The 57,671-nt window shown below is 42.2% G+C and carries 45 protein-coding genes (2 of these 45 only partly in view); 11 read left to right on the forward strand and 34 right to left on the reverse strand.

The features are described from left to right. On the forward strand, positions 1-1,103 hold the 3' portion of the coding sequence (locus BM176_RS01295; protein ID WP_090098780.1) for an Nramp family divalent metal transporter. The gene continues 775 nt to the left of window position 1, outside the view; the window shows 1,103 of its 1,878 coding nt (coding positions 776-1,878); its start codon lies beyond the left edge, outside the window; its stop codon occupies positions 1,101-1,103. Positions 1,104-1,205: 102 nt separating this feature from the next. Here BM176_RS01295 and BM176_RS01300 read toward each other — a convergent pair whose 3' ends face one another. The 5 genes from BM176_RS01300 to BM176_RS01320 form a co-directional block, all read right to left on the reverse strand. Then, the gene (locus BM176_RS01300; protein WP_090098782.1) at positions 1,206-1,946 is read right to left on the reverse strand and encodes a LytR/AlgR family response regulator transcription factor; all 741 of its coding nucleotides are present in this window, start codon (positions 1,944-1,946) and stop codon (positions 1,206-1,208) included. After that, positions 1,924-2,973 carry a sensor histidine kinase gene (locus BM176_RS01305; RefSeq protein ID WP_090098784.1) on the reverse strand — a complete coding sequence of 350 codons (1,050 nt, stop codon included), beginning with the start codon at positions 2,971-2,973 and terminating at the stop codon, positions 1,924-1,926. Before BM176_RS01305 ends, BM176_RS01300 begins: the two co-directional genes overlap by 23 nt. Before the next feature lie 24 nt (positions 2,974-2,997). Continuing rightward, complete coding sequence (locus BM176_RS01310) at positions 2,998-3,351, reverse strand: DUF4288 domain-containing protein (protein WP_090098786.1); 354 nt, start codon at positions 3,349-3,351, stop codon at positions 2,998-3,000. A gap of 33 nt (positions 3,352-3,384) precedes the next feature. Further along, the gene (locus tag BM176_RS01315) at positions 3,385-4,128 is read right to left on the reverse strand and encodes a LiaF transmembrane domain-containing protein (RefSeq protein ID WP_090098787.1); all 744 of its coding nucleotides are present in this window, start codon (positions 4,126-4,128) and stop codon (positions 3,385-3,387) included. Positions 4,129-4,241: 113 nt separating this feature from the next. Further along, positions 4,242-4,856: an SGNH/GDSL hydrolase family protein gene (locus BM176_RS01320; RefSeq protein ID WP_255373402.1), complete on the reverse strand. Its 615-nt coding sequence runs from the start codon at positions 4,854-4,856 to the stop codon at positions 4,242-4,244. A gap of 183 nt (positions 4,857-5,039) precedes the next feature. On the opposite strand from BM176_RS01320, the gene icd reads away from it, so the two are divergent. After that, positions 5,040-6,305 (forward strand): NADP-dependent isocitrate dehydrogenase, encoded by a 1,266-nt coding sequence (gene icd / locus BM176_RS01325; RefSeq protein ID WP_090098791.1) that lies wholly within the window; start codon positions 5,040-5,042, stop codon positions 6,303-6,305. A 232-nt stretch (positions 6,306-6,537) separates the two neighbouring features. Then, positions 6,538-7,770, forward strand: coding sequence for an NADP-dependent isocitrate dehydrogenase (locus BM176_RS01330; RefSeq protein ID WP_090098793.1), 1,233 nt, complete (start codon positions 6,538-6,540; stop codon positions 7,768-7,770). 76 nt (positions 7,771-7,846) lie between these two features. Here the strand turns inward: BM176_RS01330 and BM176_RS01335 are convergent, their stop codons facing one another. The 7 genes from BM176_RS01335 to BM176_RS01365 all read right to left on the reverse strand — a co-directional run bounded on the left by BM176_RS01335 (position 7,847) and on the right by BM176_RS01365 (position 14,707). After that, positions 7,847-9,511 (reverse strand): L,D-transpeptidase family protein, encoded by a 1,665-nt coding sequence (locus BM176_RS01335; protein ID WP_177230261.1) that lies wholly within the window; start codon positions 9,509-9,511, stop codon positions 7,847-7,849. 134 nt (positions 9,512-9,645) lie between these two features. Beyond that, the gene (locus BM176_RS01340; RefSeq protein WP_090098797.1) at positions 9,646-10,506 is read right to left on the reverse strand and encodes a transporter family protein; all 861 of its coding nucleotides are present in this window, start codon (positions 10,504-10,506) and stop codon (positions 9,646-9,648) included. Between the two features lie 5 nt (positions 10,507-10,511). After that, the gene (locus BM176_RS01345; RefSeq protein WP_177230262.1) at positions 10,512-11,060 is read right to left on the reverse strand and encodes a heavy-metal-associated domain-containing protein; all 549 of its coding nucleotides are present in this window, start codon (positions 11,058-11,060) and stop codon (positions 10,512-10,514) included. A 112-nt stretch (positions 11,061-11,172) separates the two neighbouring features. Then, positions 11,173-11,553, reverse strand: coding sequence for an HYC_CC_PP family protein (locus tag BM176_RS01350; RefSeq protein WP_090098800.1), 381 nt, complete (start codon positions 11,551-11,553; stop codon positions 11,173-11,175). A 41-nt stretch (positions 11,554-11,594) separates the two neighbouring features. Continuing rightward, a complete protein-coding gene (locus BM176_RS01355; RefSeq protein ID WP_090098802.1) occupies positions 11,595-11,810 on the reverse strand; it encodes a hypothetical protein in 216 nt (71 codons plus the stop codon). A gap of 66 nt (positions 11,811-11,876) precedes the next feature. Next, positions 11,877-13,808: a putative porin gene (locus BM176_RS01360; protein WP_177230263.1), complete on the reverse strand. Its 1,932-nt coding sequence runs from the start codon at positions 13,806-13,808 to the stop codon at positions 11,877-11,879. Positions 13,809-13,885: 77 nt separating this feature from the next. Further along, on the reverse strand, positions 13,886-14,707 hold the full coding sequence (locus tag BM176_RS01365) for a purine-nucleoside phosphorylase (protein WP_090098806.1): 822 nt from the start codon (positions 14,705-14,707) through the stop codon (positions 13,886-13,888). Positions 14,708-14,812: 105 nt separating this feature from the next. Between BM176_RS01365 and sucC the strand changes: the two genes are divergently transcribed. Together sucC and BM176_RS01375 are read left to right on the forward strand one after the other, a co-directional pair. Continuing rightward, positions 14,813-16,027: an ADP-forming succinate--CoA ligase subunit beta gene (gene sucC / locus BM176_RS01370; protein WP_090101518.1), complete on the forward strand. Its 1,215-nt coding sequence runs from the start codon at positions 14,813-14,815 to the stop codon at positions 16,025-16,027. A 747-nt stretch (positions 16,028-16,774) separates the two neighbouring features. After that, complete coding sequence (locus BM176_RS01375; protein WP_090101520.1) at positions 16,775-17,794, forward strand: DUF4407 domain-containing protein; 1,020 nt, start codon at positions 16,775-16,777, stop codon at positions 17,792-17,794. A 6-nt stretch (positions 17,795-17,800) separates the two neighbouring features. On the opposite strand, the gene BM176_RS01380 is transcribed toward BM176_RS01375, so the two are convergent. From BM176_RS01380 to BM176_RS01400, 5 genes are all read right to left on the reverse strand, one after another. Then, positions 17,801-18,421: a SprT-like domain-containing protein gene (locus BM176_RS01380; protein WP_090098808.1), complete on the reverse strand. Its 621-nt coding sequence runs from the start codon at positions 18,419-18,421 to the stop codon at positions 17,801-17,803. Between the two features lie 7 nt (positions 18,422-18,428). After that, entirely contained in the window at positions 18,429-18,749 is a 321-nt protein-coding gene (locus BM176_RS01385; protein ID WP_090098810.1) for a hypothetical protein, read from the reverse strand. 58 nt (positions 18,750-18,807) lie between these two features. Continuing rightward, a complete protein-coding gene (locus tag BM176_RS01390) occupies positions 18,808-19,038 on the reverse strand; it encodes an AtpZ/AtpI family protein (protein WP_090098812.1) in 231 nt (76 codons plus the stop codon). Next, positions 18,995-19,447 carry a bactofilin family protein gene (locus tag BM176_RS01395; protein ID WP_090098815.1) on the reverse strand — a complete coding sequence of 151 codons (453 nt, stop codon included), beginning with the start codon at positions 19,445-19,447 and terminating at the stop codon, positions 18,995-18,997. The genes BM176_RS01390 and BM176_RS01395 overlap by 44 nt, the downstream gene beginning before the upstream one ends. A 152-nt stretch (positions 19,448-19,599) precedes the next feature. After that, on the reverse strand, positions 19,600-20,004 hold the full coding sequence (locus BM176_RS01400; protein WP_090098817.1) for a hypothetical protein: 405 nt from the start codon (positions 20,002-20,004) through the stop codon (positions 19,600-19,602). Positions 20,005-20,187: 183 nt separating this feature from the next. Here BM176_RS01400 and BM176_RS01405 point away from each other — a divergent pair, with 183 nt between their 5' ends. Beyond that, entirely contained in the window at positions 20,188-23,247 is a 3,060-nt protein-coding gene (locus tag BM176_RS01405) for a type IX secretion system periplasmic lipoprotein PorW/SprE (protein ID WP_143097671.1), read from the forward strand. 177 nt (positions 23,248-23,424) lie between these two features. Beyond that, entirely contained in the window at positions 23,425-25,797 is a 2,373-nt protein-coding gene (locus tag BM176_RS01410; RefSeq protein WP_090098822.1) for a transglycosylase domain-containing protein, read from the forward strand. Positions 25,798-26,510: 713 nt separating this feature from the next. Here BM176_RS01410 and yidC read toward each other — a convergent pair. Together yidC and BM176_RS01420 are read right to left on the reverse strand one after the other, a co-directional pair. Beyond that, entirely contained in the window at positions 26,511-28,352 is a 1,842-nt protein-coding gene (gene yidC / locus BM176_RS01415; protein WP_090098824.1) for a membrane protein insertase YidC, read from the reverse strand. A 151-nt stretch (positions 28,353-28,503) separates the two neighbouring features. Next, positions 28,504-30,156 carry a CTP synthase gene (locus BM176_RS01420; protein WP_090098826.1) on the reverse strand — a complete coding sequence of 551 codons (1,653 nt, stop codon included), beginning with the start codon at positions 30,154-30,156 and terminating at the stop codon, positions 28,504-28,506. Positions 30,157-30,460: 304 nt separating this feature from the next. On the opposite strand from BM176_RS01420, the gene BM176_RS01425 reads away from it, so the two are divergent. Next, complete coding sequence (locus tag BM176_RS01425) at positions 30,461-30,976, forward strand: acyl-CoA thioesterase (RefSeq protein ID WP_090098828.1); 516 nt, start codon at positions 30,461-30,463, stop codon at positions 30,974-30,976. A 136-nt stretch (positions 30,977-31,112) separates the two neighbouring features. Here BM176_RS01425 and BM176_RS01430 read toward each other — a convergent pair whose 3' ends face one another. The 5 genes from BM176_RS01430 to BM176_RS01445 form a co-directional block, all read right to left on the reverse strand. Further along, entirely contained in the window at positions 31,113-31,754 is a 642-nt protein-coding gene (locus BM176_RS01430; protein WP_090098830.1) for an HD domain-containing protein, read from the reverse strand. A gap of 575 nt (positions 31,755-32,329) precedes the next feature. Continuing rightward, positions 32,330-32,518 (reverse strand): hypothetical protein, encoded by a 189-nt coding sequence (locus BM176_RS32070; RefSeq protein ID WP_143097672.1) that lies wholly within the window; start codon positions 32,516-32,518, stop codon positions 32,330-32,332. A 425-nt stretch (positions 32,519-32,943) separates the two neighbouring features. Beyond that, positions 32,944-33,525, reverse strand: a complete 582-nt coding sequence (locus BM176_RS01435) for a precorrin-2 dehydrogenase/sirohydrochlorin ferrochelatase family protein (RefSeq protein ID WP_090101522.1) — start codon at positions 33,523-33,525, stop codon at positions 32,944-32,946. 97 nt (positions 33,526-33,622) lie between these two features. After that, positions 33,623-34,399, reverse strand: coding sequence for a uroporphyrinogen-III C-methyltransferase (gene cobA, locus BM176_RS01440; protein ID WP_090098832.1), 777 nt, complete (start codon positions 34,397-34,399; stop codon positions 33,623-33,625). A gap of 32 nt (positions 34,400-34,431) precedes the next feature. Beyond that, on the reverse strand, positions 34,432-36,540 hold the full coding sequence (locus BM176_RS01445) for a HEPN domain-containing protein (RefSeq protein WP_090098834.1): 2,109 nt from the start codon (positions 36,538-36,540) through the stop codon (positions 34,432-34,434). Between the two features lie 404 nt (positions 36,541-36,944). Between BM176_RS01445 and hxpB the strand changes: the two genes are divergently transcribed. Continuing rightward, positions 36,945-37,598 (forward strand): hexitol phosphatase HxpB, encoded by a 654-nt coding sequence (gene hxpB, locus BM176_RS01450; protein WP_090098836.1) that lies wholly within the window; start codon positions 36,945-36,947, stop codon positions 37,596-37,598. 257 nt (positions 37,599-37,855) lie between these two features. On the opposite strand, the gene rpsA is transcribed toward hxpB, so the two are convergent. Further along, positions 37,856-39,760, reverse strand: coding sequence for a 30S ribosomal protein S1 (rpsA, locus tag BM176_RS01455; protein WP_090098838.1), 1,905 nt, complete (start codon positions 39,758-39,760; stop codon positions 37,856-37,858). Positions 39,761-39,949: 189 nt separating this feature from the next. Between rpsA and BM176_RS01460 the strand changes: the two genes are divergently transcribed. Together BM176_RS01460 and BM176_RS01465 are read left to right on the forward strand one after the other, a co-directional pair. Next, the gene (locus BM176_RS01460) at positions 39,950-40,831 is read left to right on the forward strand and encodes a rhomboid family protein (protein ID WP_090098839.1); all 882 of its coding nucleotides are present in this window, start codon (positions 39,950-39,952) and stop codon (positions 40,829-40,831) included. Positions 40,832-40,876: 45 nt separating this feature from the next. Then, positions 40,877-42,103 carry a 4-hydroxy-3-methylbut-2-enyl diphosphate reductase gene (locus tag BM176_RS01465; protein WP_090098841.1) on the forward strand — a complete coding sequence of 409 codons (1,227 nt, stop codon included), beginning with the start codon at positions 40,877-40,879 and terminating at the stop codon, positions 42,101-42,103. A 200-nt stretch (positions 42,104-42,303) separates the two neighbouring features. Here BM176_RS01465 and BM176_RS01470 read toward each other — a convergent pair whose 3' ends face one another. The 9 genes from BM176_RS01470 to BM176_RS01510 all read right to left on the reverse strand — a co-directional run. Then, a complete protein-coding gene (locus BM176_RS01470; RefSeq protein WP_090098843.1) occupies positions 42,304-43,065 on the reverse strand; it encodes a LytR/AlgR family response regulator transcription factor in 762 nt (253 codons plus the stop codon). Positions 43,066-43,079: 14 nt separating this feature from the next. Continuing rightward, positions 43,080-45,026, reverse strand: a complete 1,947-nt coding sequence (locus BM176_RS01475; protein ID WP_090098845.1) for a tetratricopeptide repeat-containing sensor histidine kinase — start codon at positions 45,024-45,026, stop codon at positions 43,080-43,082. Positions 45,027-45,454: 428 nt separating this feature from the next. Next, on the reverse strand, positions 45,455-46,144 hold the full coding sequence (gene cmk / locus BM176_RS01480) for a (d)CMP kinase (RefSeq protein ID WP_090101524.1): 690 nt from the start codon (positions 46,142-46,144) through the stop codon (positions 45,455-45,457). A 119-nt stretch (positions 46,145-46,263) separates the two neighbouring features. Further along, positions 46,264-47,340 carry a hypothetical protein gene (locus tag BM176_RS01485; RefSeq protein ID WP_090098847.1) on the reverse strand — a complete coding sequence of 359 codons (1,077 nt, stop codon included), beginning with the start codon at positions 47,338-47,340 and terminating at the stop codon, positions 46,264-46,266. 233 nt (positions 47,341-47,573) lie between these two features. Further along, complete coding sequence (locus tag BM176_RS01490) at positions 47,574-51,032, reverse strand: beta strand repeat-containing protein (protein ID WP_143097673.1); 3,459 nt, start codon at positions 51,030-51,032, stop codon at positions 47,574-47,576. A gap of 122 nt (positions 51,033-51,154) precedes the next feature. Further along, a complete protein-coding gene (locus tag BM176_RS01495; protein ID WP_090098851.1) occupies positions 51,155-52,723 on the reverse strand; it encodes a T9SS type A sorting domain-containing protein in 1,569 nt (522 codons plus the stop codon). A 78-nt stretch (positions 52,724-52,801) separates the two neighbouring features. After that, positions 52,802-54,931, reverse strand: coding sequence for a hypothetical protein (locus BM176_RS01500; protein ID WP_143097674.1), 2,130 nt, complete (start codon positions 54,929-54,931; stop codon positions 52,802-52,804). A gap of 84 nt (positions 54,932-55,015) precedes the next feature. Continuing rightward, positions 55,016-56,833, reverse strand: a complete 1,818-nt coding sequence (locus tag BM176_RS01505) for a hypothetical protein (protein WP_090098855.1) — start codon at positions 56,831-56,833, stop codon at positions 55,016-55,018. Between the two features lie 628 nt (positions 56,834-57,461). Beyond that, on the reverse strand, positions 57,462-57,671 hold the 3' portion of the coding sequence (locus tag BM176_RS01510) for a hypothetical protein (RefSeq protein WP_090098857.1). Its footprint extends 87 nt past the window's final position; only the last 210 of its 297 coding nucleotides appear in the window; its start codon lies off the right edge, out of view; the stop codon is at positions 57,462-57,464.

The raw sequence follows: 57,671 nt of genomic DNA on the forward strand, positions 1-57,671 counted from the left end.
CATTTTTTGTGAATGCTGCTATTCTTATACTGGCGGCTTCTGTATTCTTTAAAGCAGGCCATACCGATATTGCTGAAATACAGGATGCCCACAAACTGATGCAGGACCTTCTTGGAAGCAAGTGGGCACCAATACTCTTTGCTGTTGCCCTGATTGCTGCGGGACAAAGCTCTACAGTTACCGGTACACTCGCGGGACAAATTGTAATGGAAGGTTATCTGAGCCTGCGTATAAATCCCTGGCTCCGCCGCCTGCTCACCAGATTACTGGCTATCATTCCTGCACTACTTGTAATTTTGATTGCGGGGGATGATAAAGTGGGAGAACTGCTGGTCTTCAGCCAGGTACTGCTGAGTATGCAACTAGGCTTTGCCGTTATTCCACTGATCCATTTTGTGAGTGACAAAAAGACTATGGGCAGCTATGCTATTAAACCTCTTGTTAAAGTGATAAGTTGGATAATAACAATTATACTGGTATACCTGAATTGCCGCATGGTATATACTGAGGCCGCCAGTTATATTGGTGGTGATAACAGTATATGGGTAAGCATTATTATAATACTTGCAGGACTGGCATTCCTTGCCCTGTTGTTCATAACTGTAGCTTATCCGTTAATGAGCCGGTACCAGCAGAAAGGATCTGCTCTTATCCATCCTACTCATGAGGTCACATTGGGTGAACTGAAAATCCCTGTATATAATCGTATTGCTTTGGCATTGGATTTTAGCAGGGATGATGAAAAGATTATCTCCAATGCACTGGCTCACGGTAATCCACAAACGGAATACCTGCTCATTCATATCGTAGAAAGTGCTTCTGCCAAATACCTTGGCCGTGAATCGGATGATTTTGAAACAAGGAAAGACCAGGAACAGATGAGCAAATACATTAGACTGCTGCACGACAGGCATATCAAGGCTAAAGGATTCCTTGGCTACCGCCATCGTGCAAAAGAAATAGTGCGTATTGTAAAAGATGAAAAAGCAGACTTCCTTGTATTGGGCGGCCATGGCCACACTGGTATCAAAGATTGGATCTATGGGGAAACTGCCAACCAGGTAAGACACCAGGTAAAAATTCCTGTACTGATAGTACAATAAAATAAAAGAGGATGTATCTTTCCATCAGCTACTGAATTAAAAAAGCCTGTACCGGACTTCCGATACAGGCTTTTTTAATTCAGTTATATTGCGGGCTACATCCTACAAACCCAATGCACTCTTCAATCTCGGATATCCTGTTTTACTCACAGGAACTTTCGCACCTGAACGCAGAATGGCTAAATGGTTCTCTTTTTCATATGGCTCTATGCGGGTTACCTGGTTTACGTTCAATATATAAGAACGATGTACACGGGCAAACTGCAAAGGGTCCAGCATGTTATCAAAAAACTGCATTGTTTTATTCTTCAGGAAAGCTCCTTCGGAAGTAATGATCTTTACATAATCATCTGCTGCTTCGAGGTAATGAATTTCCGGTATAGGTATAATTTTAATCTTCCCGTTAATTTTTACTACAATACGGTTATTCTGCAGGGGAGAGTTAGCAGCTGTTTCCAGTAAAGCCCCTGTTTCCTGTGGAGTATTCGAAGTACGGCGATCCAGCCATTTCTGCAATGCTTTATCAAACCGTTCTTTGGAAAAAGGTTTCAACAGATAATCTGTTGCATTTACTTCAAATGCCCGAATAGCATGCTCTTCAAAAGCAGTCGTAAAAATAACAGCAGGCAGATCTTCTACCAGCTCCAGCATTTCAAAACCATTTATTTTTGGCATCTGCACATCCAGGAAAATAATATCCGGTTGATGTTGTTGTATAGCTTTTAATCCTTCAAATCCATCATTACATTCCTGTAATATCTGCACCTGCGTAAATGATTGCAGATACTCTTTTACAACTTCTCTTGCCAACGGTTCATCATCAATTATTACTGCTTTTATCATATAGTTGTGGCACTTTAATTAATGTTGTATAAATATTTTCTTTTGCTGTGGTTTCCAGCAGATCATGACGGGCAAACAATAAATATAACCGCCTGCGAATGGATGCAAGACCAAATCCGGTACCGGTTTGCGGTTGTTGTAACGTTGCATCATAAGGGTTCTGTACCTGTATGTATAATAACCCTTCCTCCACCCACGACTCTATCGTAATTGTTATCGCTTCTGTTGTATCGTACAAACCGTATTTGATAGCATTTTCAACAACAGGCTGCAATAACATGGGTGGAATTTTCAGGTCTTTTGTTTCTTCTGTTGCAATAACGTTTGTGCTTAAACGATGGCCAAACCTTACCTTCTCAATATCCAGATATAATTGCAGGTATTGCAGTTCATCCGGTAATGAAATCCAGTGCTGATCTTCCCTTTTCAATGTACCTCTCAGGAAATCGCTCAGCTTCAATACCATTTGCCGGGCTTCCTGCGGTCGCAGCATGATCAGTGCATTAATTGAATTAAGACTATTGAACAGAAAATGTGGTTGCAGCTGTTGACGCAGTTTATATAATTCTGCTTCGCGGGCCAGTCTTTCAGTTGTGTCTTTCCTTTCCAGTTCATCCCGCTGTTCCTCCATATCATACCATGACAGGCTTTTGAATGCAAGACCAACGATCACCAGCCAACCGATAATAAAACGTACTGGTAAAGCAAAATGCAGCCAGTCCAGATAACCCTGATCGTTTGGAAAAAGATACTGCATGATCAAGGTACTCACGCCCAGCCACATAATTGTTTGTGCAACTGTGTAAGCCAGTACAAAAACCATCTTACCTTTTGCCGGCCTGTAATAGGACAGGCTAAAGCTAATAGAAAGTGAGGCTAATGCAAGTAATATTACATGCACCGCACTATCTGTCCAGGCGATACTGTCACTAATTTTAAACCAAAATAACAACAGTGCTGCATGTGCCAGTATAAAAACATAACTGGCAGAGATGAACGTACGGCGAAAGAGCTTATTAGCGAGCATTTTTTGAGACAACAGCTTTCAGTATTAAGAGTGAATATCAATGTACTCCTGCCCTCTCAACATAGCTGCCTTTACCTGCAACCAGGAGATGTAAGCATTTGCATCGCTGGGCTCTTCTATACGGGAATACAATTCCATTCCGTCTCCCAGTGTTTCCAGTATATTCACTTCCGGTACATTTATAAAACGCCATTGCACCAGTTCCTGCCGTTGATTTTTAAAGGCATATTGCCCTTGTATACCTATCTCACAAGCTCTCTTCCATGCATCCTCTTTATCGGAAGCACTGATCAGGCGTAATTGTTCATCGAACTGTGGTGTGTGATCTCCATTACCACAAATGATCTGGTAAACTATTTTGGTTACAAACCATTCCATACAACAAATTTTAAAAAGGTTACTGGAAGAGTATTAATTATAACTTTTGATTTCCACTCCGCCGAAGATGCAGGAGCCTTTAATAATAAGGAGTTTATCCAGGTTATCAGTGAGCAGTTCTATCGGTCTTTTATCTTCAACACCGCCAAAGATGGTATTCATCTCTACTTTCACTTTCCAGTTGGAAGGCACTACTATTTCCACCCCTCCACAAAGACAGTAGGCTTCTATTTCTACAGTTCCGGTAAAATCAGCCTGGGTAAGATTAATGTCCGATCCTCCAAAAACAGCAGATGCCTTGCCTCCTTTAAAGTTTTTAGATACTACTATCCTGTTTACACCACTGAACATGGCATAAATATTAAAATAATCATCAGAAGATCCTGCGTTGTAGGAAAATGCGTTATACTTTTCTGATTTACGGTAATCGCTATCAGATGATTTTCGCTCTCCCTGTTTTCTGAATATAATGAAAAGACCAGCTACAATCATGGCAGTAGGCCATATAAAACGGGATACATCAAATGGCCATGCGTAAATATCCTTCATCAAAAAAAGGCCACCTATAAATATTAATATAAAACCCGCATTATTCTTAAAATTACTGGTGACCAGTAATATCAGACCAATACCTATTGGTATCATTTGCCAGGATACCATCCAGACAGGAATATCCAGGTCCATATTTCTTAACAGAAAGAATGCACCTAACAGCAACAAGATTAATCCCTTGCCTACCGAGTTTCTTTTATTCTGTAATATGTCTTGCTTACTCATTGTACGTTTCGTTTACAATACAAAACTAGCAAGACAACATCGGTTCGGAAAGCGTATTTAGGCTAAAAAAGGAGGGACTCCGGTAAACGGCAGGAAAAAGCCGGTTAAAATATTTACTGAAGGATGTTATGCAGTATATCTGCCAGTTTCTTCGACCAAACCGCCATTTCCTTGCCGGAATAATGCAATCCATCACTGGCTACAAGACTGGGATCATTGGCAGCATCAAGGGTACTGGGAGTTATATCGAGATAATGGACTTTCATCTTTTTGGCAATCTTCCTGTTGGCCTTATTATATTCTTCTATCCTGGCGGAAATCTCCTGCCTGTCCTGCCCTTCGGCAAAAGGAACGGCACTCCAGTCGGGAATGGACAACACCACTACCCTGTCTGAATGTCCGCCGGCAAATGCGATGGCCCGTTCCAGCAGCAGGGTAAAAGCCGGTTTATAAAACTCAACTGCCCGCCCTCTGTATTGGTCGTTCACCCCTATCAGAAGGGTTACCACATCAAAAGTACCTGTCACTCCAGCCTCCTGGATACCCGCACTTAACTCATCGGTGGTCCAGCCGGTACGGGCAATAATGATGCAATCTTTTATTGCTATTCCATTGTCTCTCAATAGTTTTACGGTCTGTACCGGAAAGCGGTCAGATTCGGGTACGCTCTCGCCGATTGTATAACTATCTCCTAATGCCAGGTAAGTAAATCCTGTGTCTGTGCTCAAATTTGTGCCGGGGGTCATAGGAACCTCATTATTATTTTTATAACCAAAGAATATTGAGCAAATTAATATAAATATGAACATCGGAAAAGTTTTTGAGGGGCTTCACATAGCGACTATGGACTAATAATACGTACCTTTGCGCTCGATTATAATAATTACGAAATACGTAACGAAACCGTTTTTATGCCAGCAGAAAAAATATCAATGACCAATGGCCAGTTACAGGTGCCAAACCATCCAATTATTCCTTTTATAGAAGGCGATGGTATCGGACCTGATATCTGGCGGGCCAGTGTGCGTGTATTTGACGCCGCTGTGGAAAAAGCCTATGGTGGCAAAAGAAAGATAGAATGGAAAGAAGTGCTGGCTGGGGAAAAAGCCTTCCAGCAAACAGGAGAATGGCTGCCTAAAGCAACCCTGGACGCTTTTAAAGAATACCTGGTATCCATTAAAGGGCCTCTTTCTACTCCCGTTGGTGGCGGTATCCGCTCCCTGAATGTGGCAATGCGCCAGGAACTGGATCTGTATGCCTGTATCCGCCCTGTACGCTGGTTCAATAAGGTGCCTTCCCCGGTGAAACACCCGGAAAAGGTAGACATGGTGATCTTCCGTGAAAACACAGAAGATATTTATGCAGGTATCGAATACATGTATGGTACTCCGGAAGCAACCAAACTGCTCAATTTCCTGCAGAATGAAATGGGTGTGAACAAGATCCGTTTCCCGGAAACCTCCTCACTGGGTATTAAACCAGTATCAAAAGAAGGGTCTGAAAGACTAATCCGTGCTGCTATCAGCTACGCACTGGAACAGAAACTGCCTTCCGTTACTCTCGTACATAAGGGCAACATCATGAAGTTTACCGAAGGGGGCTTCAAAACCTGGGGTTATGAACTGGCCCTCCGCGAATTTGGCGAACAGGTGTACACCTGGGAACAGTGGGAAGCTACCAAAAAAGCGAAAGGTGAAGATGAGGCCAACAAGGAAATGAATGTTGCAATAGCACATAAGAAACTCATTATAAAGGATGTTATCGCAGATAACTTCCTCCAGCAGATACTACTGGCTCCACAGGACTACTCCGTGGTTGCTACCCTGAACCTGAATGGAGACTATATCTCGGATGCACTGGCTGCTGCTGTAGGCGGTATCGGTATCGCTCCGGGTGCCAATGTGAACTATTCTACCGGTTATGCGGTATTTGAAGCTACACATGGTACTGCTCCACGCTTCGCTAATACAGATACCATGAACCCCAGCTCCGTTATCCTCAGTGGTGTAATGATGCTGGAATACATGGGCTGGAAAGAAGCTGCTGATATCATCGTACACGGCCTTAGTACTGCTATTGCCCGCAAACGCGTTACCATTGACTTCTATAAGCTCATGGATGATGCTACCCTGGTTAAAACCAGCGAGTTTGCCGATGAAGTGATCAAACATCTTTAATGCAAATTATACAGGCCAACTGAAAAGTAAAATGCAGGCCATCGCCTGCCCGGACTTTAAGAAACCGGCCTCCAGTAAATTAAGCGATCCCGGCCCCCAAAGCCTGAGATCGCTTAATTTACTTAAATTGATACTTCCTCTTTTCAATTGATATTGTAAATTGTGACCCATTTTGTATATTTCGCGTTAACAAGCAAGCATAGTTGTAACTTATTAAAACTCAAACCAGAAAATGGCTGAAAAAATTAAAGTCGCTAAACCCGTTGTAGAACTGGATGGAGATGAGATGACAAGGATCATCTGGAAATTCATTAAGGATAAACTGATACTTCCCTATCTGGAAGTGGATATCAAATACTATGACCTGGGCATGGAACACCGTGATGCTACAAATGACCAGGTAACTATCGACGCTGCAAATGCGATCAGAGAAGTAGGCGTTGGTATTAAATGTGCAACCATCACTCCGGACGAAGACCGCGTAAAGGAATTCAAGCTGAAACAGATGTGGAAATCTCCAAACGGGACTATCCGTAACATCCTTGATGGTACTGTATTCCGGGAGCCTATCTTAATGGACAACGTGCCTCGCCTGGTACCTAACTGGACTGCTCCTATCTGTATCGGCCGTCACGCTTTTGGCGACCAGTACCGTGCTACCGATTTCGTAACAAAAGGTAAAGGTAAACTCACCATCAAGTTCGAAAGCGAAAGCGGAGAAGTGATAGAACATGAAGTTTACAACTTCAAAGGTGATGGCGTTGCACTGGCAATGTACAACACAGACGAATCTATCATCGGTTTTGCGCGCGCTTGTTTCAACCAGGCACTGCTGAAAAAATGGCCTTTGTACCTGAGCACCAAGAACACCATCCTGAAAAAATATGATGGTCGTTTCAAAGATATTTTCGAAGACATCTACCAGAAAGAATTCAAAGCTGAATTCCAGAAAGCAGGCATTACCTATGAACATCGCCTGATCGATGACATGGTTGCTTCCGCTCTGAAATGGAATGGTAACTTTGTTTGGGCTTGTAAAAACTACGATGGCGACGTACAGTCTGATACCGTAGCTCAAGGTTTCGGTTCACTGGGTCTTATGACCTCTACCCTGGTTACTCCTGATGGTAAAACTATGGAAGCTGAAGCTGCTCACGGTACTGTAACCCGTCACTATCGCGATCACCAGGCTGGTAAACCAACTTCTACCAACCCTATCGCTTCTATCTTTGCATGGACCCGCGGACTGGAATTCCGTGGCCGTCTGGACAATAATCAGGAACTGATCAATTTCTGTCACGCACTGGAACAAGTGTGCATTGAAGTAGTTGAAAGCGGTAAAATGACCAAAGACCTTGCAGTTTGTATCCATGGTAACAAAGTAGAACATGGAAAACATTACCTTTACACTGAAGAGTTCCTGGAGGAACTGGACAATGCTTTAAAGGTAAAATTGAAAAAGTAATACCACGATTGCAATACTGATATGAACAAAAATGTCCCGGACTTCCGGGACATTTTTATTTATTGCTTGCCCCATACTAGAGCCCCATAATTTTTCTTAACACCTTATCCTCTCCGTAAATATCGTCATGGAACACCAACTGCCCATCTTTCCCCTCTGCTGTAAAATAACGCATGTAAATAGGAATAGGATGCTGTACATCTATCTGCTTCTTCTCTCCCCTTTTCAACCAGATACGTACACTATCACGCGGATGTCTCGGATCATTCTTTATCAGGTACATCGCCAGGCTGTCCCATTGCTGTAACCTTACACAACCATGGCTCATAGCCCGGTAGGTATTTCTGAACAATCCACGGTTATTGGTATCATGCAGGTATACACTATACTTATTGAAGAAATTAAACTTCATGATTCCCAGGGAATTCTCCATTCCATCCATCTGACGTAATACATATGGAAAATAGTTCTTACTCATCCGGGACCAGTTAATACTATCCGGATTCACTGCATTTCCATCCCTGTCTATCACCTCCATGTTCTTTTTTGCCAGGTAACTTGAATCTTTCTTGATAGCTGGCAGCATCTCTTTGATGGTGATACTGAAAGGTACCCGCCAGAAAGGATACATCACAAAATTGCTCATCCGGGAGTTCAACAACGGTGTGCGTGTACGGGGAGCTCCTACAATCACACGGGATTCCAGCACCACTTTTCCACTATCCCACAATTCCATCCGGTAAGCAGGGATGTTGACAAAGATAAACCGGGTAGGCAGGGTATCCGGCAACTTCCGCCAGCGGTCCAGGTTTACAGCTGCCTGTATCATCCAGTCGTGAAACGGACGGTTCAATACCTGGACTGTCCTTTTGCCGGCAAGGCCATCCTCATACATATTAAATTCCTTTTGGAAGGCAAGGATTCCCTTTTTAAGTAAGGAAGTATCGGTGGAATGTCCTCCCGTAGTATCGAGGTGCCCGGTTTGTACCAGGCGGTTCAGCAGTAATTGTCTGAAAGCAGTAGTATCTGTATAAGTAATGGGTAGAGTATCCCATTTCAGTCGTCCGTATTTCTTCTCAAACACCAGTATCGCCGCCTTCAGACTGAGATATCCGGGATGCTGAGGTTCAAGTTGCCGCAGGGTTTTCACGATGCTATTCTCCCTTAGGGATGCCCGGAGCATATCGGTTAGCAAAGTGTCTGAAAATATGGAATCCTTGCGGAGGGTAATGCTGTCACGCGGAACTATACCATAATGCAGGTCAGACGCCATCTTCATAAAAGCATCTGTCATCATCACATCCAGCTGTGCCAGCAAGGCAGCATCTTTTCGTGCTGCTCCCTCTTTTCTGAAACGCTGAAAAGCAGCAATTAATGTAGTTGCGTGATAACGGGCAGGTTGTAAACCGGCATCTTCTGCATGCAAAACGTAATTAAACAGGGAATCTGCCGCGGGACTAAGTACTCCTTTGGAAGACCAACTGGCTCCATTACTGGTTTGCTGATAGAAGTATTCCAATGCCGAAGAACGTAATACAGGAACTTCGTCCTCCATTTTACCTTCATTATCAACAATGTAACTTAACCGTTCTTCTATATTTTCCGGTAATACTTCCTGCAACTGCGCTAAATCCTTAACTATCTCTTTTTCCCGAAGTGTCCGTTTTCTATGACAGGCGAACAATGCAAACACAAATAAAACTACAATGTACAGATTGCCCCTTTTATAATTATACTTCATTGGCGATAAAAAACAATTCATCAAAGATAGGCAATTGCTAATATTCTGACCGCCTCTTTTGTTTTATTTGCAGCAGTTCTTTTTCACAAAAAGCGACTGAATAAACTTTAATACGGTAATGGCTACTCTTTTCATCACTTCTTCTTTACAACATTAAAAATATTATGCTCAAATCTTAACACAAAAGTATTAAATACATTCCTGGGCATATCTCCGAATAACTGGGTACGATAAGCCAGATCCAGCCGGGTAGCACTATTGAAAATGAACTGTATAGCAGGTGCAATGTCAAGATAGTGATTACGGCTCACCGCATCTGTATTAGCTTTACCCAGCAACTCCACATAGAGGTTCAGGTTAGTCTGCTCAAAACTACGGTAGCTGCGTGGTAGTAATAAATACCCTGCGGACACACTGTAATTTACAGCATTTGCAGACATCTCATACGGCAGATTATCCTTTGTGTTGTTCATAAACCGGTTATAGCCCAGTGTGGCAGAAACTGCCAGTTTATGAATCAGTTGAGTGGCCACAATACCAGCTGCCACACCTGATGCCCCTCCTTCAAGATCCAGTTCAGCATTTTTATATGGCTTGGTAGAACCATGTCCCTCCACAACCGGGTAAAAAGGATTGTTGATCACTGCTCCCTTCACATAAGCTGCCATCCGGAAATGTGAATGCAGCTCATCCTTTGACAAAAACCTGTATTTCGCATAAATGCTCCCTCCTTCCGGCTCAATGGAAGATTGCATCTGGTTGGATGCCAGTCCGGCTACATGTACCATCAGCTTTTTGGAAATGCCCCACATCAATTCAGGTTCAAACCGCATGCCCGTACGACCGTCATTCTCCATTTTAAAGAACTTGTTTGTCATCCGGATACCCAGAGAATTTGCCGGCATATTACTGGCCGGTTCTGTAGATACATACAACTCCTGTGCTCCTGCATACTTAAACAGTAACAGGAGTATAAATAATATTGCTCTTTTCATATTAATCAGATAGTAACGTGATAGATCCGCTGAGATGTTGTTTTACCTTCTGTTTTGCAGCAACCGGCCATTACGCCAGTCTGATAACAGGGCATCGTTGTGAGGGCGCTGAATTTTTTGAATTGTTTGGCAGATACAAAGTCCTTATCTATCACAGTGATATTACGGTCGCCTGTTAATACCTGATTTTTTGCATTGATGAAATGAAAAGTGTTGCCTGAATAATTGATATGTGTATCATTCTCAATGGATACCTTATCAAAATTGGCGGTTAGTACCAGTTTGGCTACCGAGAAACCTGCTTCATCCACCTTTTGTTTGATCTGGTCAATGTTCACAGGTACATTCGGCTTAAAGAACAGCAGGAAAGTAGTACTGTTGAGATCTGTATCTATCTTATCTACGAAAGGAAGTGTTTTAAGTGCCTCCAGTGTGGCTTTGGAACACATGGCACAGGTTAATCCTGCTGCCTGTAAAGATGCTTTGCTGATCTGGGCATTGGCACTGAAATGAAGGCCAATAGCCATCAATATTATAACTGATAATTTTTTCATGATCTGATGAATTAAGTGAATGATGAAATTGAAGAAGCACCTTTTAAAACTGGCACCGGAATTTCCAGACATTTACTTCTGATAAGGCCAGTAATAAATGATCCTGATCACATCAGATCCTACATGTACAATATTGAATATAAAGAGGAAGAAGATCATCTCCGGGTGGAGCATGATCATTATATGTAATTAATGAGGTAGATATATTAATTGAAGGTACCGGTACAATGATCACCGGTAAGTGCAGATATTTTTCAGCAGGTACGATAGTTTGTTGTACCTGAGAAGTTTCGTGTTGAACTGTAACCTTGCAATACTTAAATTCATCTTTGCAACATTTGCCGCTTTTGCCGCATTTATTACAAGCATCATTTACGGGAGATTTGAAACTTAACTCTGCCAGCTTGCCCATACAGTAGTGGGCATGCACTGTAAACCCGCTAGTGATAGCAGTATACAGGATGGCTAATAATATAATAGTAAATTTCTTCATCTTTATCCGGACACAAATTTACTATTTGTATCCATTCCAAACTAACTCTTCCCGTTTTCTTCAATTTTATCTGCCAGGGCCATTAGTAATGAGGTACTTACAGCATTGGTCACTTCTGCACGTACATGGCCGTCCACATCGTTTTCAAAATACACCGTTTTGCCGCCGACATTCACTTTAAACCGTTGGGAATTACCTTTATTCAGGGGTCTTACATCGTATCTGTCTGCATTGTGTTTGATTGTAAATGCCTGCATATCTTTTGGGTTTATTACCAAATCTACGCAAATGCCACGCCAAAAGATTGCAGTACAACGAATAAATTAATTAATAAACCACCAACGGATTCCCAGTCTGAAGCTAAAATTGTTATAAGGGTAGAGTGGTGCTGCAAAATTATTTTTCGAGAAAAATGTATTGAGATTTTCTCCTCTTATATAAGCAGAAAATGATTTTATACGGAAGTGTACAAAAGCAGCCAGATCAGGAAAGTTATACTTCACTTTTTGTGTAGTCTGATACACAAACTGACCTGTTACCGGAGAATAATCGTCCGCATAATAGTCTGTATTATATTTTGCTTCTATACCTAACATCACATTCAGGTTATTGAACAGTTTGTTCTCATAGGCCAGCCTGTGACGTGTCCATAATGTTGGGATATTTACACGCCCGTCACCATGTACCTGCTGAAAAGCAAAATCTGCATACCAGTTATAATGTCCTGCCTGGAAATGTTTGCTGAAAATCACCTGTAACAGGTTAAATACTGCCGGAGCCTGTGCACTCTGGTAATAATCCTTGAAATAGGTATAGTTACCAATTATGAAATAATTGACAGCCAGATTATACTTCAGCTTACGGTTATCTGCCGCAAACTGTAACTGTGTAATATTCTCTTTGGCCAAGGTACTGTTGTACCAACTGTCATAACTACTGCTGAAATACTTATAAACATAGGAAGGCTCCCGGTTTACATTACTAAAAGACAGGTGAATGTTTCCCAGTGTTTCGTTCAGGTAACGGCTCAGCATTCCACTTACATTATAGTCGCCTATATTCTGTCCTGCAATGTAAAATTCCCCTTTGGCAGAGAAATCCCATTTTTTATTACGGGTTTTATTACGGTATTCCCCATGCAGAGCCAGGTTACTGAAATGAATATCTGCATCCAGGAAGGTACCGCTGATATTATCATACCGGGCTCCCACATTAATAAAGTGTGCCAGATTGCCTCTCAGCGGGAACTGAATCAGGGAGATATCGTTAGAAAGGGTACGCCAGTTATGCCGGGCATTAATAGTATCTCCGTTAAAGGCCCAGTTATAATGTTTGGTATAGAACGTAGTATCCGGCTGTCCGTCGCTAAACCGGTAATCGTCATTTGAATATTTAAAGCTGTATTGCACACGGAATACAGGGTCAAACTTGTAATAATCGGTTGTATCGTTCACATGAATAGTATCCCCCTTGCCCCAGTCGTATTGCTGAACCAGTAAAAATCCGGATTGCTGATAGGCCGTCTTTACCGGTATAGAGGTACTGAAAAGGCTGGAACTTGTTTCTGAGTAATTCCCAAGGTTCACATCAAGGGTTTTACGCTGGCTGTAACGGGAATTGGTGAGTTGATCCTCCTCCCGGAGACCACCATTCTCTCCATTATTATACTTGTTAAAGAAATAACTCAGGTAAGCATTATAACGTTTGTTCTTGCTGTTATAGCGGGATGTGATCCTGTAGATATCATGATTGGTAGCCTGCGACCGGAAATATCCCGGTGCATAGATCTTCTGATATTCGAATCCGAAGTTAAAACGGTCTGTACGGTTTTGTGTATGTAACAGCCCTATTTGCTGCTCTTTCTGGCTCCCCACCATGTACAGCATTTCTGTATAAGGACGGTTGGTTGTATAGATCCGGGCATTCTCGTGAGAAAAGCCATAGTTGTCAAAGCTGTGAAAGCCCGCATCAAAACCGCTCTGCATGCGGGGGGCAAAGGTAATGCTACGTGCAGGAGAACCATTATTACCCAAAAAAACATAATTAGCCGGCACCCGCAGGAAGCTGCCATTAAAATCAGCAACGGAAGAATCTACTCTGTAATCAGTCGGCTCTCCCAGGCGGCGGTAAGTAATAGTAAGTGTATCCAGATCATGTACATGTTTAGTGGTATCCCTGGTCATTTTGGATCCACTCCCGCTACCACTCCCTATATTATTGAGACGGTTGCTTATCTGTGCATGTAGTTGTTGCACACCGAACAGTAAACAACATATTAAAATAAATGACCTCATCCTTTGATATATTTCCTGCGTCTTGTTTCTTCTTGCTATTATAAAGCACTGATTAATTCCCTGAAAATAAGGGTTAATTTCGGTTCAGCAGCGTTTGCTGCTTCCAATACCTCTTCATGGGTGATCACATTCTCTTCTTCCCTGATACCCAGGTCGGTAATTACGCTCATCGCAAAGATCTGTAAACCACTGTGTACGCCTACAATTACTTCAGGCACTGTACTCATTCCAACAGCATCCCCTCCTATCACATGCATAAATTTATACTCTGCCCGGGTTTCAAAAGTTGGCCCCTGCACACCCACATAGACGCCTGTATGTACAGGAATATTGTTAGCACCTGCAATTTCTTTCGCTTTGGCAATCAGCACTTTGGAATAGGGCTCACTCATATCCGGGAACCGGGGCCCCAGTTCCGCGATGTTTGTACCCCGCAGTGGATGTTCCGGCTGCAGATTGATATGGTCGCGGATGATCATCAGATCACCCACCTTAAACTGCGCATTCATACCCCCTGCCGCATTGGATAACAGCAAGGTACGCACGCCAAGAGCCTTCATTACCCTTACCGGGAAGGTTACCTGTTGCATAGAATGACCTTCATAATAATGAAATCTGCCAGCCATGGCTACCACGGGGCGCCCATTCATTTTCCCGAGAATTAATTTTCCCCGGTGTCCTTCCACGGAGGAAGAGGGAAAATATGGGATTTCCTCGTAAGGAATTTCTATACTGTCTGTAATATCACCGGCCAGGTTTCCCAGTCCGCTACCCAGTATGATACCAACCTGTGGTGTTTCCGGCCATTCTTTTTTTATATGGTCCGCAGCAGCAGCTATTTGTTGTAACAGATCACTCATTATTATGTCATTTAATCAGGTTGCGCAAAGTTATTTTTAATTCACAAAACACTGCTGTTTTATATTTAAATCATAATGACCTATTTTAGCGCAAATTTTTATCAGATGAACTTACATGAATACCAGGCTAAAGAACTGTTGAAGAAATATAACGTACCGGTACAGGAAGGGATTCCGGTAGAAACACCGGAAGCGGCGGCAGAAGCTTACAAGCAATTGAAAGTACAATATGGTAATGAATATGCAGTAGTAAAAGCCCAGATCCATGCCGGCGGACGTGGTAAGGGAACCATTCGTGGTAAAGAACAAAGAGGTGTTGCTGTTGGTAAGAATGCAGAAGATGTTAAAACTATAGCCGGTAATCTCCTGGGCGGTGTACTGGTTACCATTCAAACCGGAGATGCCGGTAAGCTGGTAAATAAGGTACTGGTTGCACAGGATGTATACTATCCGGGTCCTAACCCCATAAAAGAATTATACCTGTCTATCCTCCTGGACCGTGCAAAAGGCCAGAACGTGATTATGTACTCCACAGAAGGTGGTATGGACATTGAGGAAGTGGCACACAACACTCCTGATAAGATTTTCAAGGAGTGGGTACAGCCTAACACCACCCTGCAACCATTCCAGGGCAGGAAAATCGCTTTTAACTTTGGATTGAGCGGCGAAGCCTTCAAGAACATGGTTAAATTCGTAACTAACCTGTACAATGCCTACGTTGGTCTTGATGCAGCTATGCTGGAAATCAACCCGTTATTCAAAACCAGCGATGAAAAAATCATTGCGGTTGACTGTAAACTGAACCTGGATGACAACGCCCTGATGCGCCACCCCGAGCTGGAAGCACTGCGTGATATTACAGAAGAAGATCCTACAGAAGTAGAAGCAGGTAAATACAATCTGAACTTCGTAAAACTGGATGGTAACGTAGGTTGTATGGTAAACGGTGCCGGTTTGGCCATGGCTACCATGGATATGATCAAACTGAGTGGCGGTGAGCCTGCAAACTTCCTGGACGTAGGAGGTAGCGCAAACGCACAAACAGTGGAAGCAGGTTTCCGTATCATCCTGAAAGATCCTAAAGTAAAGGCAATCCTGATCAATATCTTCGGTGGTATTGTTCGTTGCGACCGTGTTGCACAGGGTGTAATCGATGCTTATAAATCTATTGGTAACATTACTGTTCCTATCATCGTACGTCTGCAAGGTACCAACGCTGAAGAAGCACAGAAACTGATCGGCGAAAGTGGACTGAAAGTGCAGTCTGCCATCCTGCTCAGCGAAGCTGCTGCACTGGTAAACAAAGCTGTAAACGCTTAATTAAAAGGCTTTTATAATATTGAAAGGGCTGTATCAAATTTTGGTACAGCCTTTTTTTCTGGGAGAGAGCGTTTAAGCAACTCTCAGGTCCTTTATTTATTTTTGGTAACACCTCTTTATCTTTTATCAGACATTAAAAAGATCATTTAATGTAATTAGATCTGTTAAATTGATCTGTTCAGAAAAGGGGGCTCCATTAAGCAGTTCTCAAACCCTATTTATTTTTGATTTAATTCACTTTTTATGAGGGAAATAACGTACCCCTAAAGCTCTTATTTTCCTTCTTCACTAAACATATAATAAATTATTTAAAATTATACTGAATTATTAGTCAGTATTGAAAATGTCACCCCTGATCAATAGGGTTTCATAACCTATTGAGTCTTATTGCTTACAGATATATAACCCCTATATAACCCCTATACATCCCCTATTTTAGCCGTATATAATCCCACCCTATATAGATAGGGCTTATATACCTGTTATATTAGTTTGTGTTCATTGATATTGATAAGACTTCATACTTATAAAGAACCCTCTGCATACCTTATCATATTTACCAACCGTGGTTATTCAATTGCTGTGATCAACTCCGGAAATCTCCTTTATTTGTCCTATCACATTTATTAACCCCTTGATCACTTATTTCAATTTTGATTGGCAGAAAAAACTACCTTTATAATCCATCCTTTATATGCACCTGCGGCCCGCGGGGTTACTTTTTATTTCTTATATCAAAATGTATTCATGAAGAGGATCGGCGATTTCTTTCTTTTTTGTTCAGGGGCTCATATACCTATGCTTCGGCGTGCACCATCAGAAACCAATAAATACGGCGGTATTGGCGCCACAATATTCTTTACAGGGCTACTGGCTGCGCTCTCTGGCGGTTATGCTTTGTGGACAGTATTTGGCCAGTTATGGGCCGCATTCTTATTCGCTATTGTATGGGGATTGATGATCTTTAACCTGGATCGTTACATCGTATCCGGTATGAAAAAGCGGGACGGCTTCGGAAAAGAACTGGCCCTGGCCACTCCCAGGATCTTGCTGGCAGTGCTGATAGCAATAGTCATTTCCAAACCACTGGAATTACAGGTCTTCAACAAAGAAATACAACAGGAGCTGATCACTATGGAACAGCAGGTATTCAAAACCCAGGAGGACAAGGTGAAAGAACGCTACCAGCAACGGATCAATGAGCTGAATGGGGAAATCGCATTACTGAACAGCGGTATTCAGCAACAAGCGGCCAAACGGGATACCCTGCAGCTGATTGCCCAACAGGAAGCCGATGGTACCGGAGGCTCCCGCAAGCGTAATCTTGGTCCTATCTACAAAGCGAAAAAAGCAGATGCAGACAGTGCTACGGCAATGCTTGCGACTATCAGTAATCAGAATGGAACCCTCATCCGCCAAAAACGACAGGAACTCCAGTCCATTGACTCCACATTCAAAAATACCGTTCAACAGCTGGACCGCAGTCATATAGACGGACTGGCATCCCGCCTTGATGCACTCGGACATCTTACAGACCGTAGTGAACCTGTACGATGGGCCAATTGGTTCATTACCCTACTGTTCATCACTATAGAAACAGCACCGGTATTTGTAAAGCTCATTTCTCCACGCGGCCCTTATGACGACCTGCTGGATGTGCATGAACATTCATTCAAAATTTACAAAAGGGAACGGATCGAAAAGATGGAAAGGGCATATAATGAAAGAATGATGATAGGTGGGGCGGCAACGTCAGCTACCTCATAGTATTCGTCAGGCTGCAATTACCTCTACCTCATAAACAGGGCTGAACAGGTATACCTTTTTTGTGGCTACCTCCTCGCAGCGGTAACGCTTGCGGATCTTTTCCCCTTTCTTGAAGATCCGGCCGTCTTTGGTCCGGAAAAGCTGGTGAAGGGGTATTTGTTCCACCAGGTAATGATTCTCTTTCTGCAGATCATAACGTTTCAGTACCCGCATCAGGTCATCGTCTGCACAGGAACTGGCCGCAGGGTTCTGAATACTCTGGCGTACAGCCGCTTCCACATCGTGCGGTAAGAAACCTTTGCCCACAAATTGTTTAAGGATATGTGAAAACTGTACTTTCCACTCTTTTCCATGAGAGGCTACGGTATTACCGTAGTGCATATAGGTGGTAAGATGAGAGATTTCATGAAGGAGAGTGATGAGAAAAGCATACCTGTTAAGATTCCCATTGATGCTGATGCGGTGGCCCCCCTTTCTGTCAGGGTGGCGATAATCTCCGAGAATACTTTGCCGCTCACGTGTAACGGTAAGATGTACCTTATATTCTGTAAGGTAAGCCATCACCTGCTCAAATGTTCCATCTGGCAGGTATCCGGACAATGCATGTAAAGGTGCCTCCTGCTTCACAACCAGTTCAACTTTTTTTCTTTGTTACCCGCTGAAGACTTAACGTTTCTACTACCGTATAAGCCACATATAAAAACATCAGGATAAAAACGGTTGTTCTGCTTGTGTTAGCTCTGTTGATGATTACATACACAGCAATACCTACCAGGCATAACATCAGTTTGCTGAGCGTAGAAGCATATACCATCCGCACAAAGGCGTTGTTATTGGAAGATTGCAGACCTTTCCGGTTCATATTATATGATAAACCAGTGATAAGGGCTAAAGCCAGGTTGCCAATAAGCAGCACATTATGGTGAGCCCCTGTTTCAAGCAACCAGGCTTTCAAAAATATAAGAGTACAATTAACTATGATAAAGAGGACGATTAGCCTCAAATAAAACCTGTCACTCATTCCTGCGGGTGTCTTTGATGATTTGCCACAAAAGTATGGTTAATGCCAATAAAGAAAAAATGATCATAAAAACAGGAAAAGACCATCCTGTTCGCTGGTCAAGTTTATAACCGGCAAATACAGCCAACCCTAATCCGGCCATCATCTGAAAAGCTAAGCCTGCATAGCGTAATGCCAGATTAGGCTTCTTCGGTGGTTTGTGCTGAGATAACGGATCTTCCATTTAATTTTTCTTTCTGACTATCTGCTGCAGCTACATCTTCCGGCTCCATATAACAACGGCCATTGAATTTTGCAGATGGCTCCATTTCAAAATGGGCGGTGTAAACATCTCCTTTTACAAGCGCACTTGCCTTCAGGAAAAGCAGATCTTCAACTTTAATAATACCGGTCACTTTACCCAGTATATCTGCACTCTGGCATACCAGGTCGCCGGTGATTTCACCCTCAGGACCTACTACGATCTTTGCTTTTGTTGATACCAGACCATGCACCTGGCCATCAATGCGAATGTCCCCTTCGCATACAATATCCCCTTGAATTGAGGTTCCACTGCCTATAATGTTCACATTGGAAGTAGGCATTACTGATTTGCCTTCGTTTCTGGCATTACGGTTGTTGTTGCTAAACATAGGATTTTAAGGTTTTTCAGCTTTAGTTAGTGTTTGTAAGATAGTATTATTAGTTTACATATTATTAAAGATTGGCTATCACTTCTTTCAAGAAGTTGTCCACATTCTCCCCTAACGGTAAATTGTCCCTTTTATGTATAATTGAATAGTAGTTAATAGGTGCTGTTATCCACCTTTGGCATCTTAATAGTCGTCGTATCTAATTTGCTGGCCGAAAATTCACCGTTAATTACCTGCTTAATATTGTCAAGGTACTGATCTCGCGCATTGATAGCAGTCTCAAGAGAGTCTGTCCGCATCTTCAATTTAATAAATTCCCTGCGTTGTTTCAAATCTCCATATCCTGGTATATAGTATCTCAGTGGCGTGAATACCACTGTTGCCACGGTAATAGTTACCAGCAACACAAAAAGAGTACTCAGGGCTACATAAACACTCATCCTCGATAATTTAAATGATGTTACCTCCTCATAGGTGTTGTCATTCATAATCACAAGGCGGTACCGATTGCCTATCTGCCCAATAATTCTACCCCTGTTATCACGCTTTTTGGCCATATCCACTATAAAACTTAAAGATTATCAACTGCCTAAAGTTAAACATTTATATTATTTAGTATTTAAAAAATTAGCAGGCCTCTTTCGTCCTCCTTCCCTGCCCCCTCAAAAAATTTATCCTATCTTTAAAAATAAATTATCAACATATAAGTTATATAGGTAAGCCTATATACCCTGGCATCCATGAATCATTACAGATCTGTTTACACATATATACCATACATCTTCCTGGTTAGTCTTTTTTTGTGCTGTACCGCAATCACAAGTGTTAATGCCCAGAGAAGGGATACAACCGGTACCAACCGGCCCAAAGATAATAGTAAATTGCCTGCACGAACCATGCAACGGCCCCTTGTTGCCCCTGTACAGCCAAAGGTGGAAGACCGCAGACCCCCTTCCGAAAAATTGCTGGAAAAGAAATGGACCATCAAACGCAAGATCGTACAGAACACTCTTGCCCGGTACAATTACTACTACCACGCCAATAAGAAATTACAGGATATCAGTCATGCTGTAGCCCGCCAGGGACAAGATAATTACAATTATTTACTGCCCTTCTACCCTTACAGCCTGCAAAGTCTCGGACTTAGCAAAAATGACCTGGATTCAGTGATAGAAAAAGCATCCATCAATATCCAGATCAGAGACCCGCGTAGTAAATGGATAGATGACAGCTACCTCGTAATAGGAAAAGCCTATTTCTTTGAAGGCGAATGGGACAAAGCCAACAGAACCTTCCAGTTCATCAATACCACCTACGCGCCAAAGAAAAAATCCGATAATAAAGCAGTGGTAGGGTCCAGTCAGAATGATAAACTCTCTATTGCTTCCCGCGAAAAAAGAAAAAGCATAATCGGCTGGTTCAAACATACCTACGCCCGTAATGATGCCTTCATCTGGAGAGCTAAAACATTACTGGAACAAAAAGAATTTGATGAAGCCCGCTCCATGATGAACATTCTGGAACAGGATCCCTTCTTCCCAAAACGTCTCTATGGTCAGCTGGCCGAAGTGAAAGCCTATACCCTGTACAAACAGGAACGGTTCGCAGAAGCTATAGAACCCATGCAGATAGCCCTGAAAACAAAACACAACAGAGACGAAAAGGCCCGTATGGCCTATATTCTCGGACAACTATACACTAATTACAGCAAGCCCGATTCTGCTCTGCTGATGTTCCGCAAAGTGATCAGCACCAAACCGGACCCCATGATGGAGTTCCAGGCAAGGATCCAGATAGCCAAACTGGAAGCTATTACATCCGGCGGCTCACTGGAAAAAAGCCTGGCGAAGCTGAGAAAGATGGCCAAAAAAGAAAAATACTACATCTTCAGAGATGCTATTTATTATACTATGGCCAACCTGGTATTACCCACAGATCCGGAAGCAGCTATGGGCTACCTGCATCAATCTCTGAAGGCCGAAAGTGACAACACCCTGCAGAAATCATTGACCTATAAGGCAATAGCTGATATCTACTACGAACAACGGCAATACCGCCTTGCTAAGAACTTCTATGATAGCACCGCTTCTGTGATGCCTAAAGAATTTGTAGATACTGCTGTGGTAAATACCCGTAAAAAGGTGCTGACAGACGTTGTGGTGCGTGTGGAAGCCATCCAGCGGGAAGATAGCCTGCAGCGGATTGCGGCCATGCCGGAATCTGACAGGAACGTTTTCCTGGAAAAAATGGCAGCTAATATCAGGAAAGAAGCAGAAGAAAAAGCTAAAAACGCAGCAGCAAACCCGCAGGACGACCAAACAATCGCCAACAACCCTTTTGGTAATCCCAGCAACACTAATCTGGGACCTAAAAAAGATGATGCCGGCGATTGGTACTTCTACAATAACGCCAGCAAATCATCCGGCTTCTCCGAATTTAAGAAACGCTGGGGAAACCGTACCCTGGGTGACAACTGGCGCAGAAGCCAGAACAGTGTGGCTAACACTAACCAGCCCACACAACCGGAAAACGGAGAAGGCAATCCTTTAGATTCCGCTGCAAAGGCCAAAAAGACCGTACCTGCTGATAGTACTACTGCCAAATCATTGATGGCAGATCTTCCGCTTACTCCGGACGATCTCCTTAAATCAAATATTATAATAGAAGATGCCATGTTCGATCTTGGTAAATTATACCACGATAAACTGGACAACACCTTACTCGGTATCGAAACATACGATACCCTCATACAGAGATATCCCCGCCATCCGCGTAAGCCGGAAGTGATATATTCTCTCTATTTATGGAACAATAAACTGGGCCGCACCGCGGAGGCAAACAAATACAAACAGAGCGTGGTAGAACAGTTTGGCGATTCCAAATTTGCCAGTATGATCAAGTACGGTGGCTTACAGGATGCCAACAAAGCAAGGAAAAAAGAGATTTCAGCAGCATATGAAGAAATGTACCTGGCTTATCTCGACTGTAACTACATGGCCGCACTGGAAAAGAAAAAAGCAGCAGATACCACATTCGGACTCAATTTCATGCAGCCTAAATTCGACCTGCTGGAAGCCATGATCCTTATGAAGATCGATACCTGCGAATTTGGACGGCAGGCCATCACCAACGTGCTCAATAAATACCAACAGGATGAAGCCGTTCATGCAAAGGCACAATCCCTGCTGGATGCACTGAATGACAGGCCGGCACTAGTTGTATACCTGTCCATGCTGGAAATTCAGAAACAAAAAGCCAGTGAAGACTCCCTGGATGAAAATGTTTCTATGCGCTACCCCTGGCAGAATCCGCAGCCGGCATTTGATTCTGTGAAATTGAAAACCGCTACTGCAGATTCTCTTAAACTCGTTAATAACAATCTTAAAATAGCTCCGTTACCTCCGCCAATTAAGCCGATTACATTGTATAAGCTGAATGCTGAGAATCCGCATTTTGTAATATTGTCGTTCAACCGGGTATCAAAAGCAATCATGGATGAAGCTCTTACCCAGTTCACCAAATATAACGCGGAGAAACATGCGGGAGAGAAGATACAGGTAGCCAGCTTTGTGCTCACGCCAACTGAAGTCATGCTCGTATTCCGCTTGTTCCCGAATGAGGATAAGGCACTGGAATATTTTGATGATGTAAGGATAGCGGCAGAAAAGGTGGCACCAAGAATCCGGCCTTCCGATTATAATTTCTTTATCATATCCAGGGACAATTTCATACAGCTAAACAGTACAAAGGATATTGATGGGTATAAGAAATTCTTTAATGATAACTACATCACCCAATAAGTCCACAGTATGATGGAAAAACATATTAATTGATTTAATCAAATTAATATGCCTTTTAACATTAATTGAGGGAAATCACCGGGATTTTTTTAATAATTTTGCCCGGCTGTTACACTATACACTGGCAAATAAGGCCCGTAAATTGCTATAATCAGGAAAAGCCATTCAAAGGTAAATATGAAAAAATCTGTTAAAATATTGTGGATCACTGTGTTGGGGGTTATGGGGGTATTCATTTTAATGTTATTACTGATCAACTTCCGCATTATAGGCAGTATGCCATCAATGGAAACCCTGGAAAATCCCAGGGCAGCCCTGGCATCTGAAGTGATTGCAGAAGATGGTACCATTCTCGGTAAATACTACCAGGTAGACAGGTCCAGTTCCGACTACAATGAAATTTCCAAGAATGTGATCAACGCCCTCATCGCCACAGAAGATGTGCGTTTCTACGATCACTCAGGTATAGATCCTTATGGTACTATGGCCATTCCTTTTTACCTGGCCATCGGTAAAAAAAGAGGTTCCAGTACAATCACCCAACAGCTGGCACTGAACCTGCAGGCAGATAATACAGGAGCTCTGCGTGCTTCCAATGTTATCAAAAGAGGATTCCAGAAAATGCAGGAATGGCTGATAGCCGTAAAGCTGGAACGCAACTTCACCAAACAGGAAATCATTACCCTTTATCTGAACACTGTTCCTTTCGGAGATAACGTATATGGTATTGAAAACGGAGCACGTACCTTCTTCAGTAAAGATGCCGGTCATCTTTCCATAGAAGAAGCAGCTACACTGGTAGCCATGCTGAAAGGTACCAACATGTTCAATCCCCGCCGTAATCCACAGCGCTCACGCGATCGCCGTAACACGGTGATAGAACTGATGCAGAAAAATGATTTCATCACAGAAGCAGAAGCTAATGAAGCCAAAAACAGGCCCATCGTACTGAGATATAACAAGATAGATCATAACAAGGGACTGGCTCCATACTTCAGGGAAGTATTACGTGATGAACTTAAAACCTGGTGTAAAGAACATAAAAAAGCAGACGGTTCCGAGTACAACCTTTACCGCGACGGTCTGAAAATCTATACTACCATCAATCCCCGCATGCAGATGTATGCAGAGGAAGCGGTATCCCATCACCTGAAAGACCTCCAGAAAGTATTTGCCCAACAGTCTAATATCAAATCCGGCTCGGTGTGGAAAAACTGGCAACAGTACGTTGACCGCTACATGAAGGAATCTGACCGTTACAAGGCAATGAAAGATGATGAGGCTTCTGATGACGATATCAAAAGGGCATTCAACACGCCTACCAAAATGAAAGTATTCTCCTGGAGAAGTTATACCGAACCAGACCTGAATGAGATCGATACCGTTATGACGCCGATCGATTCCATTAAATATATGCGCGCCTTCTTACAGGCAGGTTTTATGGCACTGGACCCGGAAAGCGGAGAAGTAAAAGCCTGGGTGGGCGGACCGGATTTCCGCTATTTCAAGAACGATCACGTACTGAAAACAAAGCGTCAGGTAGGTTCAACCTTTAAACCATTCCTCTATTGCTTTGCAATTATGAATGGTATGTCGCCCAACACTGTACTGCCGAACGAACCGGTTACCTTCCCGAAAGAACATTATACACTGAGCCATAACTCAGAAGGTAGTGTAGGTGGAAGTATTACTATGGCGGGAGCACTTGCCAAGTCACTGAACCTGGTATCAGCTTACCTCATCAAACAGCTGGGCCCCAGAGCAGTGGCAGACTTTGCAAAAAATAAAATAGGTTTCAGCAGTGAAATTCCTCCCTACCCTTCCATTGCGCTGGGTACACCAGAAATTTCGTTGTATGAAATGTTACGCGCATATACCATGTTCCCTGCAAGAGGGATCATTTCAAAACCTATATACATTACCCGTATAGAAGACAGGAACGGTAATATCCTGCAAACATTTGCTCCTGAAAAGAAAGAAGTGATTAGTGAGAATGAATCTTATACGATGGTGAAAATGATGCAGGGAGTAACTGGCCCCGGTGGTACAGCAGCGCGCTTACGCTTCCGTTATAATATTACAGGAGAAGTAGCGGGTAAAACCGGTACAACCAATGATAATACAGATGGCTGGTTCCTGGGTTACACACCACAGTTGCTGGCAGGTGCATGGGTAGGTTGCGAAAATAACTTCCTGCACTTTGCCTCTACAGCAAACGGACAGGGTGCTAATACCGGCTTACCAATATGGGCTTATTTCTTCCAGAAAGTATATGGAGATAAATCATTGAAGATTGATGAGAAAATAATATTCCCCATTCCTGCATCCTTCAACAATGATAATAACTATACGAACTATCAGTCTAATGTCCAGCCAGGAGCAGAAGCAGAAGATCAGGGGAACGGCGCGGCAAATGAGTATATGGATGTAAACAAGTTAGAGGAAGAAGCTAACAGAGAGGCAGAGACCAGAGAGAAAGAAAAGGAGAAGGAAAAGTCACAACCAGCCACCACACCTAAAGCAGTATTTCCTCCTAAAAAAGATAATTAATTGAAGGGGCTAATTTCTGTTTTGGAAAACAAGTCCTGAAATAAAAAAGTTAATAGGGCGTATCATACAGTTGATACGCCCTATTTTTATTTGGATCCCTGATGGACACATCTAATCATTTAAACGATCGTCAGGCACTTCATTTACTTAGATAAAAACGATCTTCATTAAGCAGGCATTGTTACTTCTTGCATTATTCCATATAGAAATCCCAATTGTATAGATATGATTGTGATTGATCAATAAATACGCCTTATCTGCCGCGATTAACAGGTGAAGTGCAATAAAGATCTGATCTTAAATCATATTCTAAAACTAAATCAGGGAATTAAACAGGCAGATACAGTGTATTTATTGATCAATCACAATAAGGCAAAACCGCTGTGATACAAATCAATAACAATCCGTGCCTGAAATAAAAAAGGCCCCGTTGTGGAGACCGTCATTGTACTATTCTCTATTGGAAGTCACAAGTCTAAGTGTGATTGTGATTGATCAATAAATACGCCTTATCTGCCGTGATTAACAGGTGAAGCACAATAAAGATCTGATCTTAAATCATATTCTAAAACTAAATCAGGGAACTAAACAGGCAGATGCAGTGTATTTATTGATCAATCACAATAAGGCAAAACCGCTGTGATACAAATCAACAACTATCCGCGCCTGAAATAAAAAAGGCCCCCGTTGTGGGAGCCTTCTTTTATTATGAATTACTTTTTACGTTGTTGTGCGCCTTGCTGGCGTTGTTGCATTTCTTCCAGCTTTTCCTGCCATTTGGATTTGCTCTTTGGCTTCTTCTTGTTTTCCTGGATCTGTGCGTGGATCTTGTCGTGGTTGATGATAAACTTCTGAATCACCCACTGTAACAGGATACTGATCACGTTAGAAAGGAAGTAGTAGAATGTAAGTGCAGATGCCAGACGGTTAAAGATCCCTAACAGCATTACCGGGAAAATGTAAGGCATATATTTCATTACCGGGTTGCTCTGATCGGCCATACCGCGGTTATTGAAAGCCAGCATCAAACTGGTGGCAGTCATCAGCAGGGTGAAAAGACTGATATGATTGCCATAGAAAGGAATTGTGAATGGCAGGTTGAGGATAGAATCGTAGGTAGAAAGATCCTTTGCCCACAGGAAGCTTTCCTGGCGCAGTTCAATAGAGGATGGGAAGAAGCTGTACATTGCTACCAGGATAGGCAGCTGCATAACAGCAGGTAAACAACCGCCCAGCGGGTTTACACCAGCACTCTTGAACAGTTTCATCTGATCCATACCGAATGCCTGCTGATCATCACCATGTTTTGCACGAAGTGCATCAATTTCAGGCTTTAACACCTTCATTTTAGCAGATGATACATAACTCTGATAGGTGAATGGCGCTATCAGCAAACGGATAAATAAGGTAAGGAAGATGATGATAACACCGTAGTTGTGAATAAATCCGCTCAGGAAGTTAAACACAGGAATGATCACCCATTTGTTCACGTACTTAACAAAGGCGAAAATACCGGAACCCAGTGGAATGATATTTTCCAGGCCAATGTCAAAAGACTTTAAGGTCTTGTAATGGTTAGGACCATAATAAATTTCTATCGGGAAGCTGAAATCATGTGCACGGGTATAAGGTATAGACAGGGTGGTGAAGGTTTGTCCTACGATGTTACCGCTTTCAGGCACTTTAGAGTTGATATCTGCTCCGGCAAAGTTGTTGTCTTTCTTTGAAATCAAGGTTGTATTGAAGAACTGTTGCTTCACGCCCACCCACCGTAATTTGTTTTCGAGTGGCTGGTGGCTGGTACGCTCAAGGGTGAAATAGTCGTGTTTCCCCTCTCCTGTCTGGTAATGCACCTGGTTGTTCAGGCGTTCGTTCTGCATATCCTGTTCCTGTCTGTCATTCTGGTTATCCCATTGTAATGACAGGGTTTTCTGTGAAGCAGGCAGTACGTTTTCCAGTCCTACAGCATGAATATCAAAGTCTACCGCGTAACCATCCTGTTTTAAGGTGTATACATATTCCAGGAATTGTTCCGGATTAGGGGTAGATAAGCGGTAAGTGATAGCCTGGCTACCATCAGCCAATTTCTGTACCGTACCACCTGTAAAGAACAGATCAGCAGTATTTAATAAGGTATTGTTATTAGCAGGCAGTTGCATGGAAATACGGTTAAAAGAACCGTTTACCAGCATTAAAGGGCCACCATCAAAGGTTTTAAACTTTTTCAGCTGAACAGTAGCTGGCTGTCCGCCCTGGTTGGTAAAAGTGATCTTTAACACTTCATTTTCCAGTACAGCAGTTTGAGCAGTACCGTTGGCAGCGTTAGCAAAAGCACCATATTCTCCAGCCAGCCTGGTGGAATCCGGGGTAGCGGAGGTGCCGGCAGCAGCGTAACCAGTAGTATCTACAGGTACTTTAGGCTTGTTGATATTTGCGATGGAATCCTGACGGGCTTTCTCTTTCCGCGCTTCTCCCTGTTGCTTTTGGTTAAAGAAGATGTATCCTACCAGCAATACTCCGAGCAAAACGAAGCCAATGACCGAGTTTCTGTCCATGAAATCTAATTGAAATTTAGGCAGCAAAGGTAAGTAAAAGCCGCAAGCTTTTAGTTGTGAGCTACAAGTATCATCCCAATATTCTGTTAACTTAACATTAAAAGGACGACCTGCAACCGGCAACTAATAGCTTGCGGCTAAGAATTATTAATTATTGGTGGGCAATTTTCTCTTCCTCCAGTTTGGCTTTATTCGTTTTATCCTCTGCATAATCTTTAGCTGCAGCTATGAAATGAACAAATAGCGGAGCTGGTCTTTCCACGGTACTTTTCAGTTCCGGGTGAAACTGGCATCCTACAAAGAAAGGATGATCCGGCAGTTCTACTATTTCTACCAGGCCACTTTCAGGGTTTTTACCAGAAGCAACCATACCGGCTTTTTCGAAGTCTGGCAGGTATTTACTATTGAATTCGTAACGGTGACGGTGACGTTCACTGATCTGTGTACCCTCATAAATAGAAGCTGCACGGGAGTCCGGTGTTAATTCACAGGCATAAGCACCCAGGCGCATAGTACCACCTTTGGCAGTAATTTTCTTCTGTTCTTCCATCAATCCTATTACAGGATGGGTGGTATCAGGATTCATTTCAGTAGAGTGGGCATCTTTCCAGCCTATTACGTTACGTGCATATTCCACTACGCTCATCTGCATTCCAAGGCAGATCCCAAAGAAAGGCAGGTGATTTTCACGGGCATACTGAATGGCCGTTACTTTACCTTCTATACCTCTGTGACCGAAACCCGGAGCTACCAGTAAACCATCCAGGTTACGAAGTTTCTCGGCAACGTTTTCTGATGTGATGAACTCAGAATGAATGTTTTGTACAACTACTTTACATTCATTCATTGCTCCTGCATGGATAAATGATTCCAGGATGGATTTATAAGCATCCTGCAACTCCACGTATTTACCGATTAATCCAATAGTTACTTTGGATTTGGGATATTTCAGCTTGTCCAGGAATCCGCGCCATTTGGTGAGGTCAGGTTCCTTATCAATAGGAATATTCAGTTTCTTCATGACAATCACATCCAGCTTTTCGCGCAGCATTTCCAGCGGAACTTCATAGATGGTGCTCATATCATTAGCCTCAATCACAGCATCTACCGTAACATTACAGAACAGTGCAATTTTCTTTTTCAGATCACTGTACATAGGTTCTTCCGTACGGCAAACGATCACATCGGGGTGAACCCCGTTTTCACTCATCATTTTCACGGAGTGCTGTGTTGGTTTGGTTTTCAGCTCTTTAGCAGCCCGCAGGTAAGGAATCAGGGTAAGATGTATTACCAGGCAATCCTGTTCATCCAGTTCCCATTGTAACTGGCGAACCGCCTCAATGTAAGGTAGTGATTCAATGTCTCCCACTGTTCCACCTAATTCGGTGATCACGATATCAAAATTACCATCCTTACCCAATAACAGGATCCTGCGTTTGATCTCATCTGTAATATGTGGTACTACCTGTACGGTTTTACCCAGATAAGCCCCTTCGCGTTCTTTGTTAATCACGGTCTGGTAAATACGGCCAGTAGTCACATTATTGGCCTGAGAAGTAGGTGTATTCAGAAAACGCTCATAGTGCCCCAGATCGAGGTCCGTTTCAGCGCCATCTTCTGTTACAAAACACTCACCGTGTTCATAAGGGTTTAATGTCCCTGGATCCACATTAATATATGGATCGAACTTCTGAATAGTCACTCTAAAACCGCGTGCCTGCAATAGTTTTGCGAGCGAAGCGCCTATAATTCCTTTACCCAACGAGGAAGTAACACCTCCCGTAACGAAGATATATTTTGCCATAAGATCTAAATTCTTGTAGAAATACTTGACCTAAAGAGGAAGTGCCGGACGACATAATGGTGTAACCAGTCAAGTAAATACTAACTTCCGAAGGTCATGCAAAGTTACACAAATTTGCTACCTACCCAAAAGGGTTTTTAAAATTATATATTTCATACATATATAATGAAATAAAATAAATCGTTTTAACTATTAATTAGGGGTTGATAATTTTATCTGACGGATCAATTCCGGGGCATTACTCATTATTTATTGCCCATAGCAGCAAACTTCTTACTAATTTTGCCGCCGAATAAACATCAATATGACTTCAACGCCAAAGCGCACACAGGATTCAATAATACAGATGACGGAACTGGTTCTTCCCAATGATACCAATACTTTTGGCAACCTTATGGGAGGCCGTTTGATGTATTGGATGGATATAGCAGCTGCGCTAGCCTCCATGAAACATTGCAGTGCACCGGTAGTAACTGCCTCTGTAGACAACATTTCCTTCGAGAATCCGATTAAGCTGGGCAATGTAGTACATATTGAAGCAAAGGTGAGCAGGGCATTCACCACTTCTATGGAAGTACACCTTCGGGTATGGGGAGAAGATCCTGTACAGCAGTACAGATATAAGTCCAATGAGGCATTCATGACCTTTGTGGCATTAGATCCCAATGGCAAGTCGAGGTCAGTACCCGCTATAATTCCTGATACAGAAGATGAGAAGAATTTATATGAAGGCGCTTTACGCCGTCGTCAGCTCCGCCTTATTCTGGGCGGCAAGATGAAACCAGAAGATGCTGAAGAACTGAAAGCACTGTTTGCATAATACAGTGAGAAAATCTTTCCTTCCAGGCGGAGAACATGTGTTAAGTTATTTCCAGAATAAACTGATTTTCAGACATTATTCCAGAGGGGCTGTATCTTACTTTGATACAGCCCCTCTTAATTTAAATGATAATTTCCTAAGAAATCCCCTCCCACTCTTTATAAAATCTTTCCAGGAACTGTTCCATAAACAGATGCCTTTCTTCAGCCAGTTTTCTGCCTGTAGCCGTATTCATTCTATCCTTCAGCAATAATAGCTTTTCATAAAAATGATTGATGGTAGGAGCTGTACTGTGTTTGTATTGTTCCTTTGTCATATGCAGATCGGGAGCAATGGCCGGATCATATATTGCCCTGTTCTTAAAGCCCCCGTAATTAAATGTTCGCGCAATCCCAATGGCTCCTAATGCATCCAGGCGGTCGGCATCCTGTACTACACCCAGTTCTATGGAATAGAATTTACCGGTTTGATGTCCGCCCTTAAAAGAAATATTTTCGATAATCTCCACCACATGGCTGGTTACATGTTCAGGCGCTTGTATAGATTCCAGGAAATTACGTGCTTTTGCGGGCCCCACGGTTTCATCACCACCATGAAATTTGGCATCTGCAATGTCATGCAGCAGGGCACTCAGTTCTACCACCAGTAAGTCCACTTCTTCCTTTGCAGCAATGTGTTTAGACAGTTGCCATACCCGGTAAATATGCCACCAGTCATGCCCGCTTTCGGCACCAGCCAGTTCTGTTTTTACAAATTCAACTGTTTGTGTAATAATCATGGGGTCAAATATACATACATAATTAAGCCGGACTAAAGAGATGATCCATCCCTCTGGTGGGAAACGAAGATTAACAATGATCAGGAAAGTCTGAGATGGTCTGTCGTTTGATAGTAAACGAAGAAAAAGAGAAACGGAAAAGGAAGCCTGAAGCTAAAGTAGACCGTTTCTCTTCCCTGCATTCCGGCAGCATGCAAAGATATTACAGGGGATCTTGCTTCACTAAGATTTTCTTCGTTCTTCTCTTTATTAATCGCTAGATTAATTTGGTGTAGTTAGAATTGGTTGATAAAAATTAATGGTCGGCAATTGTTTGATACAATTCAGATTCTGGTTGATGAAACGCTCTTATAATACCTTAGCGAGGCCCCTTTCGGGCCTTCGGCATAAGGTATATACTTCAGGGAAGCGGGAATATTTTTTATTGGCGCGGCATAAGGCAGGGAAATTTTATTGTCCGGACTTCGAGGTCAAGAACTTAGCTGACCTTTGCTGACCCTAGCCCCGGAAATTTCCCTACCTGTAACCGCTACTTGGTTTCTTGAAGGCATATACTTTCTATATACCTGATATTTTTACAGAGCAGAACCAGCTACTACCTGGTGATCATAGATCAATACTGCCCCTTTGGTTGGTTTTATGACATTGTGTGACTGATCACTTTTAATACCGAAAGCCTTTAATTTTAAGGTAGTGCCTGAATAAGTATAAGGTGACTTCTTAATTACGACTTTGCTAAATCTGTTTCTCGAAACGTTCCGCATAAAAGGAGATTAATGATACATTAAAAATAAATATATTTTAATCATTATCCCAACAATCTCTATAAAAACAATACATACTTTCTAATTCAATATAAAAATAGCAACGATTGTTGGATTTTTACACACTATGATACTAAATTATAAATATATTTTTATTACTAATGTAATATATAAGAGAGAAGTATATGTCTATAGGGGGTAAAAAACTACCTGTTTACGGTAAAATATATCAGAAAGGTTCTCTTTAGTTCAATTTATAAACACAATTCGTATAAAAAACAAACATGCTAATTGATTATAATCTGTTAGGAGAAAAAGATTTTTTTCAGATGATGAGAGGATTATAGGAGTTAATTGTATGAATATCAATTGCTATTTCTATGATGAGGGTTAAGCAATACAATGATAATATATGAATTCTGTGATCAGTCCTTCTTTACAAGTACTTCAGTAATCTGGTTAAGTTGCTTTACTTTTTCGCTGAAATCACCTTTTAGTCTTTCACGGATCGTCTGTAATTTATCAAGTACTTCATTCAGAGAACCAGGAAGGGCTTCCTGTAATACCTCCTTCAGGCGCTTGGCAATGGTCGGCGATTTCCCATTGGTAGAAATAGCTATTTTGAGATTGCCCTTCTGTACTACTGAACCTAAATAGAAATCACACAGTTCCGGCGTATCTGCTACATTAATGAGTACCCTGCTCCCTTTTGCTTTTTCCCAGATGCAGCAATTCAGGTCCTTATCATTAGTGGCTGCTATTGCCAGGTCTTTCCCCAGCATATCCCCACAGGAAAAAGGTTTCTGCATCAATGTTACGTTAGGTGCGCTTTTAGCCAATTCCACCAGTTCCGGTAAGAACCAGGTAGCCACCACAGTAATGTTGGCATCATGACAATTGCTCAATATCGCACTTACTTTTTCATGCCCGATATTCCCTCCGCCAACTACAAGTACCTGTAGACGACTTACCTTAAAAAATACCGGAAACAGATTATTCTCTTCCATATGAGCAAACATTTATACAGAAACTGACCAAAAGCAATCGCAACATAATTTACGAAAAAACATCCTGTTGCAGAGCTTTTGGTCAGTCTGATTAATTTTATACAGCTATTTTAAAGTCCGCTGCCAGCTTATCCTTCACAGACTGGAATGCTTCATGGAAGCGTACCACTTCTCCAATCACTATAATCGCTGGATTTTTCATTTCTCCCCTGCTGGCGATAGCGGCCAGTTCCTCTACTGTACCTATGCCCACTTTCTGGTCTGGCAAGGTACCATTCTGGATAATGGCAGCAGGAGTGTTACCTTTTCCCTGTGCAATATATGCAGCTGCTATTTCTTCCAGTTTACTCATTCCCATCAATATCACCACGGTTGTCTTAGCCAGGATAGCATGTTCCAGATCGCGTGCCAGGTTGCCGCTCTTTGTAGTACCGGTCAGCACCCAGAAGCCCTCGCTCACATTACGCGCTGTAACGGGGATGCCACTGACAGCCGGTACTGAAATAGAACTGCTGATACCCGGAATCACTTCCGTATCTATACTAAACTGTTGCGCAAAAGCCAGTTCTTCCTGTCCGCGGCCAAACACGAAAGGATCTCCTCCTTTCAGTCGTACCACATTGCCATAAGTCAGCGCATACTTCACAATCATGCGGTTTATTTCATCCTGGGAGTACACATGCATACCAGCCCGTTTACCCACAAAACGCTTGAGACAGTTGCTTGGCGCATGCTCCAGCAGTTCGTTGTTCGACAAAGCGTCGTACAGAATTACCCTGGCCTGCTGGATGGCTTTCAACCCTTTCACAGTAATCAGTTCAGGATCCCCAGGACCTGCACCTACCAGTGTTAATTTTGGATGTATATTTAGCATAATGTACTTTTAAAAGATGAAACAGACGCACATTAGGATGCAGCTACTTCAGATTGTCTGAATGCCTGAGCCTGCGCATAAAAATCTGCGGCCTCCTTGTTATATTGTTTTGCAAAAATTTCTGAAGGCTCGTTCTGGTTGATTTGTAATACCAGTGTATTAAATCCACCAACGATTGGCCATTTGCCAGTTTCTACGAAATGTTTGTCAAAATCTTTGATGATACCTGTTTGCGTATTGCAACTCACCCCTTCTCCTAACAGTAAAGCCTTTGCAGTCTGTATAAAAGCGGAATAAGAATGATAGATACTATCTGCATACTGCTTGATTTCAATCGATTCATTTGATGATTGCAGCTTTTCTTCTCCTTCCAGTAACAAAGTAGCTACCAGATCGATTACCACACCAGCACATTCACCAACACCAATAGCGGTGGCAAATTTGTCTCCCTGGCCCCAGTCAACAAAATCATCATCCTGTAATGTGGTCAGATCTGTTAATGGTTTCAGCAGATCATAGAAATATTTCTCTCCCTGGCGATCGTAGTATTCATTAAATTTCTCATTCTTCAGACCATTCCCTTCAAAGTTGTGTAACAATGAACGCAGTACATCAGGACCACGTTTACTTGGCACTTTTATTACTTTGTCAGCCACACGACCAACACCATCACCTACAATACCGCCGCCCAGCAATACCTGCAGGGCTGGTAATACTTTACCACCACTCTTTATGGAACTACCATGAAATCCGATAGACGCAATACCATGCTGACTGCAGGAGTTCATACATCCACTGATCTTAATCTTAATGTCTTTATTATATATGAGATCAGGAAACTCATCCTGGATTACCAGTTCTAATGCTGTAGCAATACCGGTGCTGCTGGAAATTGCCAGGTTACAGGTATCTGTTCCAGGGCAGGCGGTAATATCAGCAATACTATCAAAACCCGGTTCAGCAAAACCAGCTGTTTCCAGCGCGCTGAACACGTAAGGCAGGTGTACCGGTAAAATATATTTCAACAGCAAACCCTGGTTCGCAGTTATACGCACATCATTTCCAACAGCAGGACGTAATGCCTCAATCAGCTGACGTGAAATAACAGAACTGATGTTCCCCAGTGGTACGCGTACGTAAGCAGCATAATAATCTGCCTGACGCTGACGGAAAGCATTTGTAGCCTTCCATGCTTCGTATTTTTTAGGGTCCTTTATTGTGAAAGCCGGCACTACTGCATCAGCAGCAGGTAATTCCGGATCTGCCCATGCATCCGCATCAACCGGGAAGGACTTAGATTTATTCGCAATACGCTCTTCTTCTACTAATCTTGTAAATTCTTCCAGACCAATCTTCTGGATCAGGAATTTCAAACGGGCTTTATGGCGACTGGCTCTTTCTCCATGCCTGTCAAATACACGCAATACTGTTTCTATATATGGGATCAACTGATCTGCTTCCAGAAACTCGTAAGCAACATGAGCGAGGTAAGGCTGTGCACCCAAACCGCCACCAATCATCACTTTAAAACCACGTACCTGTTTTCCGTCTATTTCACGAATCTTAGGTATCACTCCTATGTCATGCATAAATGCCCAGGCAGTATCTGCATCGCTGCTGGAATAGGCCATCTTGAATTTACGGCCCATATCCTGGCATATTGGGTTACGCAGGAAATAACGGAAAGCAGCATCTGCATATGGAGAAACATCAAATGGTTCTTCAGGGTCAATACCTGCCCTGTCTGACGCGGTGATATTACGAACAGCATTTCCACATGCCTCGCGAATAGTAATATCGTCAAGATCCAGCTTACTCCACAACTCCGGAGTTCTTTCCAGGCTCACGAAGTGAATCTGTATATCCTGACGGGTAGTGAGGTGCAGGTTACCGGTAGAATACTCATCTGAAACATCTGAAATACGTTTCCATTGTTCAAAGGTCATTTTACCATATGGCAGTTTGATACGTATCATTTGTACACCCGCCTGACGCTGGCCATAAATGCCTCTTGTCAAACGCAGGCTACGGAATTTCTCATCCGGGATCTGTCCTTCACGAAATAATCGGATCTTTTTCTCCAGTTCTATTATATCCCTTTCTACTACAGGATTTTCCAGTTCTGTTCTGAAGCTTTGCATATAAATTAATTTCTTGGTGGTAAATTATCAGATTAAACACTTCCTTAGCCTATATAAAGCACAAAGCCCCCGTAAATACCGGAGGCTTTGTATATCTTGTTTGATTCTTGATTGATCATCAGTACTATACATCTACGCCTCCCTCCTTACCGTTGCATTACAGCAACGGAACATCCAACACTGGTCCTTTCTTATACTATCCATATTTCCCATCGTTTTTGTAGACTATAACAAAGTTATAAATCTACGCGAGATTTCCAAAGGAAATTTTCATAAAAAAAGGGGGTAAATATTAGAATTTATTTAAAAGCAGGGAAATTAGTCATCATTTCTTCCTCGGATTTTTCTATTGTCATTAGAATGATAATGTAACTTTGCCGGCGCAAAACAAATGAAACGCACACATGATTAATACGGTGATTTTCGATATGGATGGGTTGTTAATTGACTCAGAACCCTTGTGGGGGCAGGCGATGCGGGAAGTATTCGCTACTGTAGGAGTGGAATTGTCAAAAGAGCAGGCTAGTCATACTACCGGCCTGCGTACAGTAGAAGTAGTGGATTACTGGCATAATTTCTTTAAATGGCAGGGAAAAAGCAACGAGCAGGTAACGAACGAAATTATTGATAGTATTACAGGCAAAATAGTAGCAGAAGGTGAGGCTATGGAAGGATTAGAATACATCCTTGATTATTTTGAACAGAAGAAGTTTAAAATAGGACTAGCCTCCTCCTCTCCTCTGCGGCTGATCGACGCTGCTGTTACTCACTTTGGTATTAAAGATCGTTTTCAGGTCATATCTTCAGCAGAATTTGAATCACATGGTAAGCCGCATCCGGCTGTTTACCTTTCCTGTGCTAAAGCACTGGGCAGTACTCCCCTGGAATGTTTAGCCTTTGAGGATTCCGTTACCGGTATGACAGCTGCCAAAGCAGCCCGCATGAAGGTGGTGGTTGTTCCTGAGTCCCATAACCGTAATAACTCACGTTATGCGCTGGCTGATTTGCAGTTAAGCTCTTTGAAGGAGTTTAATGATGAAATGCTGGCTAAGTTATAATATAAGCAGAAGTTAAGAAGGGGTTAAGCAGGGGTTAGTTTGACTCGAGTCAAACTAACCCCTGCTTAACCCCTTCTTAACTCCAACCAACCCCTTGCTTAACCCACACTACTTTACCTGCTTTTCCCAATATTAGAGGAGCGGACTACAGGTTTAACCCAGATCACTTTACCTGCTTTCCTTTAGACTTTCCTAAAAACAACAAGGGCTGTTCCTTGCGAAACAACCCTTGTATTATTTAAACCTAAAAAAGCTAATTAACCTTTTTTCTCTTCTTCACCACCTTCAGACTGCTTCAATTTCTCTCTCAGTTCAGCTAAAGCACCCAGATCACCTAAAGTAGCTTTTTCTACTTTACTCTGAATGGTTTTAACTGCCTTGCGGGTTTTATCAGCATCTGCTCTCTTTTCTTTAGCAACCGCTTCTTTTTCTTCGGTCTTCACCTGTTCCCAAACTCTTGTATGAGAAACCAGGATGCGTTTTTCGCTGCGATCGAATTCAATGATCATGAATTCTTTCACATCTTCAACAGCAATTGCTTTTTCATCTTCAGTGCGGAGGTGACGTGCAGGAGCGTAAGCTTCCAGGCCATATTGTAATTGAACAGTAGCACCCTTGTCATCTTTCTTCACTACAGTACCTTCATGGATAGATCCAATTGGGAAGATAGTTTCGAAAGTGTTCCATGGATCTTCTTCAATTTGTTTGTGGCCCAGGCTCAGTTTGCGGTTGTCTTTGTCAATTCCCAGTATTACTACTTCGATTTCGCTACCTACTTTCGTGTACTCACTTGGGTGATTGAAACGTTTGATCCAGCTAAGGTCAGAGATGTGGATCATACCACCGATACCTGTTTCCAGCTCAACGAACACGCCATAAGGAGTAATGTTCTTCACAATACCTTTGTGACGGCTTTCCAGCGGGAATTTAGTTTCGATAGTAGCCCAAGGATCTTCTGTCAATTGCTTGATAGACAGGCTCATTTTACGTTCGTCTTTGCTCAGGGTAACTACCACTGCTTCGTATTCTTCACCTAATTTGAAGAATTCTTTAGCATTGATTGGTGTAGAAGCCCAGGAGATTTCAGATACGTGTACCAGTCCTTCTACGCCAGGCAGAATTTCCAGGAATGCACCATAATCTTCGATGTTCACTACTTTACCTTTCACGCGCGCACCTTCAGTGATGTTTGCAGGTAAGGTATCCCAAGGATGGGGAGTGAGTTGTTTGTAACCGAGGCTGATACGTTTTTTCTCGTCGTCGAAGTCCAGTACCACCACATTGATCTTCTGATCCATCTGCAGTACTTCGCTTGGGTGAGAGATACGACCCCAGCTGATATCGGTGATGTACAGCAGGCCGTCCAGACCACCCAGGTCGATGAACGCACCGAAGTCTGTAATATTCTTGATAGTACCTTCTAATACCTGGCCTTTTTCCAGTTTGGAGATAATATCCACTCTTTGTTGTTCGATATCGCTTTCGATGAGTGCTTTGTGGGACACAACTGCGTTTCTGATGGCTTCGTTAACCTTAACCACTTTGAATTCCATTGTTTTACCTACAAACTGATCGTAGTCGGTAACAGGTTTCACGTCGATCTGTGAACCTGGCAGGAAGGTTTCCATACCATAAACGTCCACGATCAGGCCGCCTTTGGTTTTGCTGGTAACAGTACCAGTAACCACTTCGCCTGTTTTGTAAACTTCCACGATTTTTTCCCATGCACGTTGCTGACGAGCCTGTTTACGGCTCAGGTGCAGGTTACCATCGCGGTCTTCTTTTTCTACTACCAGTACTTCTACTTCATCTCCAACTTTCAGTCCCTGCAAATCGCGGAACTCGTTCAGAGAGATCAGACCGTCTGATTTGAAGCCGATATTGATTACCACATCCGTTTTGGTTAAACCAACTACGGTACCGGTAAGCAAACCGTTTTCTTCGATCACTTTGAAAGTGCTGTCGTAAGTTTGGTCATACTTAACCTTTTCTTCCTGGCTGTAGGAAGAAACGTTACGTTTGTCCACGCTCCAGTCAAAATCGTCGTGAGCGGTCTGTACTGCAACAGGTGCATTTTTTGTCGCTGTTTCTACCTGGGCAACTACTGCCTCTGGTGCCTGCTGTTCAGCGTTTTGTTCGTTAGTAATGTTGTTTTCTGCCAAAATTTGGTTCCTCCTTTTGTTAATAAATATCCCCCGGAATTTGGCCGGGAGTTTTTAATTGGAGGGCAAAGATACTGAATAATCATAAAAAAAACACCAAATTCCCATTGATAAACAAGGCTTCCGTTACTTGTAAAAATGTACCGTCAAATAGGTTTAGGAATGGCAATTTTGTACTAATTTTCATGTATGAACGGAACTTCTTTCAGATCTGATATTCGCTTCTGGCTGAGACAAGGAAACACAATTAACCATCTGCTATTCTGGAACATTGTTGTATTCCTCCTGCTCGGAGTAGTGCATGTAGCGGGGTGGATATCCCCCGCAACTGGTTTTATACCCACCTTTTTGTATGAGCAGCTGTCCCTGCATTCAGCATTACCTGCTTTGATCTCAAAACCCTGGGGGTTATTCACTTATATGTTCACCCATGTTGCCATCTTCCATTTATTTTTCAACATGTTGAACCTCTACTGGTTTGGTAACCTCTTCCGGTCTTTCCTTGGCAATCACCGAGTATTGCCCCTCTACCTTCTGGGTGGAATCACAGGCGGCCTTATATTCCTGCTGGTTTACAACCTGGCTTATTCCAGTATCGATGGTACCCTCATTGGTGCTTCGGCCTCGGTAATATGCATGCTTGTAGCCTGTGCTACCAAAATACCCAATTATGAGATAGGCCTGCTGTTTTTCGGACCTGTCCGGTTAAAATGGCTGGCCCTGGCAGTAGTAGTCCTGGATGCAATTGCCATTCCCGATGGTAATACCGGCGGTATCGCTGCTCACCTGGGTGGTGCACTTATGGGTTTTGTATATATTAAACTACTGGATAACGGTACGGACATCTGCCAGCCGCTTATATGGCTGTTCAACAGACGGGTACGCGTAGAATCACCCAGGCGTAAACGTATATTCAAACCTAAAAAATCTCCTCTTAAGATAGTAAGGAACGGCCCGGAAGAGAACAGGCAAAACCACCTGGATCAGTTGCTTGATAAAATCAACGACAAAGGCTACGAAAGTCTGACCCCTGAAGAAAAGGCCTGGTTAAAGAAAATGAGCCAGGAGTAAACCGGTCATAATACTGGCCATCAAAATATGTAACTTTGCCTCCAGATGAAAACATTCAACGTACCTGTTATATATCGCAGTCCGCTGATTACGGCTATTAAGAACAGCCGGAAAAAGCAGGACCGCATGAAGAAGGATTTTACACCAACCGTACTGGATTTTGGTTCGATGAAAGTATTACTGGCCCGCCACTTCGGCTTTTGCTATGGTGTGGAGAACGCTATTGAGATCGCGTTCAAAACGGTAGACGAGAATCCGGACAAAAGGATCTTCCTGTTGAGTGAAATGATCCATAATCCCCACGTAAATAATGACCTGCTGGCCAGAGGCGTACAGTTCATTATGGATACAGCCGGCCGCCAGCTGGTACCCTGGGAATCACTGAATCCGGATGATATCGTGATCATTCCTGCTTTTGGTACCACCCTGGAAATAGAAGCTAAACTAACTTCACTGGGCATTGCCCCCCTTCAATATAATACGACCTGCCCCTTCGTGGAAAGGGTATGGAACAAGGCTGAACAGATCGGACAACAATCCTATACTGTTATTGTACATGGTAAGCCTGGACATGAAGAAACCAGGGCTACCTTCTCTCACAGCCGGCATAGTACGCCTACCATCGTAGTGAAAGATATGGCGGAAGCTCAGTTACTGGCCACCTTCATTACCGGTGAGAGACCGGCAGCTGATTTCTATGAACTCTTTAAAGGACAATATTCCAGTGGTTTTGATGTAGCCAAAGACCTTCAGCGTGTAGGCGTGGTTAACCAGACCACTATGCTGGCCACTGAAACCCAGGCTATCGCCGACTATATCCGCAATGTGATGATGGACAGGTATGCACTTACCGCAGCCAATGCCGGAGAGCGCTTCGCAGATGCAAGGGATACACTCTGCTATGCCACCAATGATAACCAGAGTGCCGTAACGGGGCTGCTCCAGGAACAGGCAGATCTTGCCATCGTAGTGGGTGGTTATAACAGCTCTAATACATCTCACCTGGTAGAACTATGTGAAGAGAAACTGCCTACCTTTTTTATTTCTTCAGACGAGAAACTGATATCTGCCAATGAAGTACAACATTGGGACTTCCACCATAAACAAGAACTGCATAGCTTTTCTTTCCTGCCGGGAAAAGAACAGGTCACCATTATGCTCACAAGCGGAGCTTCCTGTCCCGATGCATTAGTGGAAGCAGTGATCAGAAAATTACTTTCATTCTACGGACTGGAACATAAAATAGAGGAACTCGCCAGTAAGTTTGATTAAGTTATAATAACAAGAAAGACACCACGTGGTGTCTTTCTTCTTTGGGGCTAATCAATGCTAGTAATGCAGAGAAAAAAAATTATATATTGAAATAAGGTAAAATCTGAGTCAAAAGTAGTTTTTACCTTATCAGCCGACAACCGACATTTATTATCCGGCAGTCAATTTCCTGTAAGTGGCATAAAACACCTTACATCTGGTTAGAATTGCATCACTTTTTTCAGGAAGTCTGCTTTACGCCGGCGCGAAACTTCTACCTGCGTTCCATCACTCATAAGTGCAAAGCCTCCTTCTCCCTGTATATAAGATTGCATCTGTTGTAAGTTAATAAGATGTGAATTGTGCACCCGGAAAAAGTCCACATCAGTTAGCAGTTCCTCAAACTCTTTCAGAGGACGCGATACCATCAGGTTCTTCTTATCTGTAAAAAAGATCCGGGTATAATTTCCGGTAGATTCACATCTCACAATATTTTGCACCGGCATAAACACCAGTCCGTTAATAGTAGGTAATGCTATTTTCTTATGGGTCTGATGCAGTGTTTTCATATTCTGCAGAAACACTTCAATAGGAGAATGCTGTTCTGCGGATTGTCCGTTACGCCTGCTCACACATTTCTGGATGGCATCCTGGAGTTCTTTGATACTGAAGGGTTTTAACAAATAATCCAGTGCATTGAACTTGATCGCCTTTAAAGCGTATTGTTCATATGCAGTAGTGAATATCACATCGAAGGTGATCTTATCGAATAGTTTCAATAATTCAAACCCATTCTGATGTGGCATTTCTACATCCAGGAATACAACATCCGGTTGTAACGCTTCAATTAGATCTTTCGCTTCTTTTACACTGTTCACCCCTCCCAATACTGTTACTTCCGGGCATTTTTTCTGCAACATTGTTTGCAGGGCATCGATACAATGCTGCTCGTCATCAACAATGATGGCCTTTATTTCGCTCATGCTCTTTATGTATATTAAAAAATAAATTCCACTGGTAAGATAAGTTTCACCTCTGTACCTGTGGCTATACCGGTTCCATCTTCCAGGTCTGTTATATTTACGTTTGCTTCTTTGGTATTGTTAATTTTCCGGATCAGATCTATCCTTCCTTCCGTCACTTTCATGCCCATCGAACGGTGTGTTTGTCCCTTCTTTTCTTTAATTTCTATTGCCTTTTTCCTACCTATTCCATTATCCGTAACTATACAAGTAAGAGTACGTCCTTTCAGGGTAACATTTATTTCAAGCAGTCCTTTACCTGACTTATGTACAAGACCGTGCCAGATAGCATTTTCCACATATGGTTGAATGATCATGGGTGGGATCAGCACCTCCTCCTCATTAATATCTACCGCCACATTAATTATATAATCAAACACATCATTGCAGCGTAGTTTTTCAAGATCAAGATACAAACGTAACGATTCCAGTTCTTTATTAAGTGAAATAAAAGTATACTGAGTGTTATCAAGGATCATACGCATTAAACGCGAAAACTTGGTAAGATAGTCTGATGCCTCCTCCTGATTATTACTCCAGATAAAGCGATGAATGGAACTGAGTGAGTTAAAAATAAAGTGAGGATTCATTTGCGCACGCAGAGAGCGGAGCTCCAGTTGCAGGGTATGTTTATTGGTTTCCAGGTTCCGGTGGCGGATATAAAAGAAGCCTCCCACCATAAGCATCAGCAGGAAACCTGCCAATGACATAATATACACAACATTACGCTTGGTGCGCAATTCTCCCAGCTGTTTATCATGTTCCAGCAGCTTGATCTGGTTATCTTTCCTGTCCACCTCATAGATAGCCTGTGTCTGCGCAAGTGCCTGTGAAGATGTTTCATCCAGCAAACTATCCTTATACAGCAATGATTTATCCATAAACTCCAGTGACTTTTCAAAATCACCACTTGCTTTATAATCTGCGGCCAATGCTTTATAAGCATCCATCAGCATTGATTTAAAACGCCACAGCAAACTGATACTGATAGATGCCTGGATATATTTCCGGGCTTCCTCATGCTTCCCCTGGAGGCTCCATAACTTACCTATGCTCAGATTGCTTTCCGCTACATGCACCTTATCTTCCACTTTACTATTCACAATCAATGCTTTATTGAGATATTCAAGGGCATGTGCATAGTCTTTCTTCTCCTTATAGGCAGCACCGAGCGAGTTGTAACAGATTGTTAGTCCGGTACTATTATTTAATTGCTGATTTACAGCCAGCGATTTCTTATAATAATCAATCGCCAGGTCCAGTTTGCCTAATCCCTGGTAAGCATATCCAATATTTCCCAGGTTAATAGCCACTCCAAGGCTATTCTCATTTTTATGTTCGAGTTGCAATGCCTTATTAAAATGGACAATAGCATCATCATACTTTCCCGTTGAAAGTTGAATATTACCTATACTGTTAATAGCCACACAAATATTACGGACATCGTTAATTTTCTCGGCCAGTTGTAATGCTCTGAAATGGTATCCGAATGCTTTTTCCAATTTATCCTGCCGGCGATAGTCTACACCGGTATTATTTAAAGCAATAGTTAACAGCAGATCATTTTTTGCTTCTGCCGCATATTTAACTGCCTTTTCATGATAGTCTGAAGCCAGAATATATTCTGATTTATTTCTTTTGGAAATGCCCAGTTCATTGTAAACGCTGAACAAGCCACGAAAATATCTGAGATGCTGAGCGGTAACAATTGCATCCTGGAAAAAGGGATTTTCCATTTTATGCTGATCAAAGTAATGCCCCATGGACTTTCCTTTATCGATCAGCCAATTTACTTTACTGGTATCATTGGGCAATAGTCTGGCAGAATCCAGTGTATGGAAAACGAGGATAGAATCCTGCCCGTATGTGTCCCCCTTTGTAAAAACGAACAAGATAAATAAGAAATAATAGCCTTTAAGCATGCAACAGCGAGGTATACCACAAGTTAGTTAAAAAAGCGAAAGGGCGAAAGAATTCGCCCCTTCTTCCTATTAACCGAATACACCTACTGAAAACATGGACTCGAACAGGCGAACCCGCCTTGCCCACATTAAGTTCAAATATTACTAGCCACAACGCCTGAATATATAAGTGTCAAATTAATCACGGTTAATAGCAGGTCTCCGGATACAGCTATGATAAGACCTTAAATGATCTTTATAGACTTCTCTAGACCACTTGAAAAAATATAATGATGATTTGAAAACGATAAGCTGCGTTCAAAACAATACAGTAATAATAAAATGTAGGAAATTCTGGAGGATGTGGAAAATTATGCAGGGTTTCTCTACCGTAACAAAACCGGTAATAGAACAAATTTAATAAAGGTTTCTCTAATATTCTAATAAATTCAGGAAGATTGTACCATAATTACGTCATCCACCCATTGCATCACCAATTTAAGCTGCTCATTCAGACTTAACTGACTGTTATCCAATATAATAGCATCTTCAGCTTTTCGTAGGGGGCTAATTTCTCTGTTGGTGTCAATATAGTCGCGTAATTCCAGGTTTTCTCTTATTTCGTGAAGGGTAATGTTCTTGTTTTTGGCGTACAACTCTTTAAATCTGCGTTCCACACGAATGGCGGTATCTGCCGTCATGAATATTTTCAGTTCTGCATGGGGAAATACAGTAGTTCCAATATCCCGGCCATCCATTACAATACCCCGCTGCTCTCCCATTTGCTGTTGCTGTGCTACAGCGAATTCGCGCACTTCTTTTACTGCGGCTACTTCACTTACCCTTTCTGCTACGAGCATCTCACGGATCAGATGTTCTACATTCTCCCCGTTCAGATTCATTTCTGACAACATTGTGATCGGGTTATACACAAATTCCAGGGTGATACTAGCCAGGGCTTCATTCACTTCATCCACGTTATTCCAATCCACAAGATTCTGTATGAAATACAGGGTTATTGCACGATACATGGCTCCGCTGTCTATGTACACATAATCCAGTTCTCCGGCCAGTTGCTTAGCCAAAGTGCTCTTCCCACAGGAAGAATAACCATCTATTGTGATAATAACTTTTTTCAAAACCAAGGTAATTAAAATGCTTACGGGAAAGAACGACAGTGTAAAGTTAAAGGAAAAATGGAAAATTTCCATTTCAGATACATAATTGTATCTCTGATAATTATACAGAAACCCATTTTTTAAATAGGACTGGATATTGATATGATGAACCAGTAAGTACCGTCCGACTGCAAAGTAGCGCTCCCCCCATCAGTCAGATTAAAACCGGTATTGCTGTCATCTCCATCAAAACTGCTCCCATTGGAGCTTACTGCAACATCAGCAGCTCCTGTAGCCCGTTTTATCACGAATACTCTGCCTGTACGGCCAGTAGCTGACGGTAAAGTAATGGTAACAGGTCCATCTGCAGTACCACTTCTTACAACGGTATAATCATCGTCACCTACAGTAGTGCCTGTCGTTACAACTCTTATTGGGAGAGTGGACGCCGCTCCGCCCGACAGGCTGCTTAATTTTTTCTTCCACACCTTTCCCTGGTCTATCAGCAGTACTGTATCTTTTGTATCATCCACTCCAATTTGCGGAAGAAAAAGGTCCTGCGTAATAGTGGTGCCAGTCGCACTGCCAATAGATACCGAAGTACCATAAATAATATTAACATCTCCACTGATCAGTTGTATAGGCTGCGTAGCAGAAGTCGAAATCATAATTTGTCCTGTGGTGGATGTCATTCCATTACCAAGAACAAAGGAGCCATTGGCGAATAATGCTCCGTTAAATATTTTACTACCGGAAAATATCTGAGATCCTGTGCTCATAAAACCATTCACAGTAGCAGAAGCATTCGGGATATTCAGAGTGTGAGTTCCCCCGGTAGAAGTAATTGCGTAACCACCCGCAGTTAGGTTAGTAGTCTTAAACAACTGCACAGAAGCATTGAGTCCATTGAGGGAAGTAATTCCGCTACCTCCCGCTGCCGCCAGATTCTGCCATGTATTATTGGCACGTATATACAGGCTTTGATTTGGTATATAGTAGATGATCATCCCATCAGGAGAATTTTGAAGTGTGGGGAGTGTAAGATCTGAGATCCTTGGTAACAATAATCCCTGCGTTTTGCTATCCAGCTCCAGTAATGCAGACTTTTGTATGGCGCCTGGATTATCTCCCAGCTTCAACTGGGCACGCGTAAGTGTGGATGTAAATAACAGCAGTATTAATAACTGAACTGCGTACAGATTTAGTTGTGCTTTCATAGGTATTGTAGGTATGGTATAACTCAGGCCGACGTGCTTTCTAAAGTGTCTCTAACGTTTGCAAGAAACACTTTGCAACGCATGTCATATAAAGTTAATGGGAAAACAGGGAAATGGTATACGGGAGATGGAGAATAGAGGGCTTGTACTCAAAGATCCTTAAACAACAACACCAGAAATTTCCTATTCAGGTAACTTCTGGTGTTGTTGTTTAAGAAATGATAGATTTTGTATTAGTAGTTAATAATAGTGATACTAAATTTACTGTTGTTAGGAAGTGAAGTGGTACCATTTGTATTTATGAACTTGACGGTAACGACACCAGCGGTTAATACATATGCAGCACCAATACCTATTGCTCCAGGAAGTGCTGCCTGAGGACTTACCATAACTGTAGATGTGGTAGTCGCCCCTGCTATATTAAATGTTACCAATAATGGTGTTGTCGTAACAACGTTTGCTGCCCCAGATGTAGTTCCTACTGCCCTGATAACATTTGTAAGAACAGTACCCCCAACTCCCAACTGTACTGTACCTTCCACATCCAGCAATGCACTTGGAGTACTTGTACCAATCCCGACGTTTCCACCGTTCTGCAAGAACAACCTGTAATCTGCCACATTTGATTCTACGAAATTCAACCCGGAACCCAATAGATTCCAATGCCACTTCATAGTTCCGGTAGAATCCTGGAAAGCCAGTACATCAACACCATTGGCCCGAATAACAACCGGATGGCCATTATAAGAGCTTGCACCATTAAAGAGAGAAACAGTCTTAAGCGCATATAGACCTGTTCCTTTTGTACCACGGAAGAGTTCATTATTATTATATTTCAGCACCATAGGCTGATCTACAGTAGTACCCAGGAAACTGGTTGCAGTCGTATTACTATTACCTGTGAAGAGCCAGTTGGTAGCAGCTGTTTCTACTTCAGGCCCCCAGGTACTACTAGCTGCATCCCATTTTAGGATATAATTATCCGTAGGAGCAACTGCAGAAACTCTTCTCCCTTGTAATTCACTGGCATTCCAGATAGCAAGAGAACTATCTGCATATAAAGTACCAGCAGTAGTGAGCTTTATAGAATTGTCCAGAGAAACTTCCTGTACACTTCCTGTACTTGCGGTATATCTTCCCAATAATTTCTGTGTAGTTACATCCTGTATTTTAGCATAAGTAACCGCCTTTGCAGCGATGGTGTTTGCCGCAATAGTACCTGTAACATCACCACCCAAAGCTGAATAAGAAAGTGTAGTACCATTACTGGTCAACACTGTTCCGCTGGCACCGACAGTCGATAAAGCCGTTCCACCTTGTGCGATTGGTACAATACCTGTAATGCTACTAAAAGGAAGTGAAGGAATATCAGCAGCTACCAGTGGCCGGAAAGTTGGTGCTGCAGCAGCACCTGTATTGGGTCCTGCAAATATTGTATTAGCAGTTTGTGTTTGTAATGTAGTCGCAATAGTACCATTTGCAGTAAGCGGAGAACCAGTAACGCTAAAAATTGATGGCATGGTCAACCCTACTGATGTTAAGGTTCCCGTATTATTATCTGTAGCTCCTTCCCATGCAGTACCATTCCATTTTAATACCTGTCCTGCAGTTGGTGCTAATGGAGAAAGTGCTTTTCCTTGTAGTTTACTTGCATTCCATATTGCCAGTGAACTATCTGCATATAATATACCCCCGGTTGTTAGTTTCAGAGAATTATCCAATGAGACTTCCTGTACACTTCCCGTACTCGCAGTATATCTTCCTAATAATTTCTGTGTGGTTACATTCTGTATTTTAGCATAAGTAACAACTCCTGCACCAATCGTATTACTACCACTTGCTCCTGTAACATCTCCTGCCAGTGTAACTGACGGAGTCGCATAAGAAAGTGTAGTACCATTACTGGTCAACACTGTTCCGCTGGCACCAACAGTCGATAAAGCTGTTCCACCTTGTGCGATCGGCACAATACCTGTAATGTTACTAAAAGGAAGTGAAGGAATATCAGCAGCGGTCAGTGTGCGGTAAGCCATACTAGTTCCATTACTAGTTAAAAAAGTTCCATTTGCACCAACAGTAGTTAAATTCGTTCCCCCCTGTGCGATAGGTACAACACCTGTGATGTTACTGAAAGGTAATGCAGGAATATCAGCAGCTACCAGAGAACGGAAAGTTGGTGCAGCTGCAGCACCTGTATTTGGACCGGCAAAGACAATATTAGCTGTCTGGTTTTGCAGGGTAGTCGCTATAGTACCATTTGCAGTAAGCGGTGAACCAGCAACGCTAAAAATAGATGGCATTGTTAAACCTACAGAGGTTAGTCCCACAGTTGGTGTTACATATGAAAGCGTTGTTCCATTACTTGTTAACACAGTTCCATTAGCACCAACAGTAGTCAAGTTTGTTCCTCCCTGTGCGATAGGTACAACACCAGTAATATTACTAAAAGGCAATGAAGGAATATCAGCAGCAGTAAGTGTGCGGTAAGCCATGTTTGTTCCGTTACTGGTTAAAAAAGTTCCGTTAGCACCAACAGTAGTTAACCCTGTTCCTCCCTGTGTAACAGGTACAGTTCCAGTGATCTTACTGAAAGGCAGGCTTGGAATATCGGCAGCGGCCAGCGTACGGTAAGCTATACTTGTACCATTACTGGTTAAAAAAGTTCCATTAGCACCAACAGTAGTTAAGTCCGTTCCTCCTTGTGCGATAGGTACAACACCGGTAATGTTACTGAAAGGTAATGCAGGAATATCAGCAGCTACCAGCGTACGAAAAGTTGGTGTCGCTGCAGCACCTGTGTTTGGTCCTCCCCAAAACGTATTGGCAGCTTGTGTTTGCAATCCGAGTCCAATGCTGCCGTTGGCAGTAAGTGGTGAACCGGTAACTGTAAAAATTGATGGAGCAGTTAAACCTACAGAAGATAAACTGCCGGTATTATCATCTGCCGCAGGAGCCCATGTAGTTCCATTCCATTTTAGTACCTGTCCGGTAGTAGCACCAGCTTGTGCCATCTTAGCACCGGTTACAGCTCCAGCTGCTATCGCAGGAGTAGGATATGTTCCTGTAAGATCTCCACCGGCAGCACCTGTTGGAGGCAATCCCGTCAATCGTTTCTTCCACACTTTTCCGTTATCAATCAGCAATACACTATCTTTTGTATTATCTACCACAATATTAGGCAACAACAGATCCTGATTAGCCGTTAAATTATCGTTGAAAGTTTTTGCACCGGCAAAGGTCTGCGCACCTGTATTAATAAAACCACTATAAGAAGTTGTAGCATCAGGTAGGTTCACAAAATGATTCCCTCCTACGGTGCTGATAGAAGCAGGAGCAGCATTACTCGTAGCAGTAATCGTTTGTACCGGAACGGTAGATCCATTCATAGAAGTAATGGCTTGCCCTTCTGGTATCAGTTTCTGCCAGGCACCATTTGCACGTATACACAAACTGTTGTTTAGCGTAAGGAAGATGATCATCCCATCTGGAGAAGCTTTGATAGTTGCCAGCGTTGTGTCTGTAATGCGTGGTAATAATAAACCCTGCGATTTACTTTCTAATTCGAGCAATGCTGATTTTTGCATTGTACCAGGATTATCTCCCAGCTTTAACTGTTGTGCATTCAACAATGAAGATGACAATAAAAAGAGTGTCAAAAGTTGAACAATGCGTACGTAAAATTTTGTCTTCATAAAAATCAACTTGGGCATTAGTCAGGATATAAAAGAGGAAAATGCGCAGGTTGAAATACCTGCGCTTTTCTTCTATATTTTAAATACGTTCCTTTCTAAGATTATAAAAAACATCATAGGTATCAATGGTCTATCACTATTACTTTACAAACGTAGGCCTGCTTCTTGGTTTCCTTATATGTTAATACCAGGAAGTAAGTGCCTTTAGGCATATCTGTAATGTGTACCTGTCCGTTCTTCACTATATCCTGAGTGCGGATCGGCTGTCCCCATGTATCAAACACCTGCATCACCAGCGTCACCTTTATACCCTTGATATCAACCTTGAAATCACCAAAGTTCGGATTCGGATAAACAGTTACTTTTATTAACGGAGGCACTTCTCTTACATCTGTATACAGGTATCTGCCCGTAGAAGAAACTACCTTAATGCGATAGTAAGTCCATCCGTCGTAGCTATTACTATCTTCATAAAAATAATCCAGGCGGGATGTACTATTTCCTCCAGGTGCTTTGGTAGCAACAGTAGCTATTTTTGTAAATGCAGTTTCATTGTCATACATCCGCTCTATTTCAAAAACAGCATTATTGGTTTCACGGATAGTAGTCCATACCAGGTCTACAAGTGAATATGTTACACGATAAGCATTAAAATGAATGATGTCAGCTGGCAGATAGGAAGTTACAGTTGTAAATTTGGTATAGTAGGAATTCATTCCCAATCCTGACGTAAACCCACGTGCATGCATAGTAGCAGCGGATATCATCGGCTGTGCATTAAGAGTACCAGGACCCATATTATCATTCACACCATTACGAACTTCCCAGGCACCATTTACAAAACGACTGATATAACTTTTATCCCTGTTTGGCACATAATCGATCCCTTCTTCAGAATCCATATGCTGCAATGTGAGGGCAACAGCTCCTGCACCAGCATTTACCTGACCCATATTCCAGGTTTTGTATACTACACTGTCATTAATAGTATTACCGGAAACAGCAAGTTGGTATACACTATCAAATACTCTCGCTTTAAAATCATCTGCAGCGCCGTCGTAGACTACGCCCGCAGGTGCGTAATTAGTAGCAGTAGTACCTATAGGAAATACCAGTGGTCCAGCAGTAGTGGTTACTTTAGCGCGATACATGAATCCACCGGAGCTACCAGTACCTGTAACGACAAAACGCTGATCGTTATAGCCTGTAAGAGTCCCCGAATTATTATGCCCTACCATCAGGTTCCAGCCATTCAGGAAAATATGCCCATTGTTGAAATTAAGTGTGTTTCTTATTTTCAGATCATTAAGATCTGCCAGCAGAATCCCATTTGGGTTAGCTACTTCAAAATTGGGAAAACTCGCACCTGTTTTTGATGCCACGTTATAACCGCCAGCGACTATCTGCTGACCGTTAGTTGATGCAAAGCGGAAAGTACCGCCGGTACCATCTGTACCTGTAGCACTTTCATCATTCAGTAAAGCACCGAACCCATTGGTCCATTGCTTCCCCATGAAATAAAGAATAGAAGACGGGCTTGAACCCAATAATCCATCATTCGTGACATCACCAAAAAACGCTACGTTGCCATAACTCCATACCTTCCCTGCAGCAGGAATATAAGCCGCCTGCTGAGCGAAAGTATTTGTGAAAAAAATAAGGAAACATAATAAGAGTAAATTTCGTTTCATGTATTTATTATGTTTTTACCATATTAAAGTCATTGTTTGTTATGCAAACTTTGATTGTTTCCTTCTCAACATTGACATTTATTGATTAGATGCAGTAACAACCCATCTGGCATCTGTTCCGGAATAAACAAGCGTTACGGTACCAGCACCAGTAGTTGAAATATTTCCGGCACCGGAGGCACAAGTAATAATCATGTTTGCAGCACTACTACTTGCGTTTAAATTTGATATTGTCATACTATTCGAAGTAGTATTATAAAGCGTAACCATTTGTCCATCTACACCAGCCACAATACCTGTAATTGTAAATCCTGCTGTTGGTCCTGTTATTCTTATAAAAGAAGCACTTCCAATAACCATATTATTAATAGTAGGGCCTCCTGAACCAGCCGCGTATGGCGCAGTTGCACCGGCTATTGTTGTAAATGCACCAGAAGCCTTAGTAGTTGCACCAACAGTTACACCATCCAGCGCAGTTGTCTGCTTAATATCACCAGTAGCATTTACTACCAGCGGATTACCTGTACCACTACTCGCAAGATTGACGATACGGATTGCATCATTGTTGGCGTCAATATGTAAGCGTTTCACAGGTGTTGCTCCAGCTAGCCCTATACCAACATTATTATTCTGCAATCGCATGATTTCAGTGGTTGCTGCTGTAACATAATAATAGCTCTTGAATACTATAGGTTCATCTCCATCATCTCCTATAATAAATTCAAAACCTCCATTATTAGCTGTACCTGTTGCACCAAACTCGAAGTAATCAGTACCAGCAGAAGGTCCTTTCATTCTGAAATTACCATCTGAAGTAGTCCACATTTTAGGTTTATAAAAACTCACAGCAGCTGGCACTTCAAACTGCAAAGCAGAACGTACATAAGTTACCTTTTCATCATTATCTGTATAGTCAGTATATGCTTGTACTAAACCAAGAGTCTGCCTGCGTCCGAATTCAAGGAATGAATTGTTATTGGATTTTATCACCATCTTCACATCATCTGTTGTACCCAGAAATTGTGTGCTGGAATTCACTCCCGTGTTCCCTGTTATCAACCAGTTATTAGAAGCTGGGTTACTTGTTACAATCACATCTCCTGTAGCGTTCAAAGCCAATACATTCGTAAGTGGTGATTGTAACGTTGCAGCACCCATTCCCGTTAAGCGTAAGCCGGACAAACCGGAAGCGGGAACTGTTCCTCCTACTTCAAGGGTTCTATTAGGTGTGTTAGTACCTAGTCCTAGGCGATTATTAGTATTATCCCAGAAAAAATTTGTGTTATTCTGAGATACCAGACCACTTGCTCCTATAAAGGGAACAGAACCGGTAGTTAATGAAGGAAGATTCAAAGTTCCACCAATACTACCGTTACCACTAATAGAGTAGTTAGCAGTTTGAGTACCGGAGCTTATATTCTGAATATAACTAGTAGAGCCAGCAGGAATATCCAACGGAACTAATGCCCTAAAGGAAGGAACACCATTCGCAGCAACAGGAGCCGCAAATACCTGGTTCTGAGTTTGTGAAGCAAATGTACCAGTCAGAGTACCTGTAGAAGTAACCGGGCTACCACTTACATTAAAAACAGAAGAAGGTAATGCAAGTGCTACCGAGGTTACTGAACCGGTAGTGGCGCTCTTAGGTAACCATGTACTGCTGGTATTATCCCAGGTCAGTACATCATTATTAGAAGGTATATTAGTAGATATATTACGTCCCTGTAATTGAGACGCGTTCCAGATTGCTGAAGTATTAAGGGCTGAAATAACACCAGCACCAGATAAATTAATACCGGTGCCTGAACTGAAAGCTGATCTGGCTCTTGCATCAGTATAATACAAGTTCGCAGATTCAGGAATATCGTTAGTGGTTAAGTTAACTATGGATGTAGTCATTCCGTTTACGGAAGTAATAGCATTGGTTTCATCAATCAATTTTCTCCAGATACCATTCTTTTTTATATACAATAATTTATCAGGCACGTAGTAAATAAGCATGCCATCTGGTGCTGTGTTTAAAGGTGTCGTTGTATAATCGCTGACACGGGGTAATAATAATCCCTGATTTGTGCTGTTTAATTCTAATAAAGCTGATTTTTCGATCACTGCCGGAGCTATGCCCAACTTCAGTTGCTGTGCCTGTGATAATGAGGATAACAATAAAAACAGACACAAGAGCACTCCACTACAATTCATTGTTCTCATAGGTCGTAATTGGTTTCAAGAAATGTTCACAAAAAGAAAGATTAACAGAAGCGGTGAAAGACCGCTCCTGTTAGATCAAATGTTTTATTTCTTGACAATATACCAGGCACTACCATCTGTTTGCACAGTAATGAAAGTGTAATCATTATAGATCATATAATCAGTACCGGCTACACCACCTTCTATGCTGGCAGCACAAGCTACAGAGATCGGATTGTCAATACCACCAGTACCTATCTTCTTGATAGTGTAGATACGACCATTGATAGCTGCAGTAGGGGTAGGTAATGTTACTGTAAACGCACCACCTGTAGCATTTGCAAGGATGGTATTATCTGTAGCAGTGATTGCATAGGTAGCAGTTACCGATTTGATTGACATTGATACAGAACCTTCTACCTGTAAAGTTGAGTTAGCAACTGTATTAACACCTACTGCAACATTTGAAGCAAAGCTCTTGTTACCTGCAAAAGTCTGGTCAGCTGCAGAAACCACACCTCGTTGAACAGCAGTGTGAGTAGCGTCTATAGCACTCGCATCAGGCAGGTTAAAAGATACTGTTTTAGCAGTACCATCAGCTACGATATTGAAATCTGCACCGGTAGTACCTGCTAAGAATCCAACGTTTGCACCACCTGTTGAAGTAGCACCAGTTGTTATAAACTGTACTGCTGTAGTCAAAGCATCCAGATCAATTGCTTTTTTCTCTACAACATTGGTAGTTGTATTCTTAACCAATACATCATAAGAAGCAGCTGTAGCAGTAGGAACTACTGTACCTAAAGTAACAGCATTGGTTAAAGTAGAAGTACCAGTTACAGTTGTATTACCTGTTACAGTTGCATTACCACCTACACTCAAATCACTCGCTAAAGTAGTAGCACCAGTTACACCCAGTGTACCACCAACAGTTGCAGCACTGGCTACGCTTAATGTACTGCCAAGGGTGGTTGCACCGGTTACATTTGCAGTACCGCCTACCGCAACATTTCCATTGAAGGTCTTATCTCCACCGAAAGTCTGTGCACCAGTAGTAACGATACCATTTTGTGTACCAGTAGCAGCGATTAATTGTATATCATATTTACTAGTACCAGCATTATAAGTAATGACAGCACCATTTACAAGTTCGGCTGCTACACCAGTTATAAGAGCACCTATTGTGAAACCTCCACCAGTAACAAAATTGTTAAATCTTGTCCAGTCTGCAATATTCAGGAAACCATAATTCTTGCCAGCTGCACCATCCATGATAGGCGCATTAATAGTAACCTGACCATCAGCAGCAGTGCTTACATTAAAAGTTGTCTGGGTATTGTCTACATTGGTCAACAGCGCTTTAAAAGCAGATGGAGAGATTTGCTTTCTAATAATTGTACCGGATGCATCGATAAGTAATACATCAACTAAAGCAACATCTGTAGAAGTTGGTACCTGCTTTAACTGAACTCGACCATCAGTCTCTACTCTGATCCCTTCCGTTGCGTTTGCGCGCAAAGAGAGGGCCTGCATGTCGGTAGTACCAACATAATTAATCAGACTGTCAGTTGCTGTATTACCTAACAGGCTCCAGTTACTTACCGCATCTGCTGCACTGGAAATCTTTACCCAAGCACCTGCTTTACGCATATAAATCCCGTCGTTAGCAGGAACACCGCTAGCGAGGTAAACAACCATCCCATCTACAACACTAGCACCTATAGCGGTATTAATAGCTGTAAAATTCGGGAGTCTTGGTAATAATAAACCCTGCTTTTGGCTACTCAGCTCCAGGATAGCAGACTTTTCAATCACAGAAGGATTATCACCGATTTTCATCTGGGCATTAGCCGCAGTTGCCGCCAGGGTAATACCACCGGCGATAAAGAGTGTGCGCGAGGCGTTACGTATAAATACTTTCATAGTATAGGGATAGATAGATTTAATTATTAATTGATTTATCAGATTTGTTTAATATTAACCGTTTTATACAAGACTATTATAGTTCGCCTTAACAAGCCCCCCACTCATTTAAAACAGCCTCACAATTTTCTCAATAAGTTCAGTTAAAAAAGAAGGGGGTCTATATCGTTCACGTATTGTCGCCGTTCGCTAATCTGAAGTATTGTGTTTCAGATTCTTATTATAATTGTATTGCACAAATGTATAATATTATTGAAGTTTATAAAATGACATTAATGTATCATTTTGAAAACCAATACATTTGTATATATGATTGATTACCATTGATTAATAGTAATAATGTAAAAACAGGTTACAACGCAGGTATTAAAAAAAATCATTTTTCCATTGTAAATGATAGAGTTATGTAATATACTCCCTGAATACATCTAACACATTAGTGTTATTATATGAATTGTAAATGACTTGTTAACTGGTATTTTAGTACTTACAGATGTTAAAATAACATCATTATTACTCTTTTAAGTAGAATAGAATAACACGTTTGTAGAAATGGTACTACAAGGGATGAGAGATAATTTCTTTATTAAGTGGGTCTATCATTTAGAAGTCATCAGGTCATCTACTATTAATGTAATGTAGAGAGTACGCATAAAAAAATGAAAAGCGGTAGCAGAATCATAAAGCCTGAAATAGCCATTTGTGCTAAATAAACAGAATTGGACTTCCTTCCAATAGTAAGCATCATCAACGACCTGAAAAGCATGATTAATCCAGCACCTGAACTTACTGCCATAACATATAATAACTGATCAAACCAATTGGAATCTCTATTCAC

The sequence above is a fragment of the Chitinophaga sp. CF118 genome (assembly GCF_900112615.1).
In the GTDB taxonomy this organism is placed as follows: domain Bacteria; phylum Bacteroidota; class Bacteroidia; order Chitinophagales; family Chitinophagaceae; genus Chitinophaga.

Coding starts and splice junctions, on each gene's coding strand:
- yidC (WP_090098824.1), bottom strand. CDS start 28,352: ATGGACAGAAACTCGGTCATTGGCTTCGTTTTGCTCGGAGTATTGCTG.
- BM176_RS01305 (WP_090098784.1), bottom strand. CDS start 2,973: ATGCTCGCTAATAAGCTCTTTCGCCGTACGTTCATCTCTGCCAGTTAT.
- BM176_RS01315 (WP_090098787.1), bottom strand. CDS start 4,128: ATGAGTAAGCAAGACATATTACAGAATAAAAGAAACTCGGTAGGCAAG.
- BM176_RS01395 (WP_090098815.1), bottom strand. CDS start 19,447: ATGTTTAGCAACAACAACCGTAATGCCAGAAACGAAGGCAAATCAGTA.
- BM176_RS01470 (WP_090098843.1), bottom strand. CDS start 43,065: ATGAGCGAAATAAAGGCCATCATTGTTGATGACGAGCAGCATTGTATC.
- BM176_RS01500 (WP_143097674.1), bottom strand. CDS start 54,931: ATGAGAACAATGAATTGTAGTGGAGTGCTCTTGTGTCTGTTTTTATTG.
- BM176_RS01365 (WP_090098806.1), bottom strand. CDS start 14,707: ATGAGTGATCTGTTACAACAAATAGCTGCTGCTGCGGACCATATAAAA.
- BM176_RS01340 (WP_090098797.1), bottom strand. CDS start 10,506: ATGAAAAGAGCAATATTATTTATACTCCTGTTACTGTTTAAGTATGCA.
- BM176_RS01410 (WP_090098822.1), top strand. CDS start 23,425: ATGAAAAAATCTGTTAAAATATTGTGGATCACTGTGTTGGGGGTTATG.
- BM176_RS01485 (WP_090098847.1), bottom strand. CDS start 47,340: ATGAAAGCACAACTAAATCTGTACGCAGTTCAGTTATTAATACTGCTG.
- BM176_RS01495 (WP_090098851.1), bottom strand. CDS start 52,723: ATGAAACGAAATTTACTCTTATTATGTTTCCTTATTTTTTTCACAAAT.
- BM176_RS01445 (WP_090098834.1), bottom strand. CDS start 36,540: ATGCAAAGCTTCAGAACAGAACTGGAAAATCCTGTAGTAGAAAGGGAT.
- BM176_RS01350 (WP_090098800.1), bottom strand. CDS start 11,553: ATGAAGAAATTTACTATTATATTATTAGCCATCCTGTATACTGCTATC.
- BM176_RS01505 (WP_090098855.1), bottom strand. CDS start 56,833: ATGAAAGTATTTATACGTAACGCCTCGCGCACACTCTTTATCGCCGGT.
- BM176_RS01300 (WP_090098782.1), bottom strand. CDS start 1,946: ATGATAAAAGCAGTAATAATTGATGATGAACCGTTGGCAAGAGAAGTT.
- BM176_RS01435 (WP_090101522.1), bottom strand. CDS start 33,525: ATGGAAGAGAATAATCTGTTTCCGGTATTTTTTAAGGTAAGTCGTCTA.
- BM176_RS01430 (WP_090098830.1), bottom strand. CDS start 31,754: ATGATTATTACACAAACAGTTGAATTTGTAAAAACAGAACTGGCTGGT.
- BM176_RS01345 (WP_177230262.1), bottom strand. CDS start 11,060: ATGAAAAAATTATCAGTTATAATATTGATGGCTATTGGCCTTCATTTC.
- BM176_RS01460 (WP_090098839.1), top strand. CDS start 39,950: ATGAACGGAACTTCTTTCAGATCTGATATTCGCTTCTGGCTGAGACAA.
- BM176_RS01330 (WP_090098793.1), top strand. CDS start 6,538: ATGGCTGAAAAAATTAAAGTCGCTAAACCCGTTGTAGAACTGGATGGA.
- BM176_RS01465 (WP_090098841.1), top strand. CDS start 40,877: ATGAAAACATTCAACGTACCTGTTATATATCGCAGTCCGCTGATTACG.
- cobA (WP_090098832.1), bottom strand. CDS start 34,399: ATGCTAAATATACATCCAAAATTAACACTGGTAGGTGCAGGTCCTGGG.
- BM176_RS32070 (WP_143097672.1), bottom strand. CDS start 32,518: ATGCGGAACGTTTCGAGAAACAGATTTAGCAAAGTCGTAATTAAGAAG.
- BM176_RS01420 (WP_090098826.1), bottom strand. CDS start 30,156: ATGGCAAAATATATCTTCGTTACGGGAGGTGTTACTTCCTCGTTGGGT.
- BM176_RS01475 (WP_090098845.1), bottom strand. CDS start 45,026: ATGCTTAAAGGCTATTATTTCTTATTTATCTTGTTCGTTTTTACAAAG.
- BM176_RS01355 (WP_090098802.1), bottom strand. CDS start 11,810: ATGCAGGCATTTACAATCAAACACAATGCAGACAGATACGATGTAAGA.
- BM176_RS01405 (WP_143097671.1), top strand. CDS start 20,188: ATGAATCATTACAGATCTGTTTACACATATATACCATACATCTTCCTG.
- BM176_RS01390 (WP_090098812.1), bottom strand. CDS start 19,038: ATGGAAGATCCGTTATCTCAGCACAAACCACCGAAGAAGCCTAATCTG.
- BM176_RS01375 (WP_090101520.1), top strand. CDS start 16,775: ATGAAGAGGATCGGCGATTTCTTTCTTTTTTGTTCAGGGGCTCATATA.
- sucC (WP_090101518.1), top strand. CDS start 14,813: ATGAACTTACATGAATACCAGGCTAAAGAACTGTTGAAGAAATATAAC.
- BM176_RS01310 (WP_090098786.1), bottom strand. CDS start 3,351: ATGGAATGGTTTGTAACCAAAATAGTTTACCAGATCATTTGTGGTAAT.
- icd (WP_090098791.1), top strand. CDS start 5,040: ATGCCAGCAGAAAAAATATCAATGACCAATGGCCAGTTACAGGTGCCA.
- BM176_RS01425 (WP_090098828.1), top strand. CDS start 30,461: ATGACTTCAACGCCAAAGCGCACACAGGATTCAATAATACAGATGACG.
- BM176_RS01490 (WP_143097673.1), bottom strand. CDS start 51,032: ATGAAGACAAAATTTTACGTACGCATTGTTCAACTTTTGACACTCTTT.
- hxpB (WP_090098836.1), top strand. CDS start 36,945: ATGATTAATACGGTGATTTTCGATATGGATGGGTTGTTAATTGACTCA.
- BM176_RS01400 (WP_090098817.1), bottom strand. CDS start 20,004: ATGGCCAAAAAGCGTGATAACAGGGGTAGAATTATTGGGCAGATAGGC.
- BM176_RS01335 (WP_177230261.1), bottom strand. CDS start 9,511: ATGAAGTATAATTATAAAAGGGGCAATCTGTACATTGTAGTTTTATTT.